49 protein-coding genes and 4 tRNA genes (1 of these 53 running past the window's edge) are annotated in these 56,957 nt (G+C 67.2%); 29 read left to right on the forward strand and 24 right to left on the reverse strand.

The features are described 5' to 3' along the window. Positions 1-90: 90 nt before the first annotated feature. A tRNA-Val gene (locus tag EV139_RS14765) sits at positions 91-163 on the reverse strand. A 107-nt stretch (positions 164-270) separates the two neighbouring features. Further along, the gene (locus EV139_RS14770) at positions 271-1,290 is read right to left on the reverse strand and encodes a hypothetical protein (protein WP_130455482.1); all 1,020 of its coding nucleotides are present in this window, start codon (positions 1,288-1,290) and stop codon (positions 271-273) included. 172 nt (positions 1,291-1,462) lie between these two features. On the opposite strand from EV139_RS14770, the gene EV139_RS14775 reads away from it, so the two are divergent. The 8 genes from EV139_RS14775 (at position 1,463) to EV139_RS14810 (ending at position 5,578) form a co-directional block, all read left to right on the forward strand. Then, a tRNA-Gly gene (locus EV139_RS14775) sits at positions 1,463-1,534 on the forward strand. A gap of 59 nt (positions 1,535-1,593) precedes the next feature. Next, positions 1,594-1,664 (forward strand) — tRNA-Cys (locus EV139_RS14780). A 27-nt stretch (positions 1,665-1,691) separates the two neighbouring features. Then, positions 1,692-1,763 (forward strand) — tRNA-Val (locus EV139_RS14785). A gap of 263 nt (positions 1,764-2,026) precedes the next feature. After that, a complete protein-coding gene (locus tag EV139_RS14790) occupies positions 2,027-2,263 on the forward strand; it encodes a helix-turn-helix domain-containing protein (RefSeq protein WP_130455484.1) in 237 nt (78 codons plus the stop codon). A gap of 91 nt (positions 2,264-2,354) precedes the next feature. Next, positions 2,355-3,368 (forward strand): hypothetical protein, encoded by a 1,014-nt coding sequence (locus EV139_RS14795; protein WP_130455486.1) that lies wholly within the window; start codon positions 2,355-2,357, stop codon positions 3,366-3,368. Between the two features lie 77 nt (positions 3,369-3,445). Further along, positions 3,446-3,760, forward strand: a complete 315-nt coding sequence (locus EV139_RS14800) for a hypothetical protein (protein WP_130455488.1) — start codon at positions 3,446-3,448, stop codon at positions 3,758-3,760. A gap of 220 nt (positions 3,761-3,980) precedes the next feature. Continuing rightward, on the forward strand, positions 3,981-4,403 hold the full coding sequence (locus EV139_RS14805; protein ID WP_130455490.1) for a plasmid mobilization protein: 423 nt from the start codon (positions 3,981-3,983) through the stop codon (positions 4,401-4,403). Further along, positions 4,400-5,578 (forward strand): relaxase/mobilization nuclease domain-containing protein, encoded by a 1,179-nt coding sequence (locus EV139_RS14810; RefSeq protein WP_130455492.1) that lies wholly within the window; start codon positions 4,400-4,402, stop codon positions 5,576-5,578. Before EV139_RS14805 ends, EV139_RS14810 begins: the two co-directional genes overlap by 4 nt. A gap of 105 nt (positions 5,579-5,683) precedes the next feature. Here EV139_RS14810 and EV139_RS14815 read toward each other — a convergent pair whose 3' ends face one another. Together EV139_RS14815 and EV139_RS14820 are read right to left on the reverse strand one after the other, a co-directional pair. After that, positions 5,684-6,499, reverse strand: a complete 816-nt coding sequence (locus EV139_RS14815; RefSeq protein WP_130455494.1) for a hypothetical protein — start codon at positions 6,497-6,499, stop codon at positions 5,684-5,686. Between the two features lie 5 nt (positions 6,500-6,504). Next, positions 6,505-7,212: a hypothetical protein gene (locus tag EV139_RS14820; protein WP_130455496.1), complete on the reverse strand. Its 708-nt coding sequence runs from the start codon at positions 7,210-7,212 to the stop codon at positions 6,505-6,507. Between the two features lie 209 nt (positions 7,213-7,421). Between EV139_RS14820 and EV139_RS14825 the strand changes: the two genes are divergently transcribed. The 4 genes from EV139_RS14825 (at position 7,422) to EV139_RS14840 (ending at position 9,366) form a co-directional block, all read left to right on the forward strand. After that, entirely contained in the window at positions 7,422-7,706 is a 285-nt protein-coding gene (locus EV139_RS14825; RefSeq protein WP_130455498.1) for a helix-turn-helix domain-containing protein, read from the forward strand. Positions 7,707-7,869: 163 nt separating this feature from the next. Next, positions 7,870-8,553, forward strand: coding sequence for a hypothetical protein (locus tag EV139_RS14830; RefSeq protein WP_130455500.1), 684 nt, complete (start codon positions 7,870-7,872; stop codon positions 8,551-8,553). 94 nt (positions 8,554-8,647) lie between these two features. Then, the gene (locus tag EV139_RS14835; protein WP_130455502.1) at positions 8,648-9,037 is read left to right on the forward strand and encodes a hypothetical protein; all 390 of its coding nucleotides are present in this window, start codon (positions 8,648-8,650) and stop codon (positions 9,035-9,037) included. Continuing rightward, a complete protein-coding gene (locus tag EV139_RS14840) occupies positions 9,034-9,366 on the forward strand; it encodes a hypothetical protein (protein ID WP_130455504.1) in 333 nt (110 codons plus the stop codon). Before EV139_RS14835 ends, EV139_RS14840 begins: the two co-directional genes overlap by 4 nt. Before the next feature lie 606 nt (positions 9,367-9,972). On the opposite strand, the gene EV139_RS14845 is transcribed toward EV139_RS14840, so the two are convergent. The 3 genes from EV139_RS14845 to EV139_RS14855 all read right to left on the reverse strand — a co-directional run bounded on the left by EV139_RS14845 (position 9,973) and on the right by EV139_RS14855 (position 14,483). Then, on the reverse strand, positions 9,973-11,193 hold the full coding sequence (locus tag EV139_RS14845; protein ID WP_198677596.1) for a tyrosine-type recombinase/integrase: 1,221 nt from the start codon (positions 11,191-11,193) through the stop codon (positions 9,973-9,975). Positions 11,194-11,628: 435 nt separating this feature from the next. Then, positions 11,629-12,948 (reverse strand): MarR family winged helix-turn-helix transcriptional regulator, encoded by a 1,320-nt coding sequence (locus EV139_RS14850; protein WP_130455506.1) that lies wholly within the window; start codon positions 12,946-12,948, stop codon positions 11,629-11,631. A 1,298-nt stretch (positions 12,949-14,246) separates the two neighbouring features. Continuing rightward, the gene (locus tag EV139_RS14855; RefSeq protein WP_130455508.1) at positions 14,247-14,483 is read right to left on the reverse strand and encodes an Rv0909 family putative TA system antitoxin; all 237 of its coding nucleotides are present in this window, start codon (positions 14,481-14,483) and stop codon (positions 14,247-14,249) included. A 292-nt stretch (positions 14,484-14,775) separates the two neighbouring features. Between EV139_RS14855 and EV139_RS14860 the strand changes: the two genes are divergently transcribed. Further along, positions 14,776-15,141 (forward strand): VOC family protein, encoded by a 366-nt coding sequence (locus EV139_RS14860; protein WP_130455510.1) that lies wholly within the window; start codon positions 14,776-14,778, stop codon positions 15,139-15,141. A gap of 55 nt (positions 15,142-15,196) precedes the next feature. Here EV139_RS14860 and EV139_RS14865 read toward each other — a convergent pair whose 3' ends face one another. The 3 genes from EV139_RS14865 to EV139_RS14875 are packed head-to-tail and all read right to left on the reverse strand — an operon-like array spanning position 15,197 to position 18,104. Then, complete coding sequence (locus EV139_RS14865) at positions 15,197-15,820, reverse strand: type II toxin-antitoxin system PemK/MazF family toxin (RefSeq protein WP_130455512.1); 624 nt, start codon at positions 15,818-15,820, stop codon at positions 15,197-15,199. Further along, a complete protein-coding gene (gene zapE, locus EV139_RS14870; RefSeq protein WP_130455514.1) occupies positions 15,817-16,881 on the reverse strand; it encodes a cell division protein ZapE in 1,065 nt (354 codons plus the stop codon). Before zapE ends, EV139_RS14865 begins: the two co-directional genes overlap by 4 nt. Before the next feature lie 11 nt (positions 16,882-16,892). After that, the gene (locus EV139_RS14875; protein ID WP_130455516.1) at positions 16,893-18,104 is read right to left on the reverse strand and encodes an alpha/beta hydrolase family protein; all 1,212 of its coding nucleotides are present in this window, start codon (positions 18,102-18,104) and stop codon (positions 16,893-16,895) included. Between the two features lie 86 nt (positions 18,105-18,190). Between EV139_RS14875 and EV139_RS14880 the strand changes: the two genes are divergently transcribed. The 4 genes from EV139_RS14880 to EV139_RS14895 all read left to right on the forward strand — a co-directional run bounded on the left by EV139_RS14880 (position 18,191) and on the right by EV139_RS14895 (position 23,456). Then, complete coding sequence (locus EV139_RS14880; protein WP_130455518.1) at positions 18,191-18,808, forward strand: DUF3000 family protein; 618 nt, start codon at positions 18,191-18,193, stop codon at positions 18,806-18,808. 5 nt (positions 18,809-18,813) lie between these two features. Further along, complete coding sequence (locus EV139_RS14885; protein WP_130455520.1) at positions 18,814-20,001, forward strand: HRDC domain-containing protein; 1,188 nt, start codon at positions 18,814-18,816, stop codon at positions 19,999-20,001. A 110-nt stretch (positions 20,002-20,111) separates the two neighbouring features. Then, a complete protein-coding gene (locus tag EV139_RS14890) occupies positions 20,112-21,314 on the forward strand; it encodes a thiolase family protein (protein ID WP_130455522.1) in 1,203 nt (400 codons plus the stop codon). Positions 21,315-21,320: 6 nt separating this feature from the next. Further along, on the forward strand, positions 21,321-23,456 hold the full coding sequence (locus EV139_RS14895) for a 3-hydroxyacyl-CoA dehydrogenase NAD-binding domain-containing protein (protein WP_130455524.1): 2,136 nt from the start codon (positions 21,321-21,323) through the stop codon (positions 23,454-23,456). A 69-nt stretch (positions 23,457-23,525) separates the two neighbouring features. Here EV139_RS14895 and EV139_RS14900 read toward each other — a convergent pair whose 3' ends face one another. Together EV139_RS14900 and dxs are read right to left on the reverse strand one after the other, a co-directional pair. Next, positions 23,526-24,191 carry a pentapeptide repeat-containing protein gene (locus tag EV139_RS14900; RefSeq protein WP_130455526.1) on the reverse strand — a complete coding sequence of 222 codons (666 nt, stop codon included), beginning with the start codon at positions 24,189-24,191 and terminating at the stop codon, positions 23,526-23,528. Positions 24,192-24,193: 2 nt separating this feature from the next. Next, positions 24,194-26,116, reverse strand: a complete 1,923-nt coding sequence (gene dxs / locus EV139_RS14905) for a 1-deoxy-D-xylulose-5-phosphate synthase (protein ID WP_130455528.1) — start codon at positions 26,114-26,116, stop codon at positions 24,194-24,196. Between the two features lie 241 nt (positions 26,117-26,357). On the opposite strand from dxs, the gene EV139_RS14910 reads away from it, so the two are divergent. Together EV139_RS14910 and EV139_RS14915 are read left to right on the forward strand one after the other, a co-directional pair. Then, complete coding sequence (locus EV139_RS14910; protein ID WP_130455530.1) at positions 26,358-27,026, forward strand: GntR family transcriptional regulator; 669 nt, start codon at positions 26,358-26,360, stop codon at positions 27,024-27,026. After that, the gene (locus tag EV139_RS14915; RefSeq protein WP_241989075.1) at positions 27,023-28,183 is read left to right on the forward strand and encodes an MFS transporter; all 1,161 of its coding nucleotides are present in this window, start codon (positions 27,023-27,025) and stop codon (positions 28,181-28,183) included. The genes EV139_RS14910 and EV139_RS14915 overlap by 4 nt, the downstream gene beginning before the upstream one ends. 345 nt (positions 28,184-28,528) lie before the next feature. On the opposite strand, the gene acnA is transcribed toward EV139_RS14915, so the two are convergent. The 4 genes from acnA to dut all read right to left on the reverse strand — a co-directional run bounded on the left by acnA (position 28,529) and on the right by dut (position 33,349). Next, a complete protein-coding gene (gene acnA / locus EV139_RS14920; protein WP_130455532.1) occupies positions 28,529-31,198 on the reverse strand; it encodes an aconitate hydratase AcnA in 2,670 nt (889 codons plus the stop codon). Positions 31,199-31,260: 62 nt separating this feature from the next. After that, the gene (locus EV139_RS14925; RefSeq protein WP_130455534.1) at positions 31,261-32,004 is read right to left on the reverse strand and encodes a DUF3159 domain-containing protein; all 744 of its coding nucleotides are present in this window, start codon (positions 32,002-32,004) and stop codon (positions 31,261-31,263) included. Positions 32,005-32,141: 137 nt separating this feature from the next. Then, positions 32,142-32,828: a DUF3710 domain-containing protein gene (locus EV139_RS14930; RefSeq protein WP_130455536.1), complete on the reverse strand. Its 687-nt coding sequence runs from the start codon at positions 32,826-32,828 to the stop codon at positions 32,142-32,144. 83 nt (positions 32,829-32,911) lie between these two features. Then, positions 32,912-33,349 carry a dUTP diphosphatase gene (gene dut / locus EV139_RS14935; RefSeq protein WP_130455539.1) on the reverse strand — a complete coding sequence of 146 codons (438 nt, stop codon included), beginning with the start codon at positions 33,347-33,349 and terminating at the stop codon, positions 32,912-32,914. A gap of 101 nt (positions 33,350-33,450) precedes the next feature. On the opposite strand from dut, the gene EV139_RS14940 reads away from it, so the two are divergent. Then, the gene (locus EV139_RS14940; protein WP_130455541.1) at positions 33,451-33,939 is read left to right on the forward strand and encodes a DUF3093 domain-containing protein; all 489 of its coding nucleotides are present in this window, start codon (positions 33,451-33,453) and stop codon (positions 33,937-33,939) included. Positions 33,940-34,072: 133 nt separating this feature from the next. Here EV139_RS14940 and EV139_RS14945 read toward each other — a convergent pair whose 3' ends face one another. After that, positions 34,073-34,363 (reverse strand): DUF4193 domain-containing protein, encoded by a 291-nt coding sequence (locus tag EV139_RS14945; protein ID WP_125099741.1) that lies wholly within the window; start codon positions 34,361-34,363, stop codon positions 34,073-34,075. Between the two features lie 208 nt (positions 34,364-34,571). Between EV139_RS14945 and sepH the strand changes: the two genes are divergently transcribed. Beyond that, complete coding sequence (sepH, locus tag EV139_RS14950) at positions 34,572-35,852, forward strand: septation protein SepH (protein ID WP_130455543.1); 1,281 nt, start codon at positions 34,572-34,574, stop codon at positions 35,850-35,852. Positions 35,853-35,985: 133 nt separating this feature from the next. Here sepH and EV139_RS14955 read toward each other — a convergent pair whose 3' ends face one another. After that, positions 35,986-37,254: an alkaline phosphatase family protein gene (locus EV139_RS14955; RefSeq protein ID WP_130455545.1), complete on the reverse strand. Its 1,269-nt coding sequence runs from the start codon at positions 37,252-37,254 to the stop codon at positions 35,986-35,988. 10 nt (positions 37,255-37,264) lie between these two features. Between EV139_RS14955 and EV139_RS14960 the strand changes: the two genes are divergently transcribed. Beyond that, positions 37,265-39,715, forward strand: a complete 2,451-nt coding sequence (locus EV139_RS14960) for a DNA gyrase/topoisomerase IV subunit A (RefSeq protein ID WP_130455547.1) — start codon at positions 37,265-37,267, stop codon at positions 39,713-39,715. Positions 39,716-39,746: 31 nt separating this feature from the next. Here EV139_RS14960 and EV139_RS14965 read toward each other — a convergent pair whose 3' ends face one another. Next, entirely contained in the window at positions 39,747-40,148 is a 402-nt protein-coding gene (locus EV139_RS14965) for a winged helix-turn-helix transcriptional regulator (protein ID WP_237465457.1), read from the reverse strand. 112 nt (positions 40,149-40,260) lie between these two features. On the opposite strand from EV139_RS14965, the gene EV139_RS14970 reads away from it, so the two are divergent. Then, complete coding sequence (locus tag EV139_RS14970; RefSeq protein ID WP_130455549.1) at positions 40,261-40,623, forward strand: DoxX family protein; 363 nt, start codon at positions 40,261-40,263, stop codon at positions 40,621-40,623. Positions 40,624-42,044: 1,421 nt separating this feature from the next. Here the strand turns inward: EV139_RS14970 and EV139_RS14975 are convergent. Continuing rightward, positions 42,045-44,165, reverse strand: a complete 2,121-nt coding sequence (locus EV139_RS14975) for a DNA gyrase/topoisomerase IV subunit B (RefSeq protein WP_130455551.1) — start codon at positions 44,163-44,165, stop codon at positions 42,045-42,047. A 197-nt stretch (positions 44,166-44,362) separates the two neighbouring features. On the opposite strand from EV139_RS14975, the gene EV139_RS14980 reads away from it, so the two are divergent. Continuing rightward, the gene (locus tag EV139_RS14980; RefSeq protein ID WP_130455553.1) at positions 44,363-44,584 is read left to right on the forward strand and encodes a DUF7455 domain-containing protein; all 222 of its coding nucleotides are present in this window, start codon (positions 44,363-44,365) and stop codon (positions 44,582-44,584) included. A gap of 264 nt (positions 44,585-44,848) precedes the next feature. Here EV139_RS14980 and EV139_RS14985 read toward each other — a convergent pair whose 3' ends face one another. Further along, a complete protein-coding gene (locus tag EV139_RS14985) occupies positions 44,849-46,147 on the reverse strand; it encodes an RNA polymerase sigma factor (RefSeq protein WP_130455555.1) in 1,299 nt (432 codons plus the stop codon). A gap of 251 nt (positions 46,148-46,398) precedes the next feature. Beyond that, the gene (locus EV139_RS14990; protein WP_198677597.1) at positions 46,399-47,343 is read right to left on the reverse strand and encodes a proteasome assembly chaperone family protein; all 945 of its coding nucleotides are present in this window, start codon (positions 47,341-47,343) and stop codon (positions 46,399-46,401) included. A gap of 222 nt (positions 47,344-47,565) precedes the next feature. Here EV139_RS14990 and lpdA point away from each other — a divergent pair, with 222 nt between their 5' ends. After that, a complete protein-coding gene (lpdA, locus tag EV139_RS14995) occupies positions 47,566-48,939 on the forward strand; it encodes a dihydrolipoyl dehydrogenase (RefSeq protein WP_130455557.1) in 1,374 nt (457 codons plus the stop codon). A gap of 42 nt (positions 48,940-48,981) precedes the next feature. Then, a complete protein-coding gene (gene sucB, locus EV139_RS15000) occupies positions 48,982-50,730 on the forward strand; it encodes a 2-oxoglutarate dehydrogenase, E2 component, dihydrolipoamide succinyltransferase (protein ID WP_130455559.1) in 1,749 nt (582 codons plus the stop codon). Positions 50,731-50,790: 60 nt separating this feature from the next. Here sucB and EV139_RS15005 read toward each other — a convergent pair whose 3' ends face one another. Beyond that, positions 50,791-51,063, reverse strand: a complete 273-nt coding sequence (locus tag EV139_RS15005; RefSeq protein ID WP_130455561.1) for a hypothetical protein — start codon at positions 51,061-51,063, stop codon at positions 50,791-50,793. Between the two features lie 355 nt (positions 51,064-51,418). Here EV139_RS15005 and EV139_RS15010 point away from each other — a divergent pair, with 355 nt between their 5' ends. From EV139_RS15010 to glnA, 3 genes are all read left to right on the forward strand, one after another. Next, entirely contained in the window at positions 51,419-52,108 is a 690-nt protein-coding gene (locus EV139_RS15010; protein WP_130455563.1) for a DUF4191 domain-containing protein, read from the forward strand. 4 nt (positions 52,109-52,112) lie between these two features. After that, on the forward strand, positions 52,113-52,553 hold the full coding sequence (locus tag EV139_RS15015) for an RDD family protein (RefSeq protein ID WP_130455565.1): 441 nt from the start codon (positions 52,113-52,115) through the stop codon (positions 52,551-52,553). Positions 52,554-52,652: 99 nt separating this feature from the next. Further along, entirely contained in the window at positions 52,653-54,077 is a 1,425-nt protein-coding gene (gene glnA / locus EV139_RS15020; RefSeq protein WP_130455567.1) for a type I glutamate--ammonia ligase, read from the forward strand. 287 nt (positions 54,078-54,364) lie between these two features. Here the strand turns inward: glnA and EV139_RS15025 are convergent, their stop codons facing one another. Next, a protein-coding gene (locus tag EV139_RS15025; RefSeq protein WP_130455569.1) for a bifunctional [glutamine synthetase] adenylyltransferase/[glutamine synthetase]-adenylyl-L-tyrosine phosphorylase crosses the window boundary here: on the reverse strand, positions 54,365-56,957 show its 3' portion. The gene runs 446 nt beyond the window's last position; only the last 2,593 of its 3,039 coding nucleotides appear in the window; its start codon lies beyond the right edge, outside the window — the gene reads right to left on this strand; its stop codon occupies positions 54,365-54,367.

Genomic DNA, 56,957 nt, shown 5'->3' on the forward strand with positions numbered 1-56,957 from the left:
AAGCACACGACAGCGGCGACGAAGGCAAGGAAGCGAAACGGGAACACTCAACATCTTTCGATGTCGCGTGTTCCCGTAAGACACTTTGGGTGGGCGATACCAGACTCGAACTGATGACCTCTTCCGTGTGAAGGAAGCGCGCTACCAACTGCGCCAATCGCCCGTTGCTCGTGCCGTTTCCGGCGCCGTGCCAACCTGATCGATAGTACACGGATTCGGGGCTCCGCGTGACACAGGGCGGCGTTCCCGCGTATTCTCGCGCCCCGCGGCTCACTCGGTCGGGCGTGTCGTGACCGGCGCGAGATCGCTGTTCAACTGCTGATCGAGCTCGGAGCTGACCTCGCTCAGCGCGGTCAGCTGATCCCGCAGGGCGTTGTACCGGTCAATGTCGGCCTGCAACTGCTCAAGCGTCACCTCAAGCTCGCCGCGCCGCCACTCAAGGTCGGCCCGCACGCGCTCAAACTCGTCCGGGGAATCAGAGAACTCAAAGCGCTCATTCCGTGCGCTGAACTCCGCGGCGTCCGCGTTGAACTGATCCACCGCAGCGCCATAGTCGATCTTGCGCTGCTCCACGTCCGCGCGCAGCGTCGTCATCTCGGCGCGGATGTCCTCGGCCTGCTGCTGCAGGTCAACGAAGACCGCGTGGTAGGACGCAAACCCATCAACGATCGCGCCGCGATCCTTGAACCACTGTTCGTAGTGCCGCTCAAGCCACCCCGGCAGCTCCCGCACCTCGGTGCCCAGCACCGAGTGCAGCTCGTTTGCGAACGCGGTGTCAGACAGGTGCTCGTACACCGACATCCGCTCTTTCAGCTCGGGGTTCTCCTCGGCAAGCTCGTCATACTCCTGACGCAGCTTTGCGCTGAGAGCAGCCCGGTCCCCCTCGCCCAACCTGGCAAACGTCGCGTGCAACAGCTCGTGCGCCGCCGTCACCTCCACGATCCCCGTCACCCGATCATCGGACACGTCGAACAGGTGGATGCGATCGTGCGTGAAGCACCCGAGCACGTGCCCCTGCTCGGAATGGTCAACCTCGGCGCACTGCTCGTTGAAGTGCTGGCTGCCGTCAATCGTCGGATGCGTCGCGAGGAATACACGCTCCCCCGATTCAGAAAGCCGCAGCGAAGTGAGCACCTCAGACACCCGCGCGCTCGGCTCAAACGCGACCGCAGAGAAGTGATCCTTGATCTGCTGGCGGTTCATCACCGTGACCACAACCGCGCCGATCAGAACGATGAGAAACGCGATCCACAGGCCGCGCTTGAGCGGGGAGCGGGCGTTCTTCACCATGGGACCACAGTAACTGGCGACGCAAGGTTCCGGGGTGCCGAATCAGTGTTCACGACGAAAAATGGCGGAAAAACGCGGGACGCGGGGGCGGCGCGCCCGGGGTGCCCGCCCTAATTTGCGCGGTGCGCCAAAACCCCCCTATAGTAATCCAAGTACACGGCAACGTGAACATGCGGATGTAGCGCAGTGGTAGCGCATCACCTTGCCAAGGTGAGGGTCGCGAGTTCGAATCTCGTCATCCGCTCTGGAAATCGGCTTCAGCCGAACTCCTGTTAGTGAATTGAATAGGTGGCAACACCATACGGTGGCGTGGCCGAGAGGCGAGGCAGCGGCCTGCAAAGCCGTATACACGGGTTCGAATCCCGTCGCCACCTCTCTACAACAGAATAGCCTTGTATTAGGCGCGATTGGCGCAGCGGTAGCGCGCTTCCCTGACACGGAAGAGGTCACTGGTTCGATCCCAGTATCGCGCACTCCTGAAGACCCTTGAGAAATCAAGGGTCTTCTTCATTTTACACGTGGTCAACAGGCCGTTGGTCAATATCTGGTCAACATCGTTTCACCTTCTGATCAGCACATTCGGGCAGATTCCTGGTAGGCTGTGACTCGTAGCCGCAATGCACGCGGTGAGGACGGGAAACCGTAAGTTGGCAGGATCCGCTCATCTGAGCAGCGGAAGACCCCGGAGGGCCAGCACCGGGGAGCAGGTGCAGCAGACCTACTCCGCGAGGCCCCGATGACCAATAAGACCAGCACCCCCGCCCGCAAGACCGCCACCGGCGACGAGCTGCTGCGCGCCTACACGATCCCCGATGCTGCCGAGCGCCTGAGCATGGACGAGCGGACGTTCCGCCGCATGATCGAGCGCGGCGAGATCGAGGTGTTCTACCCGCGCGGCAAGAAGGGCCACAACAGCCCGGTGCGTATCTCCGAGCAGTCCCTGCGCGACGTCTTCGCGCGTACCGCCGTCTGACCCCGCAAGAGCCGTCTCAACAGAGAGACGACCCTCGCGGTATCCGGGCGTTGGTAGCGCATCGGGCGAGGGTCGTCGGAAAGAGTTCCGCATGCCCAAGAACACCAGTCCGAAGCGGGTCGCCCGCTATCGCGGACGCCGCCACCGCGCCTACAAGTTCGAGGTGCGCTCGGCCTTCGTGTCGCACCAGAGACTGCACGACGCCCTCTGCGTCTCCAGCACGCTCGAAGAGCATCTGTTCGTAGACCATCGCCGCGACGACGCCGAGAGGCATGTGCAGGGCTACCTGCGCACGACGCGAGGCTCGAAGCTCACCGAGCGCGAGGCGGTGGCTCGCATCGCCGCCGCAGGGATCCCTCCTGAGCTGATCCGCGTGGCGCCTCTGGTGGGGCGCAACGCAGTGGAGGCGTTCGCCCACTACCTGACGCACGTCAACGAGATGCTGAAGGCCCGGTATGACCGCGAGGAGTTCTTCGCGAGCGATCCCGAGGGCATCTGGGCGCGGGTCGATGCCTGGCTCGCCCGCAAGGCGCGTGCCGACGAGGCCAGCGACACCGAGGCACTGATCGAGCGCCTGCGCCAGCAGCTCATGGACGGCGAGATCGCGCTCTACGATGTCCAGCTCGACTACCCGAATCTGTGGCGCGCGTACCCCGGCAAGTTCAAGGGCATCGAGAACCTGCGCGAGAACGCCCGCAAGGAGCGCGAGTTCGCTGAGGAGCTGCGCGAACATCTGCGGCAGGAGCAGGCGCGCAGGGCACCCGCTGGCGAGTCCACCGTGCTCGCCGCGCCTGTCGATGTCGGAGCCCGCGAAGAGCGCGACCGTGAGCGTCGTGAGGCCGAGGATCGCGCTTTGGCCGAAGCTGCTGAGCGATTCGCTGCTGAGCGTGAGCGTGAGCACGTGCTCGACGTCGAGCAGGCCGAACGAGACAGCAAGTTCGACCGAGCCCGCGAGCTGCGGGGGCTCATGGATTCCCGCGAGGTCGAGCTGCGAAAGCAGGCCGACCTCGACGGGCTCGACGCCGAAGCCCTCGAAGACCTGCTGTTCGAGGACGAGACCTTGAACCAGTACGAGACCGAGCTGAGGGCACTCGTTCCCATGTAGACCCGAGCCGCCCGCGAGTGGCGGCTGCGAGCACCCGACCGGGTGCACGCCGACAACAACGACGAGGAGAGAACACCATGTCAATGCAGGACGAGATCGAGCAGGCCAAGGCCGCGCACGCGAAGCGCATGAAGCGCTTGCGCGAGCGCGAGGCCGCCGAGCAGAGGAAGGTCGACGCGAAGGTGCTTGCCGCGCTGCACGAGCGTCACGCGGAGATCGCCGCGCAGCTCGACGCAGCCGCGCGCGCCGAGCTGGACGCCGAGAAGCACGGGCGCGCTCAGCGGGCTCGTGCTGCCGCCGCTGAGCGGCAGGCGCATGCGGAGCCGGTGGCTGCGACCAGCAGCCACCGCGACGCCGATGCCCGCCGCTATGTGCACGGTCAGCAGGGCTGATCGTGCACGCGGAGGGGATTGCCCGGTCGGCAGAGTGCTCGAGTGCGAAGCGCACGAGCATGACGCCGGCCCGGGGTGAGGGGGTCCAGGGGGCGGGCGCAGCCCGGACCCCCTGGCAAGCGGCGCACTGGACGACGAGCGAAGCGATGTCGGACAGGGTGCCTGCTTGCGTTCGCAGGTACCTCCGAAGCGAAATGCTCACTACTGGAAGGAGAGAACATTGAGCGATGCAACAGCACAGGCAGCGCCTGCGAACAGGCCGCGCAAGCGAGACGTGCGGTTCAGCGAAGCTGAGCACGCACTGGTCGAGCGGTCGGCGACGAGCTACGGATTGACGCCCTCGGCGTTCATCCGGGGCGCTGCCGTCGATGCAGCGAGGGAGCAGCAGGGTCTGCCTCCCGAGCAGCGCGGCCAGGCTGCGGGGGCCACGCCGCCGCAGCTCACGGCGGATGCCGTCGCAGCGCTCAACGCGCTGCGCACCGAGGTGAAGCGGGCAGGGGTCAACCTGAACCAGCAGACCCGCCTCGTGCACCACGGGGTCATCGACCTGGGCCGTGTCGGCCCCACGGTCGAGGAGGTGGCCGCGCTGTGCGAGCAGGTGGTCTTCCTGCTCGGCGGCAGCTCGAAGGGGGTGGCGTCATGATCGCGCCGAAGGTCTCGCCCGTCTACGACCTCGGGGCGCGAGCTGACTACCTCAGTCACGGCACCGGCGACAAGAAGCGCAAGCATCTGCGCCAGGGCACCGACAGGATCGCGCCCGGCTTCTACTGCGATGCTGCGAGCATCGAGGAGTTCATCGCACTGGGCAACCGGCTCGCCGAGCAGCACGGCCGACGTGTCAAGGCGCAGAGCTACATAGTCTCCGCCGGGGCCGACGAGCTGGACAAGGCTAATCCGCTCGATCAGCAGTGCATGGGCGACTACGGGTTCATGCTCGCGAAGAGGATGCACCCGAACAGCCCGTGCATGGTCGTGGTGCACGACGACGGCGGCGTGCTGCACGCCCACGTGACCGTACTCAACCACGACGAGCTGACCGGGCTCGCGTTGCGCGACTACCGGGTGCACTGGCAGGTCAAGCGCGCAAACGACGAGCTTGCCCGCGAGATCGGCATGCGAGTGGTCGAGCCGCAGCAGCGCAAGCCTCTGGATGCCTGGGCGACCCGCCGCGCTGAGCTGTCGGAGTTCGACCAGCAGCTCGGTGATGCGGTCGCCGAGGCGCGTGCCGCCGCGCTGGCTCATTCGCAGCCGAGCATGGCCGTGTTCGTCGCCGAGGCGAACGCTCGCGGTATCGAGGTCGTCGAGCACGATCACGTCGCCAAGAGCGGCAATCGCACCGGCCACGCCGAGGGCGAGACGGCAACGGGCATCACCTATCGGATGCGCGACGAGACCACGCCCAAGCGCAGGATGCGCCGCCGCAAGGCATCAGCGCTCAGCGCGGAGTTCACGCATAACGCCCTGGTATCCGAGTTCGAGCCGCAGCCTGCGCCCGTGGCACCGGCTCCCGCGCCGCAGCAGGCGGCACCGTCGTTCAGCAGCGGACTCGCAGCGCTCCGCCGCCAGCGTGAAGAGGCGGAGCAGGAGGCGCAGCCGGTAGAGCGCGATGCGACCCCTGTGCGCCCGCCGGAGGGCGCGGAGGTGCCCGAGGTGAGCGCGGCACCCAAGGCTGTCATTGGGCCGCTGGTGAAGCCCCGGCGCAGGCCCGTGCCGTTCGTGGTCGAGACTGACCGCGAACGGCTGGTCAGGGAGATGCGAGAGGAACGGCAGCAACCTCGCCCGCACACCCCGGCCCAGCAGTACGGCTTCGGAGAGTGACCATTCTTCTGAGGGCAACGCGAGCAAAGCGAGGGGCGGCAGCCAGAAATGCTTGAGGGCTCACCAAGAAGCGTGTGCGTTTGCAGTTCGGGGCCGCCTCGACGGTCACTTCTTGAGCCTCACGGTCACGGGCGCGTTCATCACCGCCCGGGTCTTGTTGCCCTGATCGACCATCGTGCCGATCATCGCGCCCTGCATGCTCGCGTTGATGACGCCGTTGACCTGGGCCACGCGGGTCGCCCGCTGCTGTTCAGCGATCTGGGCGGCGTACATATCCAGGATCGCCTGGTGGCGTTGGTCTTCGATGAGCGCGTTCACGGCCTCCTGCAGAGTGGAGGCACGGCCATCATGAACGATCTGCCAGCAGACACCGACATCCATGGAGTTGCGGTACTTCTCAGGGAACCATCCGGTGTAGTTCTCGCGGTACTCCTTGCGGGCTGTGGCGAGCAGCGCGTCGATGGGCCTGACCTCGGGCGCGGCAAGCTCAGCGATTCGCTGCGCGGCAACCTGATTGGCGGTTTCGATCTGTGTGTTCTTCGCGGGCACCCGCCCGTTGCGGACTGCGACGAGCACACCGGCCAGAATCAAGGCCAGCGGCAACGGGGTGAGGAAGAGCGCGGCCACCCCGACCGGCGGCTGAGCACTGCTGTCACTCTGGTAGGTGTTGCTCCATGCCGACATCGCGCTGAAGAAGATCATCGCGACAATGACCGTCAGCGCGATGGCGCCGAGCAGTACCCACAGCCAGTACATTCCGGCGCGCCACTTCGACGTGTACGGGGTGTAGAGATGCGCGTGGCGCTGATAGGCTGCTTCCTTCTGCTGTTGCAGGCTTTCGAAGCGCTGCAACAGGTGGAACAGGCCAGCGATCCGCTGTTCGAGCTGAGTTCGTGCGCTGGCATCTTGCGGTGAGCTCACGTGCGCTACCCCTTCATCTCTTCGAGCAAGAGTTCGGCTCGCTCGGGGTTGTACTGCAACTCAGAGAAGAACTCATCGGCGGAGAGTCCGTTGTAGTTGCGTTCGAGGTATCCGGCGAACTCATCGGCGGTGATCCCGCTGTTCGCGAAGATGCTGTCTGCCCCGGAGAAGTCGCCCGACTGCCCGGCCTTCAGGAGCGCGGCGAGCGCCTTGTCGAATGCGGGTTTGATTTTCGCATCGGCCTCGGCCTGCTCGGCCTGGGCAGTTTCACGCTTTTCCTGTGCATCAGCCTTCTCAGCGCAAGTGTCCTCGCGCTCGGCCAACAGGGCATCGCCAGCGTCGGTGCCCGCCTTCGAGTAGGTGCCACCGCTCATGGTGATGACTGACCCATCTTCAGACTCGGTGAACGGGTCTGTGTTGCTGTACCGGCCTTCCTGCGTCCACGCGACGCTGGTACGGGTCTTGTCGAGCGTGCCGATGCTGGTATCGGAGTCGTCCATGTCGATCTCGCCGACGGTGTCGCAACCGAAGTCGCCCCAGGTCACGGTGTCGCCGTCAACAGTGATGATCGCCGGGTCGCTGCCCTTGCCGGTTTGACCGTAGTAGGTGCCTGAGGCTGTGCCGCTGCTCCCGGCGCAGCCGGGGAGCAGTAAGAGAACGGCCGATCCCAGGGCCAAAGCGGTTGTTACTTGCATCTTGGTGTTCGCCTGCATCGCGGCGCCTCTTTTCTGTTGTTGCGATCTGTCGCCGTCAGGTCGGGCCGTTCGGGGCTGGAGTCATCCGGCGCTGGCGAAGCGCGCGGGCGGGGATTCCCGTCTCTGCTCGACGGGCATCCTTTTTGCTCGTCTACGAGTTGATTCTAGTCAAATAAGAACGCTTCCGTACCTGGTACGTCTGCGTTCCGGTCGGGAGCGTTGTAAGCGTGACTGACTCTCTCAGAAAAAAGCTCGGGGCCGGGCTCCTAGCGCAGCGTCGACACTGGGGCCTCACGCAGGAGCAACTCGCCGAGAGGATCGGCGTCACTCCGCGATATCTCGCGGCGTTGGAACGCGGTGAGCGGAACGTAACGCTCGATACCTTCGGCGAATACGCGGGCTACTTCGGCTTAGACACGCAAGCGCTGCTGACGGGTGAGTTGCGGGATGAACTGCCACCGCAGAGGGCGAGGCCAGCCGACGCGAACCCAAAGGGGCGACGGAAAAAGTAGCTTGTCTCGCCCGAGTGCTACGGGAGGGCAGAAGGCTGGTCGGTGAACGGTAGTCGGTCCTCGGCGCTTCCCTCTATGATTGGTTACATACCCTAGAGGAAACTGCGGCGACATCTGGCTCCGCCAATGAGCGTCGCTAGGCACATCATTTTAGGAGTGGCGTATGACTGAAAGTCCTCGTGTCGATCCCGTTGTACAGGCGATTCAGCACATTCTTGAGGTTAGTGATGAGGATTTCGAGAAACTCATAAGGTGCCTGAGTGAAGCTCCGGTCTCTCAACGAGAATCCGAAGCTGAGGATCGTGTGCGAGAAGCCGTTCCCGCCCTTACCGATGAGAAGTTGACGGCTATCGTCGGGTTTTCAACAGCGTTTGCGGGCGCGCTCACACAGATGGTGGATCAGGAGCACTTCTTAGATTCGGTAGCTAATCGCGCCAAGGACGACCTACCATCTGACAAGAGTGAGAACCTGAAGTCTCGTCTCAAAGCGCTCTTCCAAGCGCCCTCGATCGCTTTCATCGGCGGAGGCAAGGCTGCGCTTCGCGATAACTTGAAGATGGTCGTCCGGTCGCAGATCAACACCGACATGAGGCCTATTCCGGTCTTTGGCAACGACGAAGCCAAGTATTTCTCAGTTCTTCATCGGTTGAAGTTTGATTATTCGGACGAAATTGGGGCGGAACCGGACAAGAATGTCGAACTCGTTCTCGACTTTGAGGACCTCAAAGAGCTGCGCGATCGCATCCAGAAAGCACTCGATGCGCAGTCTTCAATTCAGAGGGCCGCGGCAAGTCTCGGAGGTGCCGTGTATTTCCCTTACACGATCGAAGGTGATGGTGATGAGTAACGCTACTGACGAAGCTGCATTCCAAGAGATAGTTAAGTCCCTGAGTCCTGGACATAGGGGTCAGGGTACTGACCGGCCTTCAAATCTTGTGAACGTGCCGAACTGGGATCGTGCCATGGGGCAGCTGCGCAGTACCCGCGTGTTCGAGAAACCAGACGCGCATTGGCTTTTCTATGCGCAGGAACTGGAAGAAAGCGCACCTCGTACTCATCTCCGTCTTGTTGAAGACTCAACGAAACACTCGAATCACGTTGCCGAAATCACACCAGAGGCGGCGAAGCAACGCTCGGGTTTTTCGGTTTTCTACCGTTCCTTGTGGCTGCTATTGGGAGTGGTGGGGCTCGCCTGGGGGGTCGTTGTGGGAATGACTCTCGCTGGGGCCGGCATCGTTGGGCCAGCGACATTGGCGGCTGGAACTGTGATTGTCGTCGGCCTCATGGTGACGCTGGTGGTGGCCGGACGCAGAACTCAGATTGACGGATGAGCAAAACGCCTAGCGAGGGCCTGTTTCCAACAGTTGGTCGAATACTCAAGCAAATTGTCAAAGACGAGAAGAATACGCCTGAGGGCAAGACCAATACTTCAGCAATGGTGCTGGCATTTTTCGCTACCATCGCAGCTCCAATTGTCAGCGGCTCTTCGATCGAGATTGAGGGCAACGGCGACGGCTGGAGATTTCAACTGGCCATGGGAGACATGCTCGGCGCCTTAATTTGGCTTGTCTGCGGTGGATTGTTTTGCGTCGTGATCGTAGCTGGAACAAACTACTTTCGCAGAGGCGAAGGTGACGGCTCAGGTCTCTCGCGAGACTGAATCCACTGGCGATGGTTCCATGCGCTGCCGCAGACGTCAGAAAAGTGGCTGCGAAAATGTACCACTTTCACGGAACTTCAGGCGAGGGTCAGAAACTCGAGATTCGATCATAAGGGTGTACGCAGGCCGACCTTGACCGAAAGCCCGAGCAATCGACCGGGCGGGCGGTTCTCCTGGTTTACCAGCGTTCTGCGCACGCGCACGCACGCGAGTTAGTCGCGAGACCGCCGCAGCCAAGTACCAAGTGCGTACACCCTTTCGCTTCTTGCGTTTCAAAAGGGTGTACGCGCTCTCGGCAGCTCCGCGACGCCGTTCTACCGCATGATTCCGCTACTTCTGCCCGCTGACCCTCCGCCGAACCTGCGTACACCCTTTTGCATCGCCCCGAAGCAAAAGGGTGTACGCGCACCGGGGCAGCCCTGCGGCCCGTTCTGCCGCGTGATTCTGCGGATCTCAGCCGCCGAACCGCCCCGATTCCTGCGTACACCCTTTTGCGGAGCCCTTAACGCCCCGCCCGGCGCAGCACCGGCGACATGACGGTGCCCTGCGCCCGCGAAGCGGGGCAGGGCACATGTCACAGACCCGCGCCAGGGCCGCGCCGACCGCTCAGCTCGCGCGCTGCTGGGCCATGCGGCGGGCCAGCTCGTCGTCGCGGTTCCCGCTCGCCTGGTAGCGCATCGCGGCCTTCACTGAGGAATGCCCGAGGCGATCCATCGTCTCCTTCAGGGTCGCGCCGGTCTGCGCGTACCGGGTGCCCGCGAAGTGCCGAAGCCCGTGGAACGGCAGGTCGGGCCGCTCGGCGGCGACGACGGCCTTGTGCCAATGCCGCCAGAACGCGCTCTGCGGCAGCCAGCTGGTGCCGTCGTGGTTGGTGGTCAGCAGGGCGTTGCCGATCCTCCCGCGGGCCTGCTCTGCGATGATGCGGGCGGCCTCGCCGAAGACGGCCACGGTGCGCACGCTCGCGAGGGTCTTGACCGCGAACGCGTCGCGCTCCCGGCCGACGAGTTTGATGACCTGGCGCGAGACGCTGATGCGCACGCAATCGACCTCACCGGCCTTGTCGCTCTCGATGCTCAAGTCCTTCGCCCGCAGCTCGGTCGCCTCGCCGAAGCGGAGCCCGCCGCTGGCGGCGATGACGACAAGCGCCTTGTACCGCTTGTCGATGCTCGACAGGATCACGGCCAACTCCGCATCGGTCGGCGGCTCCACCTTCTTGCCGGTGGCGGCGGTCGAGCCGCCCCTGATCTGGCAGGGGTTCTTCTCGATGATGCCGTCATCGACGGCGGTCTTCAGCACCGACTTCATGAGGTCGTAGGCGCGGGAGGTCTGCGAGACGCGCCCGGTCTCGATCTGGGCGGCCCGCCAGTCGCGCACCATCTCGGGCGTGATCTCGCCGAGCTTGCGCACGACCATCTCGGCGAGCGGCCCGCCCGTGCCCGCCTTGTCCTTCTCGGTGGCCACGCCCGCCGGGCGCAGGTATCCCTCATAGTTCTCCACGGTGCGGGGCCGCAGCGGCTCGCCGCGGGAGTTCGTGCGCGTCTCGATCCACTTCGCCGCGTAGTCGCCCAGCGTCGTGTCACGGCGGGCCGCCTCCGCCGCCGCCCGCTCGGCCTGCGCCTCGCGCACTGCCGGGGGCTGCCAGGTCTCCTTGGCGATCTCGCCCTGACGCTCCGCCAACCAGTGACGGGCCTCGGTGATCGCAGCGAAGGTCGCAGGTGCCCAGTGCAGCTCGCCGTCGGGGCCGACGTACCCGGCGGTGTACCTGCCGTTGCTGCGCTTCCTGACGCGCCCGAACTTCTCGCGCAGCTTGCGCTTCTTCTCAGCCATCATGTTCTCCCGGTCAATATCTGGTCAATATCTTCTGCCCGAATGTGACCGTTTCGGTCCGATTCTGACCTAATGGTCTTGGGCTACATCCCTTGTTAATAAAGGGATCGGGAGTGATTTTGAGGTGCCTCTAGTCTATCGCAATAGCTATTCGATCCCAGTATCGCGCACAGCAAAGACCCGGCTTCGGCCGGGTCTTTTTTTGTGCGCTCCCCCCGGGATCTCACGCAGTGACCCCGGAAGAATTGCGAACGCTCCGCGTCCGCCCCGAAATTCTTCCGCTGGTTCGATCCCAGTATCGCGCACAAAGAAAACCCCGGTCATGCCGGGGGTTTTTGTTTTTCAGTAGTGGTTGTGGGACTTATGTGGGACTCTGGCCCACGGCCCACGGCCCACGGCCCACGGCCCACGGCCCACCGCCCAAATCTCAGGTCGTCACTTCTCATTTGAGGTCGTTGTCGGTGTGTTCAGTTGAGCACCGTCCTCAAATTTCGAGCGCGCGTAACGAACGAGCCACCCCTTGGAGCTCAAAGACACCGTGCGTCGTCGGCGGTCATCTTCGTCAATCTCTGCATCAATCAAATGAGCGCGCTCAATGTGCACTAGACAAGTTCGCATGGCCTGGAGCGAATTGAAACCGAAATCGGCAAAATCACCCGGGGCGCACGAGCCACCGGCGGCAGATAGGTCGTCGAACATTTTCCATTGACGAGGCTGTAGTCGAATTGACTCGTTTATTAACGCCGCTTCCTCCGCAAGCCAGGCCTCTAGGAGGGGCAGGAAGTCCTGACGGGGCCGGTCCAGTTCCCCTTGCATCGCTAGCCAGACAGTGAAATTCTGAGCATACTTCAGAGTGTCTCTGAGGTTGGCGTTCGTTACTGCGTAGAGGTGCGCAAACTCCGCAGCTTGCACTGGGACTCCGTTCGGATTCCCCGCCGAGTAATGAGCCAACCGAGCATTCACTAGGTCATCGATTTTGTCGTCAGGGATGGGCCCAAGCTCAATTGGAGACGCAATCTTCCCGGTGAGCCTTTGTGACGAGATAGAGGCGCGCACGATCCCTCGGGATCCACAAAGTACCCAGCGAATCCCTGTGAGACCCAAGACTCCGTCTCGTAGCCGCTCAAGTGCCGCTTGGGCCACTGAGCTCTTTCCCAGAAGTTCCATGTTGTCAAAGATTCCCACGAGAGCGCCCCTTGCGGATGTGGGGAAGAGCTCTGCAAGAGCCGTCTCTACGAGGAGCCTGAAACCTGACTCTTCAAATCCGGCTGAGGCATTGGCCTCGTTCGTCACGTTGAGCTGCAATCCACCGATACCTCCCCCGCCGGATCTCAGTATGGGGGTGTTCAGCCAGGAAGGTAGGGAATCAAGCGCTGGCGAATAGCGTCCACACTGTTGCAGGAAATCTCTGTGCAGGAGTAGCGATTGTGCAATTTCCTGGTAAACCGACCTTTCCAAAGCCGCGAAATCGCCATGAATCTCCAAAGGCTTCCGCATGGGCAGGAAAAGTTGATCTGACTCTCTGGCCTTGAATCTCTCCATCGCGAAGTAACAAGTAACAAATACGAGACTTGTCTTCCCGACGCCGTTTAGGCCCTCGACAGTCGGGTGAAGCGTTGTGTTTTCGAGCTGAAGAGTCAGTGCCGTAACCTCACGGTCTCGTCCTACCAGGAGGCTCGCGCCTTCAGCGGATGCCTGGAGGGCATCTGATCCGTACGGATTGTCGGTGAGGTTCAAGTCAGTCCAGATGCTCATGGCTTCATGCTAGCTAAGACCTATCTAGGTAGCGCTAGTTCGGACCATGCAGAATTAAGTTGGAAGTGCTCCGCGGGCTTTTTGGCCCGTTCCAGTAACTTCATATGCAACTCGACTTTGATCTCGTGTTCGGTTCTTAGTCCGTCCTCATGATTTGCGGACCTTGTTATCCCCGCGCGGTCAAGGATGGCCTCGACGGCACGGAGCTTCTCAGAAGTGTTGCCGGGCTTTAGCGCTTCCTCAACGCATCTACTAAGGGATCCACAAGAGCGACGAATCTGTGCTGAGCTGCTGCTTTAGCCTGCGGAGCAGCTCCCCCATGCGCCCGGCAAACTGGCTGCATCTCCATTGCTGGGCCTCGGCAAGGTTCCCCGTCGGTCCAGTGCGCGGTGCAGAGGCGTCGCCCCTGTTGATCGCTTCGTTGTCCCCCGGCTTTGATCACGGGTTTCATGGGTGGACGGGTTGCATGGGTCGTGTCCTTCATCGGGGTCCTCCGAGTTCGATCTCTGTGCGGAGCTGTGCGAGATCATGATGAGCCCAGGGCGTTGGGTTCGGGACAGGGTTCCCGGCAAGCGTTCCCCATGCTGCGACGCCAAGAAGGTAGTTCTCTACGCCGCGCTTCCCCCACAGCCCGGCACTCTTGAGTACGAGGCGGTCGAGGAGTGTAGGTCCCCACGATCCGAGCGACAGCTGTTCCTCGGCGCAAGTTCGGCACACGGCAGCTCGTACCGGCTCGACGCTGTGGCCTCCCAGAGGACCTGGCTGGAGGGTGACCGCTTTCCATGCATCCGCAGCCTGCGAGGGCAAGGCGACTATCTCTTCGATGCCGCAGTGATAGCAGGCCATCCCGAAAGGTGGTGGCGTGGGTTGAGCACGTTCTGTGCGTGCGCGGAGATAGTCCCCCAGCGTTGCGCGAGCGTTAGCGTTGGTCATCTTCAAGGACCTCGGAAGAATTGCGAACGCTTCGCGTCCGCCCGGAAATTCTTCCGCTAGTTCGATCCCAGTATCGCGCACTCACTCAGAACCCCTTGGCTGACGCCGAGGGGTTCTTGCGTTCCCGGCGACACACGGATCTCAGTCAGTCCGGCAGCGGGCGCAGCGCGTGAGGCGAGAACCGAAGCCGCCCCACTGGCCCTGGCTGGGCGCGTGAGTGAGTTCCCAGAGCGCCTCTGCGGAGGCCAGAAGCGTCGCGGGGCACACGGGCCTGTCCCAGCGGCGGCGCCGCGCAAGACCGGCTCACACGACCGCGGGCCGGGCTCCAGAGGAACCCGGCCCGCGCCACAGCAGCGTACGAGGCGTTACTCGTTGCCGATCTTCCCGTCGAGGTTGTCGCGCACCTCGGAGATCTTGTCCGCGTGGCTGCCGCCCGTGACCTTGTTTGCGAGGTCTGCGGCGCCGTCGAGGATCTTGTCGCTGATCGACTCGGCCTGCTCGCTCTTCAGCGCTTCCGAGACCTTGTCGGCGTTATCCTTTGCGAACTCCCCCACCTTGCCAGCAACCTCGGTCGCCTTCTTGCCCAGTTCTTCGATACCCATAATCAGTCCTTCGTGTCCTGAAGCGCCGCCGAACGGTTCGGCCTGCTGAGCCAATTATGCCGCGTTCACTGGGTTACGGAAAGGGTGCGCCCTGGATTCGCGTGACTGATGCACGGCGGGTTCAGATGCGCGGGGGCCTCACACCCCGGGGCGCGGCCGTAGCGGGCGCCGGGGCGCGGCTGTAGCGGGCGCCAGGGCACGGCGCTGCGCGCCGATTCTCGCCCCGGGGGTGACGAATCGGCGTCGAGCCGCAAGAATTGAGGCAGTATTCGCAGCGAGGAGAGGGACGCACATGAGTGAGAACGCACCGCTGGGGTCGCTCTACGGAGTGGTGTTCGAGTGCCCGGTTCCCGCGGAGCTCGCGGCCTTCTACCGCGCGGTGCTCGGCGGAGTGCTCGATCCAGACGACGACGAGTGGGTAGACCTGATCCTCCCGGGCGGCGGATTACGCCTGGGGTTTCAGCGCGTCCCCGCGTATGTGCCGCCGGAATGGCCGGGCGACTCGGGCGCGCAGCAAGCCCACCTCGACATCGCAGTGGGCGATCTTGACGCCGCTGAGCAGAGCCTGATCGCGCTCGGGGCGCGCCTCATGGACACCCAAGCGACCTTCCGGGTCTACGTCGACCCGGTGGGGCACCCATTCTGCACCGTGCACTAGCCCGAGCAGCCTGGCGTGCACCCCGGGGCGAGCGGCTCCGCCCCGCGCAGCCCGGTTAGTGAGAGCCCGTGACGCCGTGCGCGCGCAGCACAGCCGCAACAGCTGGATCGAACCGCTCACGGGGCAGTACGTTTCCCTCCCGACGCATCCCGTCGTGGGAGACGAGCAGGATCCGCTCGGGTGAGAGGAAGCTCTCGCGCCCCTTGCTGTCCCACGGCCCGCTCCCCACGGATACGAAGCCGCGGTGTTCCTTCGTGCTGAGGTAGCAGCCGGCGGTGGTCTCGGCGTCGATGCGCGCGATGATCAGGACCGGGCGGTCCTTTCCGCGACCGTCGTTCTCCACGTACGGCACCCAGGTCCACACGATCTCGCCGGGGTCCGGATCCCCGTCCGCTTCGGGCGCGTAGCTGGGGCGAAGCGCCTGAATCTCAGCGTGACTGAGCTCGCGCGTCGCACCGGGGCCGTACTGCCCCGGGCTTGCCTCGCCGTACTCGGCGCTGGTGCGGCCGTTTCCGGTCCGCTGTGACGGGGCGGGCCGCGTTGCTGTCGACTGCGTAGCCGGCGGCTTCGGCTTCGCGGACACGCCGCCGGCGCTGCCCGAGCTCTTCCGCGACGCTTTAAGGAACGCGTCAATGAACGAGCGGATGAACGCCGACCAGCGACCCGACGAGTCGCTCACGCGATGTCGCTCGCGGTCAGCGCGTTGAGGCGAGAGATGCAGCGCAGGTACTTCTTCCGGTACCCGCCGTCGATCATGCCGCCGCCAAAGATGGAGGTGAGCGGCACGCCGGTGGCACGGAGCGGGATCTGGGCGTCGTACACGCGGTCGATGAACGCGACGAAGCGGAGCGCGGCCGACTGGTCGGTGAGCTCGTGCACGTCCCGGAGACCGATGCACTGCACGCCGGTGAGCAGCCCCGAGTACGCCGAGGGGTGCACGGTTGCGAGATGTTCCGTGAGCTCGGTGAAATCGTCGTCGGTCATGCGCTCGCCGGAGGCCGCCACGTCCGCGAGCGCGAACCGGTACGCGTCCTCGCTGAGCACGCGCGCGTCGCCCTCGATGTCGCGCTGACGGTAGTCCACCCCGTCGATCCGGATCGTGCGGAAGCGATCCGACATTGCCTGGATCTCGCGCATGAAGTCTGAGGCCGCGAAGCGTCCCTCGCCGAGCGCGTTGGGCGGGGTGTTCGAGGTTGCGACGATACGCGATCCCGTGGAGGTGAGATCCCCGATCAGGCGCGTCATGAGCATCGTGTCGCCCGGATCATCGAGCTCGAACTCGTCGATGCAGATCAGCTTGGCGCCCTGCAGCACGCCGACGGCGCCCGCGTAGCCCAGCGCGCCCACTAGCGCGGTGTACTCGATGAACGTGCCGAAGTACTTGCGGCCCGAGGTCGCGTGCCAGGTGGCCGCCAGCAGGTGGGTCTTGCCCACGCCGAACCCGCCGTCGAGGTACACGCCGGGCTTCGCCGGCTCGGAGGGGGTCGTCTGCTTCTTCCGGCCGAAGCCGAAGAGGCCGCCACCGCCACCGCGCCCCAGCGTTGCCGGTGGGCCGGCGAAGGCTTGGAGGAGGTCGCGAGCTTCCGCCTGCGACGGGTAGTCCGCGTCGGGACGATACGACTCGAACGTGGCGTGGTCGAACTGCGGCGGCGGCACGAGCGTGGCTACAAGTTCGGTTCCGGAGATACTGGGGCGGCGGTCGACGAGGCGCGCGGCGCTGTGCTGCTTGTCAGTGGACATCGCGGATCAGTCTAGTCCCCCGAGGGGTCTGGCAGCTCCCCACGCCACCCCGGCCGCGGCAGCGCCCGCGCAAACTGTTCGGTCGCGGCCTCCCAGCCGTCCGGGTCGACGTTCCAGAGCTTCACGTGCTCGCCGACGTCGAGCAGGCGCAGCTGTACGAGGTCTGGGCGCGCGGCCGCCAGCGCCTCAGCGCCGGCGGAGGGGACGAAGCTATCGCCCCGACTCGCGTGAATCAGCACCGGCACCTGGAGCGCTGCCGCAACCGTGGCGGGGCTGAGGCTCGGAAAGTCGATCCCGCCGGGCTCTCCCCCGCGCACCAGTCCGCGCTGCAGCATGGCGATCCCGAGATCCGCGAGGGCGCGCGGCGCCGCAAACGTCGCCGCCTGGTGCCGCAGCAGGGCGGGCCAATCGACCGCGGGAGAGTCGAGGATCAGACCGTCCACGGCGGCAGCGTAGCGCCCGCTCGTAGCGGAGCGCAGCACCGCGGTGCCGCCCATCGACCAGCCGAACAGCGTCACCCGCTCCGCGCCCCGGCGCAGCGCCTCGGCGATCGCGGCGTCGACATCGCGGCTCTCGGCCACACCGATGCCGTAGCGCCCGTTGTCACCGGCGGGCGCGCCGGGATCATTGCGGTACGAGATCACGAGGCTCGTCACGCCAGCGTGCGCGAGCGGCGCGACCCCGCGCAGTGTCTCCTCCGGCAGCGCCCCGCGCCCGTGCACGTGCACCGCCCAGCGACCGCGCTCGCGACGCCGCACGCGATCCGGATGGATCAGCCACGCCTCGGCGGGCCCGAGCTCGGTCTCGTAGGTGATCCGCTCGGTCCGCAGGCCCACCGCCTCCGGCGACGCGTACCACCAGCCAGTCAGGCGGCCGCGCGTCCCGGGCTGGAGCGTGCCCCGGTCAAGCTGCACCAGGTCGCGCGCGACGGCGCCCGCGACGACCGCGTGCACCGGGCCGACCCGGGCATGCCCGGCCTCGCCGTCGAAGATGAACGAGTACTGCCCGGGGAGGTCAGCGTGCCGGCCCCGGAGCCAGAGCACGGTCCCCCCGTCGCCGCGCTCCACGCGCTCGAGCACCACCGGCTCTGCGCTCGCCCGCTCGGGCGTCACCACCCGGCGGGCAAGCGCAGTGCCCCCGGCGATCACGCCGACGGCCCCGAGTGCTGCCGCGCCAACCCCCACTGCTATCGCTCGACGAATCCGGTTCTCCCAGAACTGCATCGGATGCTCCCTTCCCGTCGGGATCCTGAGGATCACGGCGTGGCTTCGCGAGATGATTCACAGGAAACTCTAGTCTCACGGGTGTGATGGCAATGATCGGCGGGACCTCGATCGAGTTCAGCGTCGCCGCCGAACAGATCATGAATGCACGGCTACGGAGCGAACTCGTGTCGCAGGAGATCGCTGCGCCCGAGCGCATCGCGCCGCAAGCGGTGGCGCGCGCCGCTGGCGTGGCGCGCGGCCCGAAGCGGGAGCACGCCGCTGAGATCGCGCTCGACTCGGCCTACGGCGCGGGGCGCCTGGTCCTGATGCACGATCCCGACTCCGTCGAGGAGTGGGGCGGCCCGTTCCGGCTCGTCTGCTTTGCGCACGCCCCGCTCGAGCTCGACATTGGCGTGGATCAGTTCATTTCGGACGTGGCGTGGTCGTGGCTCGTGGACGCCCTCGATACTCGCGGTGCCCAGTACACGTACCTCTCCGGCACCGCAACGAAAACTCTCTCAACCGGGTTCGGTACGCTTGAGTCGAGGGGCGACGCCGCTCAAATTGAGCTGCGCGCCTCGTGGACGCCGCTCGGAGACGATTTCACCGCTCACGCGGAGGCCTGGTCTGAGCTGCTCTGCCTGCTCGCCGGACTCCCGCACGAGGAAGGAATCGACTCGCTCGCGGCGCGACGAGCGCGCCCGACATCTGAGGGAGCCTAGAAGTCTTGGTTGAACAGTCGGAACTTGAGACCGAGTGGTCGCTGATCGCCGACGACGCGGGGCTCGCCCGCGCCGCAGCCCTGCTCGCTGACGCGTCCGGGCCGATCGGTGTCGACGCGGAGCGCGCGTCCGGCTTCACCTACGGATCCGAGGCGTACCTCGTGCAGGTCTATCGGCGCGGCGTGGGCCCGTTCCTGTTCGACCCGACCGGAATCACTGACTTTTCGCCACTCGCCGCCGCGCTCGACGGCGAGGAATGGATCCTGCACGCTGCGAGCCAGGATATTCCCTGCCTCGACGAGCTGGGGCTCCACCCGGATCGACTCTTCGACACCGAGCTTGCTGCGCGGCTGCTCGGCTACGAGCGCGTGGGCCTCGGGGCGATCGTCGAGCAGCTGCTCGACATCCACCTCGATAAGGCGCACTCGGCGGCGGATTGGTCGCAGCGGCCGCTCCCGGAGTCGTGGCTTGAGTACGCGGCACTAGACGTCGCCCTGCTCCCCGACCTTCGCGACGCGGTCGCCGAGGACCTGGACGCCCAGGGCAAGTGGGAGTTTGCGCAGCAGGAGTTCGAAGCGGTGCGCACGCGCCCGGCGAAGGCGAAGAACCCGGAGCCCTGGCGCAAGCTCTCGGGCGGGCATTCACTGAAGTCGCCCCGCACCCTCGCGCTTGCCCGCGAGCTCTGGGAGTCCCGAGACGCGCTTGCGCGCGAGCGCGACGTCGCGCCAGGCCGCCTGATCCCCGATTCGTCCGTCGTTGCGGCGGCCGCGGCAAACCCGCGGTCGAAGAATGACCTTGCACGCCTCCCCAACTTCCGCGGTCGCGCGAGTCGCACCGAAATCGACCGCTGGTGGAAAGCGATCCTCGCGGGCAAGACCACCACGGACCTCCCCGGCGCCCGGCCGCGCGACCCCGACGCGATCCCGCACCACCGTGGGTGGGCGCAGCGCCACCCCGAGGCTGCCGAGCGGCTCGCGGCAGCCCGCGCGGCGATCGAGGCCGAGGCGGAGCGCCAGGGGATCCCGGTCGAGAACCTGCTGACCCCCGACCACCTGCGCCGTCTCGTGTGGCGCCCGCCGGCCGACACCTCGGCGGAGGGCATTGCACTCCGTCTCACCGAGCTCGGCGCCCGCGACTGGCAGGTTGGAATTGTGGCACCAATTATTGCTGCCGTTTTTGTAGACCTACGATAAGTTGCGCCCCGGAATTCCGGGAAGTTGCGATGAAGTCGCACGGGTTCTCGCCTCATTGAGACTCCGTCTCTAATATGGTTGAAGACAGATCACATACCTATGGAGGCGAAGTGGCCGCAATGAGAGATGTCGTGTTCGTGGACGGGGTACGCACCCCGTTTGGACGCGCTGGCGACAAGGGCATGTACGCGGGGACCCGCGCCGACGACCTGGCGGTCAAGGCGCTGCAGGGGCTGCTCGCCCGTAACGAGGCACTCCCCCTCGACCGCATCGACGACGTTGGCGTCGCGGCGACCACGCAGCAGGGGGATCAGGGGCTGACACTCGGTCGCACGGTGTCGATGCTCGCGGGGATCCCCGTCACCGTCCCGGGGTTCGCACTCGACCGCATGTGCGCTGGCGCGCTCACGGTCGCGTCGTTCATGGGCGCCGCGATCGGCGCCGGGCAGTACGACATCGCCGTTGCCGGCGGTGTGGAGCACATGGGCCGGCACCCGATCGGGCTCGACGCCGACCCGAATCCGCGCTTCGTCGCGGAGAAGCTGGTGAGCCCGGACGCGCTGAACATGGGGAACACGGCGGAGCGCCTGCACGACCGCTTCCCCGAGCTCACCAAGGAGCGCGCAGACCGCTTCGGCATGCTCAGCCAGCACAAGGTGCAGGCCGCGTACGATCGCGGGGACATCCAGCCCGACCTCATTCCCGTGGCCACCCGCTCCGCCGCGGGCTGGGGGCTCGCCACGGAAGACGAGGGCCGCCGCCCGGCAACCACCATGGAGGGTCTCGCGACGCTGAAGACGCCGTTCCGCCCCCACGGGCGCGTCACGGCCGGCAACGCCTCCCCGCTCACCGACGGTGCAACGATGTCGCTGATGGCCGGCGCCGACACCGCGCGCGAACTCGGACTGCAGGCAAAGATGCGCCTCGTGGGCTTCGCCTTCGCTGGCGTCGAACCCGAGGTCATGGGCCTGGGCCCCGTACCCTCCACGGAGAAGGCGCTGAAGCGCGCCGGGCTCACGATCGACGACATCGGCCTCTTCGAACTCAACGAGGCCTTCTCGGTGCAAGTGCTCTCGTTCCTCGACCACTTCGGCATCGCCGACGAGGATCCCCGCGTCAACCCGTGGGGCGGCGCGATCGCGCTGGGACACCCCCTCGCGGCCTCGGGCGTGCGCTTGATGATCCAGCTGGCCCGCCAGTTCGCCGAGCGTCCCGACGTGCGCTACGGCGTCACCGCGATGTGCGTGGGCCTCGGCCAGGGCGGCACCGCGATCTGGGAGAATCCTCACTTCGACGGCAAGAAGGGCAAGTAACCAGCCATGACCGACTACCGCAGCATTGACTTCGGCCCGCTCATCGCGGCATCCGCAGATGAGGTCGTCACCGAGTCCTTCGTCCGCGACGTAACGCTCCCCTCGGGTGCCACGCTCGCGCTGATCACGCTCGACAACGGGCGCGACCACACCAGGCCAAACACGCTCGGGCCCCGCACGCTCCAGGCACTCGGGGCGGTACTCGACCAGCTCACCGAGCGCGCCGCGGCCGGCGAGATCGCCGCCGTGGGCATCACCGGCAAGCAGTTCATCTTCGCCGCGGGCGCCGACCTGTCGAAGGTCTCGACGCTCGCGACCGCAGAGAACGCCCGCCTCATGGCGCAGTACGGCCACTTCGTGCTCGGCAAGCTCGGCACGATCGGGGTTCCGTCCTTCGCGTTCGTCAACGGGCTCGCGCTGGGCGGAGCGATGGAGATTGCGCTCCACTGCACCTACCGCACGCTCGACTCCTCGGCGGCGGCGCTTGCCTTCCCCGAGGTCTTCCTCGGCATCATCCCGGGCTGGGGCGGCGCCACGATCGTGCCGAACCTGATCGGGATCGAGAAGGCCCTCGAGATCATCGTCTCGAACCCGCTCAAGAACAACCGCATGCTCAAGCCGAAGCAGGCATACGAGATGGGCCTGTTCGACGCCATGTTCGGCGCCGCGAGCTTCCTCGAGCAGTCGATCTCGTGGGCGGACGGCGTACTCACCGGCGGCACCAAGGTTGAGCGGCCAAACGTGCCCGGGAAGCTCGAGCGCCTCACCAAGTGGCCGGCAGCGATCAAGATTGCCCGGGACACCCTGAAGGCCCGCGTTGGCACCGCGGCGAAGTCCCCGTACGTGGCGCTCGATTTGCTCAGCGCCGCAAAGGACAACGACCTGCCGCGCGGCTTCGAACGCGAGGACGACGCGCTCGCCGAGCTCATCTCGGGTGACCAGTTCGTCGCCTCGATCTACGCATTCGATCTCGTGCAGAAGCGGGCGAAGCGCCCGGCGGGCGCACCCGACAAGGCGCTCGCGAAGCCGGTGAAGAAGGTCGGCGTGATCGGTGCGGGACTCATGGCCAGCCAGTTCGCACTGCTGTTCGCGCGCAAGCTCCGTGTCCCCGTCGTGATCACCGACCTCGACCAGGCGCGGGTGGACAAGGGCGTGGCGTACATCCGTGGCGAGGTCGACGCCATGCGCGACAAGGGCCGTCTCTCCCCCGACGACGCCAACCAGGTGAAGGCGCTCGTCAGCGGCACCACCGACAAGACGCAGTTCGCCGACTGCGACTGGGTCATCGAGGCCGTGTTTGAGGAGCTGGGCGTCAAGCAGCAGGTCTTCGCCGAGATCGAGCCGATCGTGGCGGAGACGGCAGTGCTCGCAACCAACACCTCGTCGCTCTCCGTGGAGGAGATCGGCGCGAACCTCGCGCACCCGGAGCGGCTCGTCGGCTTCCACTTCTTCAACCCGGTCGCGGTGATGCCGCTGATCGAGGTCGTCAACACACCCGCCACCGACGACGCCACCCTCGCCACCGCGATGGGGATCGCGCGCAAGCTCGGCAAGAGCGCCGTCATCACGGCGGATCGTCCCGGCTTCGTGGTGAACCGTCTCCTCGCAAAAGTGATGGGCGAGGCGGCGCGCGCGCTCGACGAGGGCACGCCGTTGCCCGTGGTGGAGCGCTCGCTCGCGCCCATCGGCCTGCCGATGGGACCGTTCGAGCTCATCGACCTCGTCGGCTGGAAGGTCGCAGCCCACGTGCAAGACACAATGGTGGGAGCGTTCCCCGAGCGGTTCTACGCCTCACCAAACCTGCACGCGCTCGCCGAGATCGACGGCCCGCTCGTGAAGACGAAGCAGGGCAAAGTCGAGGACCTGTCGAAGGCCGCCAAGAAGGCGCTCACGCTCGGCTCGAACGCCGTCACCGAGGCCGAGATCCTCCGCCGCGTCGAGGACGAGCTCGCCGGTGAGATCAAGATCATGCTCGACGAGGGCGTGGTCGCGGCCGCAGAGGACATCGACCTTTGCCTCATCCTGGGGGCGGGCTGGCCGTTCCAGGCGGGCGGCGCGACGCCGTACCTGGACCGGGTGGGCGCGAGCGAGCGCGTGTTTGGCGCTGCGTTCCACGACCCCCGCATCGCCGCCGCGCGCTAGCGCGAACGAAACAGGCCCCCGGCCGTACCGAATCGGTACGGCCGGGGGCCTGCGGCGTGTGGGGCAGCGCTAGTCGTCGACCGAGATGCCGAGCCGGGCGGCGAACACGCGCGTCAGCTCGGCGGCCTGCGTTGAGCTGATGGTTGCGCCCCGCAAGCTCTGCGCGTCGCTGATCGTGCCGAGGATCGTGAGCCCGCGCAGATCAACGTGAGAGAGCCGCGCGGCGTCGATCTGCAGGGACTCGACCCGGCAGTTCTCGAACGAGACGCTCTCGAGCGTGGCGCCCGCGAGGTCGAGCTCGCTGAACACGCAGTCCCTGAATACGACCCGGCTGAGCTGCGCCGCTCGCAGGTTCACCCAGCCGAACTTGCAGCCCGCGATGAGCGTGGCCCGCACCTCGGCGTCGTGCAGTTCGAGCGCGCCGACGCGCGACTCGAGCAGCTCGGAGTCCCGGAGCAGGGCGCGGCCCCCGCGAAGCGTGGGCACGTTGAGGCCGGAGATCCGGGTCTCAAGAAAGCGTGCGCCGCGCAGTGACACCGCGTCCCCCGTGACGCCAGCGAGCTCGCACTCCGAGAAGCTCGCGCCGTCGAGGGAGTCGCTCTCGAGCGTCACACCCGAAAACCTCATGCCGTCGTAGCGACCGCGAGGCTCGGGAGCGCGGTCTCCCGCGTCATCGAGCTCGGGCAGCCGCAGCTCCTCGAGCACCGGAAAGCGCTGGGGCTTTCGAGCCGCCACCGTTACGCCTGCTGCTCTGGCCGGGCGATCGGGATCTTCACGCCCCGCACCTGGGCGGAGACGTCCGCGGCAATCTGGACGGCCGTGAGCCCGGCGTCTTCAAGGAGCTCGTCGCGGGAGGCGTGGCCGGGGAACTCGTCGGGCGTACCCAGCTCGCTCACCGCCGTGTCCACCGCTGCATCGCGGAGGGCCTGGCGAATTCGGGTCCCCACGCCGCCGACGCGGATCCCATCCTCGATGCTGATGAGCAGGCGGTGCGAGCGGGCGAGCTCGACGACCGAGTCTGCCACGGGCACCACCCAGCGCGGATCCACCACGCTCGACGTGATGCCCTGCTCGGCGAGCAGCGTCGAAGCCTCGAGCGCGATCGCGGCCATCGGGCCCACCGCAACGAACAGTACGTCGCGCTCGCTCGCCTCCGGCGGAACCTCGCGGAGCACGTCCACGCCGTCGGCCGTGCGGCGCAGCGCGGGGATGGCCGCAGCGACCGACCCCTTTGGGTAGCGGATCACGGTGGGGCCGTCATTGATTGCCACGGCCTCGCCCAGCAGTTCGCGCAGCGTGTTCTCATCGCGCGGCGCGGCGATCCGGATGCCCGGCACCACCTGCAGGGTGGCGAGATCCCAGACCCCGTTGTGGCTCGCGCCGTCCGGGCCCGTGAGTCCCGCGCGATCGAGCACGAATGTGACCCCGGCGCGGTGCAGCGCGACATCCATGAGCAGCTGATCGAAAGCGCGGTTCATGAACGTGGCATACACGGCGACGACGGGGTGCAGACCGCCATAGGCGAGACCCGCGGCGCTCGTCACCGCGTGCTGCTCGGCGATGCCGACGTCGTAGACCCGGCCCGGGTGCCGCTCAGCGAGGGCGTCAAGCCCGGTCGGGGCGAGCATCGCGGCCGTAATCGCCACGATCCGCTCATCGGCGTCGGCGAGCTCGACGATCCGTTCCCTGAACACGCTCGTCCAGCTGCGGCCGTGGGAGACCGAGAGGGGCTCGCCGTTGCCCGGGTTGATCTGCCCCACAGAGTGGAACTGATCGGCCTCGTCGTTTTCCGCCGGGGCATAGCCGCGGCCCTTCTCCGTGATCACGTGGACCAGTGTGGGCCGACCGTAGCCCTTGGCCTGGCGCAGCACCTCCTCGACCGCGGGAAGATCGTGTCCGTCGACGGGGCCGAGGTACTTGATGTCCAGGTTTGAGTACAGGTGATCGTTGTTGGAGGCGCGGCTCAGGAAGCCGTGGAGCGCGCCGCGGGCGCCGCGGTAGATCGTGCGTCCCGGCTTGCCGAGGCGGGAGAATAGCTTCTCACTGCCCTCCTGCAGATCTCGGTAGGTATCCTTCGACCGCACCGAGTTCAAGAAACGCGCCATGCCGCCAATTGTTGGCGCGTAGGATCGGCCGTTGTCGTTGACGATAATCACAAGGTTGCGATCGTTGTCGTCGGTGATGTTGTTGAGCGCTTCCCAGGTCATCCCGCCGGTGAGGGCGCCGTCACCGACCAGCGCGACCACGTGCCGGTCCTCCTGCCCGGTGCGGGCGAACGCGCGCGAGATGCCGTCGGCCCAGCTGAGCGAACTCGACGCGTGCGAGCTCTCTACGATGTCGTGCTCGGACTCCGAGCGCTGCGGGTACCCGGCGAGTCCGCCCCGGCGACGCAGCAGGGAGAAGTCGCGGCGCCCGGTCAGCATCTTGTGCACGTAACTCTGGTGCCCGGTGTCGAACACGATCGGATCACGCGGCGAGTCGAACACGCGGTGGATGGCGATCGTCAGCTCAACGACGCCGAGGTTTGGCCCGAGGTGTCCCCCGGTCTTCGCGACCTCGGCGATCAAGAACTCGCGAATCTCAGCCGCGAGGAGCTGGCACTCTTCCGGGGTGAGGGCGTCAAGGTCACGCGGACCTTCGATTCCGTCCAGGATCGCCACCCGATTACCTCCCCTTCGGCTCCGACCGAGAGTGCGGAGCATCCGACCAGTCTACTCGCGGAGTGCCACCCCCACGATTCAGCGCACCGCGGCGGGACACCGGACCGTCCCGTCGCCTGCGCACTCCGGCCGCGCAGAACTGCGTGATGAGGCAGGCAAACGGTTCACGCACTGCAGCGCGCGCACACGCGAGCCGCAACACTCAGAATGCACTCATTGATGTATGCATTAGGCTGAGGGGGTGGACACGGTGGATTTTTGGGAAGACCAGTCGGACTCAGCTCCGATCGCCTCACGCATCGCCGGGACGTTGGGGCGGCGCATCGCTCAGGGCGACATCCCCGCCGGGACGATACTGACCGAGGTCGATGTCGCCGCAGCGGAGGGAGTCTCACGCACCCCGGTTCGCGAGGCGATGGTGCGGCTGCAGTCCTGGGGCTTCGTCCGGCTGATGCCGAAGAAGGGGGCACTCGTCACGATCCCCACGGCGTCGGAGCAGCGCGATCTCCTCGAGGTTCGTGCGATGGTCGAGTGCGCTGCGGTGAAAGACGTAATCGCGGATCCTGATCAGCTCGAGCTGCTCTGCACCCAGCTCGAGGGCGCGCTGGCGGCGCAGGAGGCCGCACTGAATGACGAGAACGAGTTCGCCACCGCCGATTTCACCTTTCATGCGGCGATTGCCGGGAGTGCGCGGAACGCCGTGATGCGCGAGCTGGTCGTAAATTTGGCCCCGCGGCTGCTTCGGCTCACCTCCCTCGCGGTCCGGTCGCGACGGGGCCGCCTCGACGAGTTTCACGCAGAGCACCGAGAGCTCTATCGGGCGATCCGCCGTCGGGACCTTGCAGGATTCACCTCGGCAGTCCAGACGCACCTCAGCGACGGACACCGCGACTACTCTGTCGGACAGTGACCGGGGGCGGGTGGCGGGGTGTTGCCCCCGCAGTCTTCCTCATGGCGTGGGGTGGCAATCACTTCACTCCCCTGCTGCACGTGTACGAGACGGTCGGGGGGTACGCCCCCTGGCAAGCGAACCTGCTGCTCGGCATGTACGTCTTTGGCCTCATTCCCGGCCTGCTCATCGCGGCGGCCCTCTCGGACCGGTACGGGCGGCGCCCGGTGCTAGCCATCGGGGTCGGCTCGGCGGCCGCGGCCAGCCTGGTTCTCGCGGCCGCGACGGAGAACTTCATCGTGCTCTGCGCTGGCAGGGTCCTGGCTGGAATCGCAGTCGGGGTTGCAATGTCGGTGGGTTCAAGCTGGATCAAGGAGCTCTCGCCGGCCAAGGGCGCGCGTCGCTCAGCGCTGACCCTGACCCTCGGTTTCGCCGTTGGCGCCGGTGTCACGGGCATGCTCGCGCAGTGGGCGCCGGCTCCCACGCACCTGCCGTTTCTCGTCCACGCGGTGCTCTGCATCCCGGCGCTGACCCTCGCCCTGCGCGCGCCCGAGACGGTGACCCGGACGACGAGGTCGGTGGCGCCGTGGTGGCATGATCTGCGGGTTCCCGCAGCTGGGCACCGGATCTTTCGCTGGGTGGTCATCCCGGCGGCGCCCTGGGTGTTTGCCGCCGCGGGCGTCGCCTATGCAATCCTGCCGAGCGCCGTCGAGTCACAGCTCGGAGATCTGAACACCCTGTTCGCCACGGCCCTCACCGTGGCCACGCTCGGGATCGGCGCGGTCATGCAAGCCGCAGTACCCGCAATTGACCGCGCGACCCACGGACGATCCCTACAGGTGGGGCTCGCCGGCATGACGATCGGGATGCTGCTCGCGTCCCTCGCCGCCTGGCTCCGCAGCCCGGTACTCGTGATCCTCGTCGCCGCCGTGCTCGGCGCCTCATACGGAGTGTGCGTTGTTGCTGGCCTCGTCATCGCTCAGAGCCTTGCCACACCGAGCGATCTGGCAGGAGTGACCGGCCGGTACTACGCCCTCACCTACATCGGATTCCTGCTTCCGACAGTCCTCGCCGCGGTGCACCCGGTGCTCGAGTACCCCGCGAGCCTGGGGGTCGTTGCGGGCCTCTGCCTGCTGTCGCTGGCGATCGTCAGCATTGGGAAACTCCGGAGCACGTGACGCTGATCACGGCCGCACGAAGAAGCAGATCAGCGGATACCACATCAGGGAGTCCGCCTCGACGCACTGAGCGGAGACTTCGGCGCAGACGAAACCGCCGGTCACCCTCACCGGAATAGGCGCGACAAGGATGAGCGCCACGAGGACGAACAACACTCCCACCCCACGACCGCACTCCCAGTCTCCAGGGGTGTGGGGCCGCGGTCAACACTTCACACCACGCCTGTGGGAGAGCGCCGCGCCCAGGCGCGCAGTCGCGAAGGCCTCACACACGGTTCGGCGCACCGTGGTGGAATGAGAAACGGCCCGGGTGCGTGCGCACCCGGGCCGTCTCACATCGCGTGGTTAGACCAGCGAGCGCAGCACGTACTGCAGGATCCCACCGTTGCGGTAGTAGTCGGCCTCACCCGGGGTGTCGATGCGCACGATCGCATCGAAGGAGACGACGCTGCCGTCTGCCTTCGTCGCGGTCACAGCGACCGTCTTCGGGGTGACACCCTCGTTGAGCGCCACGACGCCGGCGATGTCGAAGGTCTCCGTGCCGTCCAGGCCGAGCGAGTCAGCGCTCTCCCCGGCCGGGAACTGCAGCGGCAGCACGCCCATGCCGATGAGATTTGAGCGGTGAATGCGCTCGAAGCTCTCGGTGATCACGGCCTTGACGCCGAGCAGGCTGGTTCCCTTTGCCGCCCAGTCGCGCGACGAGCCCGAGCCGTACTCCTTGCCGCCGAGCACCACGAGCGGGATGCCCGCTGCCTGGTAGTTCTGCGACGCATCGTAGATGTAGGACTTCGGTGCGCCCTCCTGCGTGAAGTCGCGGGTGAAGCCGCCCTCCACGTTGTCGAGGAGCTGGTTGCGGAGGCGAATGTTCGCGAACGTGCCGCGGATCATGACCTCGTGGTTGCCGCGACGCGAGCCGTAGGTGTTGAAGTCCTTCGGTGCGATCCCGTTCTCGACCAGGTACTGGCCAGCGGGCGTCTCCGCCTTGAAGCTGCCGGCCGGGCTGATGTGGTCGGTGGTGACCGAGTCGCCGAGCTTGGCGAGCACGCGTGCGCCCGAGATGTCGGTCACAGGGACCGTCTCGCGGGTCATCCCGTCGAAGTAGGGCGCCTTGCGCACGTAGGTCGACTTCTCGTCCCACGCGAAGGTGTTGCCGTCGGGAGTGGGCAGCGAGGTCCAGTGCTCGTCGCCATCGAAGACGGTGGCGTACTTCGACGTGAACATGTCGGAATCGATTGACGCGTCAGCGATCTGCTGCACCTCGGTCGGATCCGGCCAGATGTCGCGCAGGAACACGTCGTTGCCCGACTGGTCCTGTCCGAGCGCCTGCGTCTCGAAATCGAAGTCCATCGTGCCGGCAAGCGAGTACGCGATCACGAGCGGCGGGCTCGCGAGGTAGTTCATCTTGATGTCCGGGTTGATCCGGCCCTCGAAGTTGCGGTTACCCGAGAGCACGGCGGTCACGGCGAGGTCGTTGTCGTTCACGGCCTGCGAGATCTCATCGTTCAGCGGACCGGAGTTGCCGATGCACGTCACGCAGCCATAGCCAACGGTGTAGAAGCCGAGCGCCTCGAGGTCGCGGTTGAGACCGGACTTCTCGTAGTAGTCGGTCACGACCTTCGAGCCCGGTGCAAGCGTGGTCTTGACCCAGGGCTGCGCCTTGAGTCCCTTTGCCACGGCGTTGCGCGCGAGCACGCCCGCGGCAAGCATCACGGAGGGGTTCGACGTGTTGGTGCACGAGGTGATCGAGGCGAGGGTGACCGCACCGTGATCCAGCTCGAACTCGTTGCCGGCCTCGTCCTTGACCTTTGCGGGGTTTGCGGCCTGCGCGTAGTTCTTCAGGTCGGTCTCGAACTGGGTCTTTGCGGCGGTGAGCTCAATGCGATCCTGCGGCCGCTTCGGGCCCGCGATCGACGACACGACCGTGCCGAGATCGAGCTCAAGGTACTCGCTGAACTCGGGCTCGCGCGACGCGTCGTGCCACATGCCCTGCTCCTGCGTGTACGCCTTGATGAGCGCGATCTGCTCTTCGCTGCGGCCCGTGAGGCGCAGGTAGTCGAGCGTGACGTCGTCCACCGGGAACATCGCGGCGGTCGAGCCGAACTCGGGGCTCATGTTGCCGATCGTGGCGCGGTTGGCGAGCGGCACGGAGCCGACGCCCTCGCCGTAGAACTCCACGAACTTGCCGACCACGCCGTGCTTGCGCAGCATCTGCGTGATGGTGAGCACCACGTCGGTGGCGGTGACGCCGGCGGGGATCTTGCCGGAGAGCTTGAAGCCAACGACGCGCGGGATCAGCATGGAGATCGGCTGGCCAAGCATGGCAGCCTCCGCCTCGATGCCGCCGACGCCCCAGCCGAGCACGCCGAGGCCGTTCTCCATCGTGGTGTGCGAGTCGGTGCCCACGCAGGTGTCGGGGTACGCCTGCAGGGCGCCCTCGACAGTGCGGGTGAACGTGACGCGCGCCAGGTACTCAATGTTGACCTGGTGCACGATGCCGGTCCCGGGCGGAACGACCTTGAACTCATCGAACGCACCCTGGCCCCAGCGGAGGAACTGGTAGCGCTCGCCATTGCGCTGGTACTCGATCTCAACATTGCGCGCCGCCGCACCCGGGGTGCCGTAGACGTCGGAGATCACCGAGTGGTCAATGACCATCTCGGCGGGAGCCAGCGGGTTGATCTTGTCGGGGGTGCCGCCGAGGTCGACGACCGCCTCGCGCATCGTTGCGAGGTCGACCACACAGGGCACGCCCGTGAAGTCCTGCATGATCACGCGCGCCGGGGTGAACTGGATCTCGGTGTCGGGCTGCGCCGACGGATCCCAGCCACCGAGGGCCTCGATGTGCGCCTTGGTGACGTTCGCGCCGTCTTCGGTGCGGAGCAGGTTCTCCAGCAGCACCTTGAGGCTGTACGGCAAGCGTTCGTGGCCGGGGACGCGGTCGATCCGGTAGATCTCGTAGTCCTGCTCGCCGACGGCGAGGGTGCTCTTCGCGTCGAAGCTGTTGACGGCTCCCATGAGGCTCCTCCAATTTATCTCGATGTCAAGATAACTCTACACCGAAATTGAGGCTTCTCGACTCACTCCGGCGGGGCGATGTGCCCTGTGCTCCCAACGATATCGGGCTTCGATTCATCTGATGATTTGGCGACACGCCGCACCCCGAACCAGGTGACAATGATTACCGCGGCGAACAGCGGCGTCCCCATCACGATTCGAGCCGTACCGAGTGCAGCGACCTGCTCCGAGAGGTACATCGGGAGCTGCACGGCGAGTCGCGCAATGAACATCGCGAGCCACAGCAGCGTGAGCAGCGTGCCCGCGCGCTTCAGGCGGAGATCGCGGCGCCACCCCTTCAGATCACCGCGCACGAAACCGATTACGAGGCCAATCGCGGGCCAGCCGACCAGCAGCGATATGAGCAGGCCGAGCGACCACACCGCGTTGATCACAAAGCCCCAGAGGAAGTAGTCAACGCCCCGCCCGGTGACGAGCGTGATCAGCACCGCGATGCCGACGCCCAGCATGCCCGAGAGCGCTGAGACGGGGGTCTCGCGCCGCACCAGACGAATCACGAAGAGGAGCACCGCGAGCACGCCCGGCACGATCGCGGCGAGGCGCGCGTCCTGGGTGGGGACGAAGATCCCGAGGAAGATGAGGCTCGGCAGGAGCGTCTCCGCGACACCACGCCAGCCGCCGATCGCGGCGAGCACGCTCTGCGCGTTGAGCTCCTCGCCGGCGGCGCCCGCCTGCACGGCGCGGGCCATCCCCCCGAGCCGCTTGACCGCGCCCTCGGGGATCCCGGCCTCCGCGCCATCGGGCACTACGGCGTCCCCGGACTGGGTGTGGGCGGGCCCGGTCGCGGGGACCGCACCCTCGGGTGTCGCCGTTGGAGTCTCTCCCGGAGTGCCGCTCCCGGCGCCGGCCGGGGTGCTCGGCTCCACCGGCTCACCCGCGCCGCTCACGCCGGCTGCGCCCCGCCCTGAGCGTCCTTGCGCTCCGCCTGCACACCGGCGGGCACGCGCAGCGGCAGCAGCTCGCTCGGCGGCATCGGCTGATCGCCGCGCACCACGACGAGCTCGCGGAACACGTCAAATACCCGCTCGCGCACGGCCGCGTCAGTCACGGCCTTGCCCATCACCACGCCGCGCAGCATCCAGCGCGGCCCGTCAACGGCGACGAATCGCACCGTGCGCGAGCCGCCCTGCTCCGCCGGAGCGGTCGTGACCACGAGCAGCTCCGGGCCGAGCGGCCCGTCCTCCTCCGTCACGGATGCACCCTGCGACGTCATCTGCTGGGCGAGCTCACCGCGCACCCCGTGCCAGAGTCCCGTGGTCTTCGGCGCCGCAAATGCCTGCACCTGCAGCAGCGACTCCGCGTACTCGAGCGAGACGGCGACCACGCGGTTTGCGCGCTCGTCCACCTCGAGGCGGAGCTGGAGCCCCTCGCGCGGCGCGACCTTGATGCCGCCGAGATCAACGTACGGCCGCATCGCGGGAACCTCTGCGGCGTCGAACGGACCGGAGACCTCGCGGTCGGCCGGCCCGGACTTCGAGTCGTCTACCTCGGGCTCCTCGGCCTCGCGCAGTTCAACCTCATCGGCGGTGCGCAGCGGCTCTGCCGCCTGTTCGCCCTGTTCGTCGCTCATACTCGTCCTACTCCTTGCTCACGCCCCGCGGTGCGGGGCCTCACTCATCCAGCCGCGCGGCCGTGCTGGCCGCGCGCCAAAAACTAGCTGCGGACCCCGGTCGATCCGAAGCCACCCGTGCCCCGCACGCTCTCCGGCAGCTCGGCGACCGGCACAAACACCGCGCGAGACACCGGCATGATGATCAGCTGGGCGATCCGGTCGCCCGCCTCAACCACGAACTCCGCCTCGCGATCAGTGTTCAACAGCGTCACCTTGATCTCGCCCCGGTACCCCGCATCGATGGTGCCCGGAGAGTTCACCACGGTGATGCCGTGCTTCGCGGCCAGGCCGCTACGCGGCACCACGAAGCCGGCGTACCCCTCGGGAAGCGCAATCGCCACACCGGTGCCAACGAGGGCGCGCTCGCCCGGAGCGAGCGTGACCGCCTCGGCGGCCATGAGGTCGGCTCCCGCGTCGTCGGCGTGGGCGTAGCGGGGTGCGCGCTCTGCGCGGATCTGGATCTCTACAACGTCTGTCACTCGGCCAGAGTATCGGATCAACCCGTGGTTCCTCCGCAACACTTTCGGCCGGGTCGCGGCACACACCCGAGGCGCAGGGAGACATCGGCGATAATGGATGCATGACGAGCGACGTTCCCGCCTCCTCGGCGGCCCCCGCATCCCCCGCAACTCCGGCCTACCGAGAGCGGTTGGTGCCGGGCCCGGGCCTGTTTCTTGCACTGCTCCTGCTCGTGCCCGCCGTGGCTCTGATCACCACCCCGATCAATGCGGCCCTCGCAATCCCCGTGGGCGTACTCGTATTCCTGATCGCCGCGATCACGCTGCTGCTCCTCGCCCCCACGGTTCGCGTGGTGGGCGACCGGCTTGTGGCCGGCCACGCGGAGATTCCCGTCGCGCAGCTCGGTGACATGCAGCTGCTCGGCAGCGAGGCGCTGCGTGCCGCCATCGGCCCCGGGCTCGACGCGCGCAGCTTTCTGCTCGTGCGCGGCTGGATTCACCGCGGCGTGAAGATCGACAACATCGATCCGGCAGATCCGGCACCGTACTGGATCATCACGACCCGCCACCCGCAGAAGCTCGCCGACGCGATTCGCGCGGCGCGCTCCTAGCTGAACGCGCAACAGGCCCGTGTGCCTCGATCAGTGATCGGGGCCCACGGGCCTGTTTCGTTGCGGGGTGCGCCCCGTCACCGCCGGAGCGGAGCGGAGCCGGTGCGAGGCGATGCCTCGCGCGTGGCGGTCGTTAGGCCGCACACTCCGCGCAAATCGGACCGAGGTCCGTCTGGTGATCCATCTGCGAGCGGTGGCGCACCAGGAAGCAGCTCACGCAGGTGAACTCGTCGTCCTGCTGCGGAAGCACGACCACATCGAGTTCAACATCTGACAGATCCGATCCGCCAAGATCGAAACTGGGGTTGTCGGCGTCCTCCGAGTCGAGGCCGGAGGCACCCTTTGCGGGGCCGCGCTCTTTCAGCGCCTCAATGGAGTCGGCTTCTTCTTCGGACTTCCTGGGGGCGTCGTAATCAGTTGCCATAATCTCCTGCATTCCTGTGCCGCGCTTCGGCACCTCAACCATCGAGCGGCCATAGTCTGCCGTACGACTCGCCTCTGATGCAACTCTGCAGCTCCGAGTTCTCTGTACGCGAACCGTCAGTGCGCGAAGTTTCCTACGCGCCGCGTCAATACTGCCCCCGGCGGGCGAGATGTGTCACCCTAGTTCGCGAGCCAGGAAGGATGCGCCAATGGATGAATTGCGCTTTGTGCGACGTGAGGATCAGACCCTCGTCGTCGCGAACGATGCCGGCCAAGAATTCACTCTCGTCGTCGACGACGCGGTGCTCAGCGAGCTTCGCAGCCTGAGCCGACGCGAGCGAGACACCGGAAAGGTGCGACCCCGCGAGATTCAGTCGCTGATCCGCGCGGGCAAGACCCGCGCCGAGATCATGGCGCAGACGGGCCTTGAAGAGTCGGACATCGAACGCTACGAGGAACCGGTGCTGGCCGAGCGCCGCTACGTGCTGGAGCGCGCGCACGCGGTCCCCGTGCGGGCCGAGGCTCACGCCGACGCGGACCAGCGCTTCGGCGCCGTAATCCAGGAGCGCCTCATCTCGCTCGGCGCAGACGCGAGCGAGTGGGCGTCGTGGCGCGACGAGGAGACCGGCTGGATGATCAGCCTGGAATTCATCTCGCACGATGTCGCCCACCGCGCCGTGTGGGCCTTTGAGCACCGCAAGGGCGCGCTCTCCCCCATCACCCCGGACGCCGTGAACCTCTCCAAGCAGGGCGAGGTCGGCGACCGCCTGATTCCTAAGCTTCGCGCCGTTGACAGCGGTGACGGGTCGGCGCGATTCGATTCCGGCGCGTTCGACACCGTCGAACTCGCCCAGCCCCACGAGCCCGCGGACGCGACGCGCGCCGAGTCGGCTCAGGCGGAGCCGGAGGAGGAGATCACTCCGGAACGCGCGGAGGCTGACTACGAGCGCAAGCGCGAGATCGACCAGCGCGCGATCAAGACAAACGAGACGCAGCCCGTCGACCTCAGCCAGACCGCCGACCTGCTCGACGCGCTGCGCCGTCGTCGCGGCGAACGAGACGAGGCGAACCGCGCCGCGGCGCTCGCCGAGGTGGTTGATGCCGCACACGCGCCAGCCCCCGGAGCCGAGGAGCCGAGCGACACCACCGCCCAGCTCGAGCTCCCGGACCCAACCCCGCAGCCCTCGGAGGCTCGCGCCCGCAGCATCTGGGGCGCAAACGGTGTCAGCGGATCCCCCGCACCGGCCGGATCGCGCGGAGACGGCGGCAAGCTGGCCCCGGCCGCGCCGCAGACCGCGACCCCGGCGCCCACTGCGCCCCCACGGCTGCCCGCGGCCCCGGCGGTTCCCACGGCTCCCTCGTCGCCCACGGCCGGGGACGCCGGTGAAGCCCCGGAGGCTCCGGAGAAGCTCCCGAAGAAGGGGCGCGCGTCGATCCCCAGCTGGGACGACATCCTCTTCGGCACCCGCAGCGACGAAGACCCGAACTAGCTGCGAGGGTCGGCCGCTCCGGTGGCCGGCCGCTCCCGGGCACCGCGCTGCGGGCGGCCTTCGCGCGAGCCCGAAGCGCTGACCGCGGGGCACCCCACTCCCTGGCACCGCGCTGCGGGCCCGGGCGTGCTGCTCAGTCGTTGACGCTGGCGACTTCGTTGGCGACGGCGCCCACGCGGCTGCGCGCAGCGACTGCCGTGACCAACGCCCCGAATCCGGTTCCCGCGAGCGCGCCGCCGAGCGCGAGCGGCACCCCCCGCTCCTCATCGCTGAACGATCCGTGCTGCCCCACCATCGCGTGCACGCCCGGGTCGTCGGTGCTGAGCGTGTAGGCCACGCGCTTTCGAGCGGCGATGAGCACGTCGCCCAGGCGCTCCGCGACGCCCGGCGCGACCGGTCCGAACACGCCGCTCGCGATCGCCTCGTCGCGGGTACTCACCCACGCGCGGTCCCCCTCAGCGGCGGCCCAGCGCCGCTGCACCTCGGCGGGGTCAATGCCGGGCTCAAGGTAGAGCGAGCGGAACCGCGGTTCGCCACCGACCATCCCGACACCGGCGAGCAGTTCGGGGTCCGAGTCGAGCAGCACCTGCTGCTGCGGCGCGACGTCTACGATGCCGTGGTCTGCCGTGACCACGACTCCGGTGTCGCCGGGCAGTGTCCGCAGGAAGTCTGCGAGTGCTGCGTCGAGCTGCTCAAGCCGCCGCACCCACTCGGCGCTCTCCACGCCGAACTCGTGCGCGGCCCGGTCAAGCTCATCGACGTAGAGATACATGACCGTCGGCTCGCCGCGCCGCAGCGCCTGGGAGCCAAGCGCAAAGCGATCCTCGATCCGTTGCCCGGGGAGGTAGTCCGCGCCCGTCAGAATCGCTTCGGTGAGGCCGCCGGAGGCGTGCGCCGGCCGTCCGATCACCACTGGGCGAGCTCCGAGAGCGGCGGCGTTCGCGAACAGCGGATCCGCGAGCTGCCACGAGCGCCGATCCGGAATCCCATCCCACTCGCTGAGGGTCGTCACGAGGCCGAGCTCCGGGTGCCGGATCCGGTATCCGATGAGACCGTGGGCGCCGGGGAGGCGCCCGGTGGTGATCGTGGTGAGCGCCGCCCCGGTCGTCGACGGAGCGACAGTCTCGATCCTGCGCTGCGGCAGCCCCGAGAGCGTCGGCGCGTGGCCGCGGCGTGCGCGCAGATTGGCGTGACCGAGCCCGTCGACCACGATGAGCACGAGCGAGCGCAGCTTGGGCACCAGCCCAAGATCGAGGTCTTTGAAGCCGTCAGATCCGGCCCCGGGGTAGATCTCGGAGAGCGTGTCGCGCGGGTCGCGGCCAAGCCCTGAGGCGACGGCGGCAATTCCGCTTGGCAGAATCGCGGCAAGCCTCGCGCCGTTGTCGGCAGCTGTCGGTAGCATGATCTCCATTATGACCGAATCGCCCGGAGCCCCCCACGAGATCGCCGGCGAACGCATCGAGGACATCGACATCTCGGAGGAGATGGAGGGTTCGTTCCTCGAGTACGCCTACTCAGTGATCTACTCGCGCGCCCTGCCTGATGCCCGTGACGGCCTCAAGCCTGTGCAGCGCCGCATCCTGTTCATGATGGACGACATGGGGCTGCGCCCCGAGAAGGGCCACGTCAAGTCGGCCCGCGTCGTGGGCGAGGTGATGGGCAAGCTCCACCCGCACGGCGATTCATCCATCTACGATGCGCTCGTGCGGCTCGCGCAGAGCTTCAACATGCGCCTCCCGCTCATCGACGGCCACGGCAACTTTGGCTCACTCGACGACGGCCCGGCCGCCTCGCGGTACACCGAGGCGAGGCTCGCGGGCGCGGCGCTCGCGATGACCGACTCGCTCGACGAGGACGTCGTAGATTTTGTCCCCAACTACGACAACCAGATCATGCAACCCGACGTGCTTCCGTCGGCGATCCCCAACCTCCTCGTCAACGGCGCCAGCGGCATCGCGGTCGGCATGGCCACTAACCTGGCCCCGCACAACCTGATCGAGGTCGTCGACGGTGCAAAACACCTGCTCTTCAACCCCGACGCCACCGTTGACGAGCTGATGGAGTACATCCCCGGCCCGGATCTCCCGGGCGGCGGCACCATCGTGGGCCTCGACGGGGTCAAGGACGCCTACCGCACGGGTCGCGGCGCGTTCCGCACGCGCGCGAAGGTCGCCGTCGAGCAGCTCGGGCCACGGCGCACCGGGCTCGTCGTCACGGAGCTGCCCTACCTCGTGGGCCCCGAGCGCGTCATCGAGAAGATCAAGCAGGGCGTCGAAGCGAAGAAGCTCTCCGGAATCTCGGACCTGGCGGATCTCACCGACCGCAAGAACGGGCTCCGCCTGGTCATCACGCTGAAGACCGGATTCGCTCCGGAGGCGGTGCTTGAGCAGCTGTACCGCTACACGCCGCTCGAAGACTCGTTCAGCATCAACTCGGTCGCCCTGGTCAAGGGGCAGCCGCAGACGCTCGGGCTTCGCGAGATGCTGCGCGTATTCCTCGATCACCGCATTTCCGTGATCACCCGGCGCACCGAGCACCGCCTCGCGAAGCGGCGCGACCGCCTGCACCTCGTGGCCGGCCTGCTGATCGCGATCCTCGACATCGACGAGGTCATCCAGCTCATCCGCACGAGCGACGATTCCGAGACCGCCCGCACTCGACTGATGCAGGTGTTCGACCTCACTGAGGTGCAGGCGGAGTACATTCTCGAGCTACGGCTGCGCCGCCTCACCAAGTTCTCGCGCGTGGAGCTCGAGGCCGAGCGCGACGAGCTCAACGCCGAGATTGAGCGCCTCCTCGAGATTCTTGGGAGCGACGACCGCCTGCGCGGCGTTGTCGCTGAGGAACTCGACGCCGCTGCCACCGCGTGGGGCACGCCGCGCCGCACGCTCCTCACCGGCGCGGTGATCCGGCCCACGCGCACCGCGGCCGCGTCGGCGTCGCTCGAGGTCGCAGACACGCCCTGCTCAGTGCTGCTCTCGGTCACCGGACGCGCGCTGCGTGTCGATCGCGATCCCGAATCACCTGAATCAACCCGCGGGGCGCCGCGCGCCACCAAGCACGGCGCGGTGCGCTCGAGCGCGGAGGGTACGGTGCGCGGCGAGTTCGGCGCGCTGCTCTCTGATGGCACCCTGCACCGCTTCACCCCGGTCGACCTGCCGCTCGTGCCCGCCGCGAGCATCGCGTTCTCCGCAGGCGCCAAGCTGCTCGACTACCTCGGCGTCACCGACAAGAAGCTCAGCGTGGTGGGGATCACGGCACTCGACCAGGACACCCCGCTCGGGCTGTGTACCCTGCAGGGCACGGTGAAGCGCGTAGTGCTCACCGATCTGCCGGCAAAGCCGTCCTTCGAGGTCATCGGGCTCAAGGGCGACGATCAGCTCGTGGGCGCGTTCCCGGCGCCCGACGGCTCCGAGTTCGCGATCGTTACCAGCGATGCGCAGCTGCTCCGCTTCGACGCCGCCGCGGTGCGGCCGCAGGGGCGTCCGGCGAGCGGAATGGCCGGCATGCGTCTGGGGGCCGACGCGCGCGTGGTCTTCGCCGGCGCCGTCCCGGCCGGCGCCGAGGCGCGGGTGGTCACGATCGCCGACAGCTCGATCACCCTGCCGGGCACCGACGTGGCCACGGCGAAGATCACCGACTGGGCCGAGATCCCGCCAAAGGGCCGCGCCACCGGTGGTGTGCGCATCCAGCGCTTCCTCAAGTGGGAAGACCAGATTGCGTGCGCCTGGGTGGGCACGGGCGAGCCGCGCGCGCTCGCGGCCGACGGGTCCGCGCGCAAGCTCCCCACCGAGCTTGGCAAGCGCGACGGCTCGGGTCAGCCAATCGACGGCGCCGCGGCGTTCGTCGGCGAGGCACCCTGACCCGGGTGCCGCCGGCCGCCCAGGCTTCGTCCTAACCGCCCGCGACCTCCCGGTCATCGTAGGCGGCGCGGTTTGCCACGACCGCGATCTGGTTCGCGGCCGCCCACTGCATGAGGCCCCGCACCGGCTCGTTGAGCGTGAGCCCGAGCTGGGTCATTGAGTACTCCACCCGGGGTGGGATCTCGGCGAAGGCCTCACGGGTGATCAGGCCGTCTCGCTCGAGGTTGCGGAGGGTCAGCGTCAGCATGCGCCGGGAAATCCCCGGCGTGGCGCGCAGCAGCTCCGTAAAGCGCGCGGGCCCGTCTTGGAGCGTGCGAATGAGCAGCAGGCTCCACTTGTCGCCGATGCGCTCGATCACCGAACGCATCACGTCCGGCCCATCAGCCTCGCAGAGCGCGTCCTCGCCGCACGTCGTGCTCACTCCGTCACCCATGGTGCTCCCTCGGTTACTCGCGTGTCACTCAGGCACGTTGCTGTACCGGGCTCCCGCACGGTAGAAAGTAACTCATCGTAACCACAGTAACTTGAAGGAACTCTTACAACTCATGAGCATTGCCGTCTGGATCGTTTCCGGCCTCCTCGCCCTCGCCTACCTCGCCGCGGGCGGGATGAAGCTCGTCCGCTCGAAAGCCGAGCTCCGCCCCACGATGGCGTGGGTGGAGGGCTTCTCCCCCGCCGCCATCAAGGTGATCGCCGCGCTTGAGGTGCTCGGCGGGATTGGCCTGATCCTGCCGCCGCTCACAGGGGTCGCGCCGTGGCTCGCGGTGGTCGCCGCGTTCGGCCTGGTCGCCGTGCAGATCGGGGCGATCGCGGTGCACATTCGCTACCGCGACCCGGCCGCGAAGCTGGTCCCCAACTTCGTCCTGCTGCTGCTCGCGCTCTTCGTCGCGGTCGGGCTGCTCCTCTAGCGGCGCGGTGCCCGCGGGCTGGGGGCTCGGGGCAGGGGTGCTGGGCCCTGAGCGCTGGGCCCTGGGCGCTGGGCTCTTGGCGCTGGGTTCTTGGCCCCGCCGCAAATCCGACCCCTTACTTCAGATCCGACCCGGCCTATCGGCCCAATGCGCCGGTGGACCGGGTCGGAACTGCGTGGACGGGGCGGTTCCGTGCGAGCGGGCGGCGCTGTGCGAGCGGGCGAGCCGCGGCCGCGGGCCGGGCCAGCCGGACGGCCGGGAGTACCCCGCCGCAGTTCAGTCGGTCTCGCAACCTCCCCGGTCGCGTGACCGTCTGCAGGACTGGTCGCAAATCCGACCCATTGCTTCAGATCCGACCCGGTTCAACAGGGCAACGGGCTGGTGGACCGGGTCGGTTCTGAGCAAGCGGGGCGGGTCTGCGCGATCGGGCGGTTCCGCGCGAGCGTGCGATCCCCCGGCTTCGAGGCGGGCCAGCTGGACCGCCGCGTACACCCCGCCGCCGTCCAGCCGCCCAACCGCTTCCTCGTCCGGAGGCACGGCCGCATGACAGGCCGCGGGACCGCTCGCAAATCCGACCCATTACTTCAGATCCGACCCGGTCTATCGGCCCCACGCGCCGGTGGACCGGGTCGGATCTGCGTGGACGGGGCGGATCTGTGCGAGCGGGCGGTTCCGTGCGAGCACTTCGGGTCTGCGCGATCGGGCGGTTCCGCGCGAGCGGGCGAGCCCCCGGCTTCGAGGCGGACCAGCTGGACCGCCGCGTACACCCCGCCGCCGTCCAGCCGCCCAACCGCTTCCTCGTCCGGAGGCACGGCCGCATGACAGGCCGCGGGACCGCTCGCAAATCCGACCCATTACTTCAGATCCGACCCGGTTCATCAGGGCCGCGGGCTGGTGAAGCGGGTCGGATCTGCGTGAGCGGGTCGGATCTGCGTGAGCGGGTCGGATCTGCGTGAGCGGGTCGGATCTGCGTGAGCGGGTCGGATCTGCGCGAGGGGGTCGGATCTGCGCCAGCGGGGCGAATTTAGGCGGCCGGGTCGGACCTGGTCGGGCGAACTGCGGGTGGGCACGCTCGGCCGCGCAAGGGGCGGCCAGCGAGTGACTGAGATGGCTCCGAGGCTGAGATCATGCGCCACGCCGCGCACACGGCGCCCGCAGAGCAGCGGGATCGTCACGGGGCCAGCCCATCAGCACCCCAAACAGGCGCGTGCGCCCGCGCCACGGGGCGCCGAGGCGACGGCGGAGCACAGGCACCCGCTCCGGGCGGGCCAACAGCCCACTGCAGGGCCAGGCAAGCCGCGGCGAGTCAGGTCATCCCACGGCAGGTCCGGACACGGCAGCACAGGCTAGGCAAGGCCAGGCCTGGACAAGGCAGGGACAAAACCAACCCAGCCCAACCAGAACCAGAATCAGCCAGGCGGCTACGCGTCGATGCGGTCCCGGTCGAGGTCGTCGGCGTTCTCGATGATGAACTCCTTGCGGGGCGCCACCTCGTTGCCCATGAGCAGCTCGAACACCTGGGACGCCGCGTGGGCGTCTTCCACGCGGACGCGCCGCAGCGTGCGGTGCTCCCGGTCCATGGTGGTCTCCGCGAGCTGATCGGCGTCCATCTCGCCGAGCCCCTTGTACCGCTGGATGGGCTCCTGGTACTTCTTGCCGCGCTTGCGCAGGTCTGCAAGCAGCGTGTTGAGCTCGCGCTCGCTGTACGTGTAGATCACGTCGTTGGGCTTGCGCCCGGCGTTCTGCACGATCACGCGGTGCAGCGGCGGCACAGCCGCGTACACGCGCCCGGCCTCCACCATGGGCCGCATGTATCGGAAGAAGAGCGTGAGCAGCAGGGTGCGGATGTGCGCGCCGTCGACGTCGGCGTCGCTCATGAGGATCACCTTGCCGTAGCGCGCCGAGTCGATGTCGAAGTCGCGCCCCGACCCCGCGCCGATCACCTTGATGATCGCGCCGCACTCGGCGTTGCTGAGCATCTCGGCGACGGACGCCTTCTGCACGTTGAGGATCTTGCCTCGAATCGGGAGCAGCGCCTGAAACTCGCTGTCGCGAGCCGGCCGCGCCGTGCCGAGCGCGCTGTCGCCCTCGACGATGAAGATTTCGGTGTCGGCCACGTTCTTGGAGCGGCAGTCGATCAGTTTCGCGGGAAGCGAGGAGCTCTCGAGCGAGCTCTTGCGCCGGGCCGTGTCGCGCTGAGCGCGGAGGGCGATCCGCGCTTTCATCTCGGAGACCATCTTCTCGAGCAGGGCACCGGTCTGCGCCTTGTCCTGCTTCTTCGTGGACTCGTAGCGCTCGGTGAGGCCCTTGACGATGGCGCGGGACACGATCTGGCGCACGGCGGCCGTGCCGAGCACCTCCTTCGTCTGCCCCTCGAACTGCGGCTCGGGGACGCGCACCGTGACCACCGCGGTGAGCCCGGTGAGGATGTCGTCCTTCTCGGGCTTGTCGCTGCCAGCCTTGAGCTTGCGCGCGTTCGTCTCGATCTGTTTGCGGAAGAACTTGGTGAGGCCCTGCTCGAAGCCGCTCATGTGCGTGCCGCCCTTGGGCGTCGAGATGATGTTCACGAAGCTCTGCACGGAGGTGTCGTAGCCGGTCCCCCAGCGGAGCGCGATATCGACCTCGCACGTGCGCTCAACCTCGCGCGACACCAGGTGCCCGGTTTCCTCGTCCATCACGGGCACGGTCTCAGTGAAGGTGCCGGAGTCGGTGACGCGCCACGTCTCGGTGAGCGGCGCGTCGACCGCGAGGTAGTCGACGAACTCGGAGAGGCCGCCCTCGTACTCGAAGCGGTGCACCTGCGGCGCGCCGGACTCGTCGAGCGACTCGGGCCGCTCATCGGTGATCTCGATCGCGAGGCCGGGGACGAGGAACGCGGTCTGTCGGGCGCGCGCCACGAGCGACTCGGGCTCGAACTTGGCGGAGGCGAGGAAGATCTGCGGATCGGCCCAGTACCGCACCCGCGTGCCCGTGACGCCCTTCTTGACCTTGCCGAGGACGCGCAGCTCAGATGAGTTCTCGAACGGCGTGAACGCGCTGTCTGGGCCGTCACCCGCGAAGATGCCGGGTTCGCCGTGCTTGAACGACATGCCCCAGGTCTTGCCATCGCGATCCACCTCGACGTCGAGCCGGGAGGAGAGCGCGTTGACCACGGAAGCACCGACGCCGTGCAGGCCGCCGGAGGAGGCGTATCCCCCGCCACCGAACTTGCCGCCCGCGTGCAGCTTGGTGAACACGAGCTCGACGCCGGAGAGCCCGCTCTTGGGCTCAATATCGACGGGGACGCCGCGGCCGGTGTCCGTGACGGTGACGCTGCCGTCGGCGTGGAGCGTGATGCCGATCTGGTCCCCGTGCCCGGCGAGCGCCTCGTCGACCGAGTTGTCGATGATCTCCCAGAGGCAGTGCATGAGACCGCGCGAGTCGGTGGTGCCGATGTACATGCCTGGGCGCTTGCGGACGGCCTCGAGCCCCTCCAGCACCGTGAGATGGCGTGCGGAGTAGTTCGACTCCGTCGACTGCCCTGCTGATCGCTGCGTCGCCACTACGTGGATCTCCTCTGTTTTGATGACTCCCCTACCCTAGGCCAGACCTCCGACACCGGCGTGCAGCCGTCCCGGCGAGTGCGGAAGCGGTGACACGGCTACGCGGTCAGCGAACCCGAGGGTTCCCCGTGGCAATTCACACGCTGAACGTGTTTTGATAGACCTGTAACTGATTCACGAACGGACGGGAGGTCGCCATGACGACAATCGAGCAGGATCGTGCTGACACGATCGATGCCGCGGATCGCCCGCTCAGCGCACTCGACCGCTGCGATAGCTGCGGTGCGCAGGCGTATGTGCGCGCAGGTCTCGGCGGCAGCGAGTTGCTGTTCTGCGCACACCACGCACACAAGCATGAGGGAAAGCTGCGCCCGATGGCGGAGTTCTGGCACGACGAGAGCCACAAGCTCACCCCGTAATTCGGGATGCCCAACACCCTCTGGCGGTTTTTCGCCGGAGGGTGTTGTCGTTTCTCGGGCCGGTATCCCGGTGCGGCGACCGCGCACAACCGCGCAGCCGCGGGCAATCGCGGAGCCACGTAACCGCACAGCCGCGCAGGCGCCCCGGCGGCGCGTCAGCACCCCAGCTCCCCAACGCCCCGGCGCCCCAGACACAGCTGTGTCCCCTGGTGAGCGTTCACCAGGGGACACAGTCGCACGGGCACGGCCAGTGCCGCCCGCGGCCTACTCGAGGTAGTCGCGCAGCTGCTGGCTCCGCGAGGGGTGGCGCAGCTTCGCCATCGTCTTCGACTCGATCTGGCGGATCCGCTCACGCGTCACCCCGAAGGTGTCACCGATCTGGTCGAGCGTCTTCGGCATCCCGTCACCGAGGCCGAAGCGCATGCGAATCACGCCAGCCTCGCGCTCGGAGAGCGAGTCGAGCAGCTGTTCGAGCTGCTGCTGCAGCATGGTGAAGCCCACAGCGTCGGCGGGGACAACCGCCTCGGTGTCCTCGATGAGGTCGCCAAACTCGCTGTCGCCGTCCTCGCCCAGTGGGGTGTGGAGGGAGATGGGCTCGCGGCCGTACTTCTGCACCTCGATGACCTTCTCAGGGGTCATGTCGAGCTCGCGGCTCAGCTCCTCGGGCGTGGGCTCACGGCCGAGGTCCTGCAGCATCTGGCGCTGCACTCGGGCGAGCTTGTTAATGACCTCGACCATGTGGACCGGGATACGGATCGTACGCGCCTGATCTGCCATCGCGCGCGTGATCGCCTGACGGATCCACCAGGTTGCGTACGTGGAGAACTTGAAGCCCTTGGTGTAGTCGAACTTCTCGACAGCGCGGATCAGACCGAGGTTGCCCTCCTGGATCAGATCGAGGAACTGCATCCCGCGACCCGTGTAGCGCTTTGCGAGCGAGACCACGAGACGAAGGTTGGCGCCGAGCAGGTGACTCTTCGCGCGCTGGCCGTCGCGGGCAACCCACTTGAGCTCGCGCTCAAGCTTCTTCGGGAGGCCCTTCTCGGTCGCGAGCTTCTCCTCGGCAAAGAGGCCAGCCTCGATGCGCATGGCGAGCTCGACCTCTTCGGCGGCGTTCAACAGCGCCACCTTACCGATCTGCTTCAGGTAATCCTTCACCGGGTCCGCGGTTGCACCGGGGATCGCGGTGGTGACGGTGGGGACGTCCTCTTCCTCGCTCGCCTTCAGCACGATCGCGCCGGTGGGCAGTGGCTCGGTGACGGCGGGCGCCGGCTTCTCATCTTCGACGGGCTCAATCGCCTCGTCGTCGACTTCATCAACCTCTTCGACGTCGGCCGCAGCCTTCTTCGTGGTTGCGCGCTTAGTCGCGGGCTTCTTAGCGGCCGGCTTGGTCGCGGGAGCCTTCTTGACGGCCGTCTTCTTGGCAGCCGGCTTCTTTGCCGGAGCGGTGGTATCGGCCTCTGAAACGGTGGACACCTCGGGCTCCTCCGCGGAAGCGACGACAGCCTTCTTCGTCGTCTTCGCGGTGGTCGCACGAGTCTTGGGGGTGGATGCAGTTGCCACGCAGCCGCCTCTCTCTATCGATTGCCGCGCTGTGTCGCTGGCGTATCGCCAACGAGTGCTCACAGCATGAAAACCCATGTCAAGCCCGAATGATTCCCGACGCGCGGAAATACCCTCGGATTGAATGGGTTGGTCTCCCCTATTATTGCACGATCCCAGCGGGAATCTGACATGCGCCGACGCCGCGGCGCGGCGTTCCGCCCACGGCGTATCGACGCTGCTGCCACCGCTGACACGGCCCGCCCTGGACGCTACGGGCGGGGGAACTCGTCGGTCTCGGGGTCCCCGGAACCGGGGCCCTGCTGCTGCGCTAGAAATCGCTCAAGCTCGCTAGCGATCTGATCCGCCGTCGGAATTGACCCGTCCTCACTCACGAGCGGCGAGCGCGTGGTCTGGTCCTCCATATATGCGTCGTAGCGCTGCTCCAGGGTGCGCACCATGTCGAGCGACTCTTCGTTCTCCGCGAGCTGCGAATCGAGCTGCGCCGTGAAGCGGCGCCCGGCCTCGCGCACCTCGTCGGTGGACAGGATCAGTCCCGTGGCGGCCATGATGCCTTCGAGCGCGCCCTGCAGTGCCGCCGGGTACTCAGTGTTCGCGAGATAGTGCGGGATCAGCAGCGCAAATCCGGCAACCTCCTCGCCGACGCTGTGGAGGCGATACTCCAGCACGTGAGCGGCCGATGCGGACAGCTTGGTGGTGGGTCGCCAAATCGAACGCGCTTCGATTAGGTCGTCCCGAGAGCCACTGACGGTCACAGAGAGTGGGCGTGTGTGCGGCACTGGCATGGGGATCGCGTGCGCCCAGACCGTGATCGACACCTCGAACTCGTGCACAAGCAGCAGCATCGTGTCGATGAACTGCTCCCACCTGAAGTCTGGCTCGTAGCCGCTCAGCAGCAGGAACGGCGCCCCGAACTCGTCGTGCGCCAGGCTCAGGCTGAGCTCCTCGGGCGAGTAATCGACGAAGTGGTCTTCCGCGAACGTGATGAGCGGGCGCCGGGCGCGGTAGTCAAGCAGCATGTCGGCGTTGAAGCGGAGCACTTCCTCTGGCTCGTACTTACGCCACAGGTACTCCTCGAGCTGCGACACTGCGTTTCCCGCGTCACTCAGCCCCTGCATGGCCACAATGAGCGGCAGCCCGCGCGGAACGCTCGCACGGCGCTCGGCGTACTCTGCGGAGAAGATTGATTCGGTCACACCCCCATCCTACGAAGCGCACGTGAAAGTTGGGCGGTTTTGGTGACGCCGTCAGCGAAACCCCTATTCCCCGAAAGGAGTTCCGGGAGCGCCACCTGCACCGGGCTCGGTGTCGGGTTGCTGCCCCGCCCGCGGGCATCACGCAGGTGTAGGCTTGACACCGTACGTCCGCTCACGCGCGGACGCCCACCCCTATTGCGCAAACACCGAGGGAGATCCCACTTGGCCGATCAGCAGTTTGACATTGTCGTCCTGGGCGGCGGAAGCGCCGGTTACGCGGTAGCGATCCGCGCTATGCAGCTTGGACTCACCGCCGCAGTCATTGAGAAAGACAAGCTCGGCGGTACGTGTTTGCATCGGGGGTGCGTTCCCACCAAGGCCCTCCTGCACGCCGCTGAAATCGCAGACGTTGCGCGCTCCGGCGAGGCATACGGCATCAACTCGAGCGTCGCCGGCATCGACATCGCCAAGGTCAACAGCTACCGCGAGAATCTCGTCGCCGGGAAGCATAAGGGCCTCCAGGGCCTCTTGAAGGCGAACAAGATCCCCGTGATCGCGGGCGAGGGCCGCCTCGTTGCGCCGAACACGGTGCAGGTGGGCGCGGATCGCATCATCGGCAAGCACGTCGTGCTCGCTACCGGCTCCTACTCGCGCTCGCTGCCCGGCCTGGAGATCTCCGGCCGCGTGATCACGAGCGAGCAGGCGCTCGAACTGCAGGAGGTCCCGGCGCGCGTCGCGATCCTCGGCGGCGGCGTCATCGGCGTCGAGTTCGCGAGCGTCTGGCGCTCGTTCGGTGCCGAGGTCACGATCATCGAGGGCCTGCCCCACCTCGTCCCGAACGAGGAAGAGTCGATCTCCAAGCAGCTTGAGCGCGCGTTCCGCAAGCGCGGCATCGACTACAAGCTGGGCGTTCGTTTCCAGTCGGTCACCCAAGACGCCTCGAGCGTCACGGTGAACCTCGAAGACGGCACCGTGGTCAACGCGGACTACCTGCTCGTCGCAGTGGGCCGTGGCCCGTCGACGCAGGGGCTCGGCTATGAAGAGGTCGGGATTGAAATGGATCGCGGCTTCGTGCTCACCAATGAGCGCCTCGCGACGAACGTCCCCGGCGTGTACGCGGTGGGCGACATCGTCCCCGGCCTGCAGCTCGCGCACCGCGGCTACCAGCAGGGCATCTTCGTCGCGGAGGAGATCGCTGGGCTCAACCCGGTGGTCGTCGCCGACGTCAACATCCCGAAGGTCACGTACTGCGACCCCGAGATCGCGTCCGTCGGCCTCACCGAGGCGAAGGCGAAGGAGCAGTACGGCGACGCGAACGTGACCAGCTACGAGTACAACCTCGCTGGCAACGCAAAGAGCTCGATCCTCGGCACCGCTGGATCGGTCAAGGCGGTTCGCGTGGTCGACGGCCCCGTGGTCGGCGTGCACATGATTGGTGCGCGCGTCGGCGAGCTCGTCGGTGAGGCGCAGCTCATCGTGAACTGGGAAGCGTACCCCGAGGACGTTGCACCGTTTATCCATGGCCACCCGACGCAGAACGAGACCATCGGTGAGACGATGCTCAAGCTCGCCGGCAAGCCGCTGCACGCCATCTAAGCGCGCCCAACAGACATACGTAACGAAACGGAGAAATGCACGATGAGTGAATCGGTGGTCCTCCCAGCACTGGGCGAGAGCGTAACCGAGGGGACGGTGACCCGCTGGCTCAAGAACGTTGGTGACACCGTCGAGATCGACGAGCCGCTGCTCGAGGTGTCGACCGACAAGGTCGACACTGAGATCCCCTCGCCCGTAGCAGGCGTACTCCAGGAGATCCTGGTCCAGGAAGACGAGACGGCAGAGGTGGGCGCCGTGCTCGCAGTGGTTGGCGACGGCGCTGCGGCCCCCGCGGCTGCTGCCCCGGCGGCTCCCGCACAGGCCGAGGCGCCGGCGGCTCCGGCAGCCGAGGCACCCGCTGCGCCCGCGGCACCGGCTGAGGTCCCCGTAGCCGCCGCGCCCGCAGCCGAGGCTCCCGCCGCCGGTGGCGACGGCCAGGACGTGGTGTTGCCCTCCCTGGGTGAGAGCATCACCGAGGGCACGGTGACGCGCTGGCTGAAGAACGTCGGCGACACCGTCGAGGTGGACGAGCCGCTGCTTGAGGTGTCGACGGACAAGGTCGACACCGAGGTACCCTCGCCGATCGCGGGTGTGCTGCAGGCAATCCTCGCGCAGGAAGACGAGACCGTCGAGGTGGGCGCAGCACTCGCCCGCATCGGCTCGGGTGCGGCGCCCGCGGCGGCAGCTCCGGCGCCCGCAGCAGCGGCTCCCGCAGCAGCGGCTCCCGAGGCTCCGGCTCCGGCAGCAGCACCCGCACCCGCAGCAGCACCGGCTCCGGCAGCAGCACCGGCTCCCGCGGCACCGGCCCCCGCACCCGCGGCTCCGGCGCCCGCAGCAGCACCGGCGCCCGCGGCCGCAGCAGCTCCCGCCACCGATTCCGCCGCCGGCTACGTCACGCCGATCGTGCGCAAGCTCGCGAACGAGCGCGGTGTTGACCTCGCGCGCGTGACCGGCACGGGCGTGGGCGGCCGAATCCGCAAGGAAGACGTGCTCGCCGCAGCCGCAGCCGCAGCCGCTCCCGCGGCAGCCGCACCGGCAGCTTCGGCCGCCGCGGCACCGGTCGTTGAGGTGTCGGAGCTTCGTGGCACCACGCAGAAGATGAGCCGCCTCCGCAAGGTCATCGCCGAGCGCGCCGTCGCATCCCTGCAGGGCACCGCTCAGCTGACCACCGTGGTCGAGGTCGACGTGACCCGCGTTGCCCAGCTGCGCCAGGCGCACAAGGACGAGTTCCTTGCGAAGACCGGTTCGAAGCTCTCGTTCCTGCCGTTCTTCGCGCTCGCCGCGGCTGAGGCACTGCGCACCTACCCGATCATCAATGCGACGGTTGAGGGCGACTCCATCGTCTACCCCGACACCGAGAACATCAGCATTGCGGTCGACACCGAGCGCGGGCTGCTCACCCCCGTGCTGCGCGCGGCGGGCGAGAAGAGCCTGGCCGAGATCTCCGGCGAAATCGCCGACCTCGCCCAGCGCACCCGCGACAACAAGCTCACGCCCGACGAGCTGAGCGGGGGCACGTTCACGCTCACCAACACGGGTTCGCGCGGCGCACTGTTCGACACCCCGCTCGTGTTCCTGCCGCAGGTCGCGATTCTGGGCACTGGCGCGGTCGTGAAGAAGCCCGCAGTGATCTCGGGGCCCGAGGGCGACTCGATTGCAATTCGCTCCACGGTGTACCTGGCCCTGTCGTACGATCACCGCATCGTCGACGGTGCGGACGCCGCTCGCTTCCTCACGCAGGTGCGCCTGCGTCTTGAAGCTGGCGATTTCGCGGGCAACTTCGGGTACTAGCCCGCGTTCCCGGCTGCAGGCCGCGGCTGCTCCTCGGAGCGGTCGCGGCCTTCGCGCGTTTCAGCGAGTGTGGGTGACCTCGTGCGAGGCGCCGTCGTGCGGGGTGATTCTCACCCGAATCGCGGCGCTCACGGCCTCGGCGGCGCTCGACGCACTCCACGCGTCGCCCCAGTCAACGATCTCGCTCACCGCGGCGGTGAGTGCCTCGTCGAGGAGCGCTGCAGCCCCCGCGTGATCGGCGGCCTTGAGAAAGCGGCGAAGCCCGCGCAGCGGCACGCCGAGCGTCCGGCAGCCCGCGTCGTGCCCACCCCGAGAGTGCCGGCGCTCCCCCATCAGCATCCCAACACAGCTGCCGCGTGCGCGGAGCTCGATGGCGGCGTGACACCGCCGTTCAAGCTCGGCCGCCAGTCGCCCAGCGGCCCCCGGCCGCAGCGGGCCGCGCGCTCCCCGGGGTCCCGGGGAACCTCGTGTCTGCGCGTTCCGACGCGCTTCGAACCCGATACCTGCCGTCATGCGGAGCTCCGTTCATTTCGTCGGTGCAGACACGAACACTGCCTCCAGTCTGACCGCGAACCGCCCACACCCACGCGGCTCGTCCACAGGCGGAATCCCCGCTGTAAGCGAACAGCGCCCCCGCCCGCGAGCGCTTCGGTCCGTGAGACACCGGAGAACCGGTATCCTGGTTCACATGGCAGCAGAAAAGGCGAAGCGCGACGGCCGCATCAAGCAGATGATCGAGGTCTATCGGACCACGAAGGTCACGGACCGCAATCTGCCGTGGATTCTGCTGCTCGTGTTTATCGCGCCGATCCTCGTATCGGTCGCCCTCGCCTGGCTCCTGCCCGGGAGCTGGCTCTCCTGGGTCGTCTGGCCGCTCTCCGGCATCCTTGTCGGCCTGCTGCTCGCGATGATCGTGCTCGGTCGGCGCGCCGAGAAGACGGCATACCAGCAGATCGAGGGCCGCCCGGGCGCAGTGGGCGCCGTGGTGCAGGGCGCGCTGCGTCGCTCGTGGCGCGGGTCCGAGGTTCCGATCGCCATGAACCGCAACCAGGACGCCGTCTATCGCGTCGTGGGCCGCGGCGGCGTGGTGCTCATCTCCGAGGGTTCACGCAGTCGCACGGAGCGCATGGCGGCCGACGAGGAGCGCAAGGTGAAGCGCGCGCTCCGCAACGTCGAGGTGGTGCACCTCTACGTGGGCCCCGACGGCGACGGCGTGCCGCTGGCGAAGCTCTCGAAGACGCTCGTCAAGCTCAAGCCGAAGCTCAACCGCAACGAGGTTGCCGCGGTCTACAACCGCCTGTCGTCGCTGCAGGCCGCGCCGGTGGGCATCCCCAAGGGGATGGACCCCAACCGCGTCCGTTCGCAGCGTCCCCGCTAGGGCCATGCAGAACTCCTCGCCGCAGCGTTTCGGTGATCTTGAGCCCAGCAAGTGGCCCGGTGAACGGCTCGGCCTGCCCGAGTCTGGACCGCGCTCGGTTGCCCGCGTGGGCAGCCGCATCATGGCGATCATCATCGACTGGGGCCTCGCAGCGCTCCCGGCGTTCTTCTTGATCGGCGGCCCCAACGCCACGGTGTGGAACCTGCTGTTCTTTGCGCTGATCCAGATCGTGTTTATCCCCACGATCGGCGGCTCACTCGGGCATCGCGTGCTCGGGCTGCGCGTCGTGTCGATTGCGGGCGGCTGGGTGGGCGTCTGGCGCCCAATCGTGCGCACCGTGCTGCTGTGCCTCGTGATCCCCGTCCTCGTGTGGGATTCGGACCAGCGGGGCTTCCACGACAAGATCGCGGGCACCGTATTGATTCGCTCACCAGAGCGTTCGTAACATCCGCGTAACACTGGACTCACGGTTTTGAAACCCGGCGGGCATAGTCTTGTCATAAGCGAACGATGCCGATGAGGCGCACGAGCAACGAGGAGCAGTATGTTCAAGACCCCGCAGGAAGTCATCGACTTCATTAAGGAGACGGACGTCAAGTTCGTCGACATCCGGTTCACTGATCTCCCCGGAGTGCAGCAGCACTTCAACATCCCCGCTGCGACGGTGGACGAGGATTTCTTTGAGGTCGGGCAGATGTTCGATGGTTCCTCGATCCGCGGCTTCGCCGGGATCGCCGAGTCAGACATGCAGCTCATCCCCGATGTCACCACCGCGTACGTCGACCAGTTCCGCCTGGAGCGCACGCTGATCGTCGTCTGCGACATCTTCAACCCGCGCACCGGCGAGATCTACTCGAAGGATCCGCGTCAGGTGGCCAAGAAGGCCGAGCAGTACCTGATTTCGACCGGGATCGCCGACACCGCGTTCTTCGCTCCCGAGGCCGAGTTCTACATCCTCGACTCGGTGCGCTACGAGACGACGCCGCAGCGCACCTTCTACGAGATCGACTCGGAGGAGGCGCACTGGAACTCGGGCCGCAAGGTCGAGGGCGGCAACCTGGGCAACACCACCCCCGCAAAGGGCGGCTACTTCCCCGTCTCCCCCGTCGACAAGCAGGCTGATCTGCGCGACGACATCTCGCTTCGCCTCATCGAGGCGGGCCTGCAGCTTGAGCGCTCCCACCACGAGGTTGGCGCTCCTGGCCAGGCCGAGATCAACTACCGCTTCGACACGCTGGTGAACGCCGCGGACGACGTGCTCAAGTTCAAGTACGTGGTCAAGAACACGGCCGAGCTGTGGGGCAAGACCGCCACGTTCATGCCGAAGCCGGTCTTTGGCGACAACGGCTCGGGCATGCACACGCACATGTCGCTCTGGAAGGGCGGCGATCCGCTGTTCTACGACGAGAACGGCTACGCCGGGCTGTCAGACCTTGCGCGCTGGTACATCGGCGGTATCCTGCACCACGCCCCCGCGCTGCTCGCGTTCACGAACCCGACGATCAACAGCTACCGTCGTCTCGTCAAGGGCTACGAGGCCCCCGTGAACCTCGCCTACTCGGCCGGCAACCGCTCAGCAGCGGTCCGCATTCCGCTCACGGGCTCGAACCCGAAGGCAAAGCGCATTGAGTTCCGTGCACCGGACGCCTCGGGCAACCCCTACCTCGCCTTTGCCGCGCAGCTCATGGCGGGCCTGGACGGGATCCGCAACCGCATCGAGCCGATGGACCCCATCGACAAGGACCTGTACGAGCTGCCCCCCGAGGAAGCGAAGAACATCCCGCAGGTGCCCGGCTCGCTCGAGGAGGCCCTCGCCGCACTCGAGGCGGATCACGACTTCCTGCTCGAGGGCGGGGTCTTCACGGAGGAGCTGATCCAGACCTGGATCTCGCTGAAGCACGAGGCCGAGATCACGCCGATGGCGCTCCGGCCGCACCCGTTCGAGTTCGAGCTCTACTACGGCGTGTAACCACCGCACACGCGAAAGCCCCCGGCCGCATCCGAGAGGATGCGGCCGGGGGCTTTCGTGATCTGGGGCGAGAGATTCTCACCCGGTAGCAACGTCGCTGTTGCGGCGCTGGGTGGCGCTAGGATTCGAGTTCATCCTCGAACTCAGCCCCGTCTTCTGCGAGCAGGGCCTCCAGGAGTGTTTGTAAGTACTGCATAACGATCAGATTACGCTTGGATAACGAATTTCGCTAGCCTTTTCTGTGAACGAGTGCTGAACGTTGCGGAACACTACGGAAGCGCCCGGCGCTACGGGAGCTCGGGGAACTCCTGCTCATCGACGTATCCGAAGAACTCTCGCTCAACGACACCGCGTGCCCGCCGCGAGACGGCGAACCAGCGCTCCTCAAGCTCGGACGTGCGGCGGCGCGGCATCCCGAGCACATTCGCGATCCCCTCGAGCTCGTTGCGGTCGGTGGGGAGCGCGTCCGAGGAGCGGCCGTTCCAGAGCTTCAGTGCCGAGCGCACACTGCTCGCGAAGCGCCACGACTCCGCGAGGTGCTCAGCGTCGTCGGGCGCGATCAGCTCACGGTCCACGGCGGCCGCAAGCGCGGTGAGGGTGGCAACGGTGCGCAGCTCGGGGTGCGCGGCGCCGTGCCGCAGCTGCAGCAGCTGCACCAGCCACTCCACGTCGCTCACTCCCCCCGGCCCAAGCTTGAGGTGGCGGGTGGGGTCGGCGCCGCGCGGCAGCCGCTCGGCCTCGACGCGCGCCTTCATGCGGCGCACCTCGCGGGTCTGCGTCTCTGTGAAGTTCGCGGGGTACCGGATCTCGTCGGCGAGCTCGATGAACGCGGCGCCCAGCGCCGGATCCCCCGCCACGGGGCGCGCGCGCAGCAGCGCCTGCGCCTCCCACGTGACCGACCAGCGCTCGTAGTAGGCGCGCGACGCGTCGAGACTGCGCGCGAGCGGCCCGTTCTTGCCCTCCGGCCGCAGATCGAAGTCGAGGTCCACGGCGAAGCGCGGGTCGGAGACGAGGCGTCGCAGCTCGGACACCCGCTTGATCGCCTCGCGCGCCGCCGCGTCGGGTGCGACGTCGGTGAGCGGGCGGTACACGGCGATGAGGTCGATATCCGAGGCAAAGCCCATCTCACCCCCGCCGTAACGTCCCATGCCGATCAGGGCCAGCGCGACGTTCGGGGTGACGCCCGCGGCCGCCTCCGCGCGTCCAAGCGCGAGCAGCAGGCCGTCAAGAAGCGCCGTGTGCGCGGAGTCGAGACCGACGGCCACCTCGGGGTCGTCAATCACGCCGGTGATGCGCCCCATCGCGAGCCTGAGGACTTCCCGCCGGTGCACCGTGCGCAGCGCGGCGGCCGCTTCGTCGAGCGTGGCCCGGCGCGACGCGAGCGCGCGCATCTCCTCAAGCAGCGTCGTGAGGCCGATGGGGCGCAGCAGCGCATCGCGCTCCAGCCACGCCACGGCGTCCGGAATCGTCTCGAGCAGCTCTGCGGCGAAGCGTGAGGACGACAGCACACGCGTGAGGCGCTCTGCGGCCTCGGTGCCGTCGCGCAGCAGCCGCAGGTACCAGGGCGCCTCGCTGTTCGCCTCGCTCACGCGCCTGAACGCGATGAGCCCGTAGTCGGGGTCGGTCCCGTCGGCGAGCCACTGCAAGAGCACGGGCAGCAGGTTGCGGTGGATGCGGGCGCGACGCTTGGTGCCGCGCGTAAGCGCCGTGAGGTGCCGCATCGCGCCGTCCGGGTCCCGGAAGCCGATGCTCGCGAGCCGGGCGCGCGCCTCGTCGCTGCCGAGCACCAGCTCTTCTTCCGGGAGGGCAGCGACCGCGCTGAGCAGCGGCGCGTAGAAGATCTTCAGGTGCAGCTCGCGCACCTCGCGCTTGGTGCGCCCCCAGGCCGCAAGGAGCTCGTCGCCCGTGGCGGCGAGCCCGCTCGCACGCGCAAGCACGCGCAGCCCCTCCGGATCGAGCGGCATGATCGCGGTGCGACGCAGTTCGCGCAGCTGCAACCGGTGCTCGAGCACGCGCAAGAACTGGTAGTCGGCGATGAGTCGCTCGCCGTCGCTCCGGGCGACGTACCCGCCGTCGACGAGCGCGCGCAGGGCGGGTAGGGTGCCGCGCAGGTGCAATCGCTCGGTGTACTGGCCGTGAACGAGCTGCAGCAGCTGCACGCTGAACTCGATGTCGCGCAGGCCGCCCGGCCCGAGCTTGAGCTGCACCTCAAGGTCGTCGTCGGCGATGTGCTCGGTGACGCGCTCGCGCATCCGCTGCACGGATCCGACGAAGTCTTCGCGGGACGAAGAGGACCAGACGAGATCGCGGGTGCCGGCCACAAACTCGGCGCCGAGCGCCAGGTCGCCGGCGAGCGGACGGGCTTTCAGGAGCGCCTGAAACTCCCAGCCCTTGGCCCAGCGATCGTAGTACGCGAGCATCGAGCCGAGCGTGCGCACGAGTGCGCCGTGCCGTCCCTCGGGGCGAAGGTTGGCATCGAGCTGCCACAGCGGCGGCTCGATGCCGGGATCGTGAATCCCCCGCATGGTCTCGGTGGCGAGCCGCGTGGCGATCCGGATCATGCCGTCCGTGTCGAGCTCGGAATCCTCCTCGCACTCGGCAATGAAGACGACGTCAACGTCGGAGACCACGTTGAGTTCTTCGGCGCCGCACTTGCCCATCGCGACCACGGCGAGGCGCGTCGCCGCGAGACGCTCGGCCCGCACCGGCGGGCCGCTCAGTCCCGCGGCGAGGGTTGCCCGCGCCACCGTGAGGGATGCCTCAACGGCTGCCGCCGCGAGCACGGAGAGCGAGGCGGCCACGGCCTCGAAGCTCTCGAGCGCGCGACCCTCCGCCGCCCGTTCGAGGTCAAACAGCATCACGCGCGCGAGCTGGCGCCGA

Source organism: Leucobacter luti (assembly GCF_004217175.1).
In the GTDB taxonomy this organism is placed as follows: domain Bacteria; phylum Actinomycetota; class Actinomycetes; order Actinomycetales; family Microbacteriaceae; genus Leucobacter; species Leucobacter luti.

What these genes read in the sequence shown, in the direction of transcription:
- EV139_RS14770 (WP_130455482.1), bottom strand. Translation starts at nt 1,290, where the DNA reads ATGGTGAAGAACGCCCGCTCCCCGCTCAAGCGCGGCCTGTGGATCGCG.
- EV139_RS14790 (WP_130455484.1), top strand. Translation starts at nt 2,027, where the DNA reads ATGACCAATAAGACCAGCACCCCCGCCCGCAAGACCGCCACCGGCGAC.
- EV139_RS14795 (WP_130455486.1), top strand. Translation starts at nt 2,355, where the DNA reads ATGCCCAAGAACACCAGTCCGAAGCGGGTCGCCCGCTATCGCGGACGC.
- EV139_RS14800 (WP_130455488.1), top strand. Translation starts at nt 3,446, where the DNA reads ATGTCAATGCAGGACGAGATCGAGCAGGCCAAGGCCGCGCACGCGAAG.
- EV139_RS14810 (WP_130455492.1), top strand. Translation starts at nt 4,400, where the DNA reads ATGATCGCGCCGAAGGTCTCGCCCGTCTACGACCTCGGGGCGCGAGCT.
- EV139_RS14820 (WP_130455496.1), bottom strand. Translation starts at nt 7,212, where the DNA reads ATGCAGGCGAACACCAAGATGCAAGTAACAACCGCTTTGGCCCTGGGA.
- EV139_RS14830 (WP_130455500.1), top strand. Translation starts at nt 7,870, where the DNA reads ATGACTGAAAGTCCTCGTGTCGATCCCGTTGTACAGGCGATTCAGCAC.
- EV139_RS14840 (WP_130455504.1), top strand. Translation starts at nt 9,034, where the DNA reads ATGAGCAAAACGCCTAGCGAGGGCCTGTTTCCAACAGTTGGTCGAATA.
- EV139_RS14845 (WP_198677596.1), bottom strand. Translation starts at nt 11,193, where the DNA reads ATGGCTGAGAAGAAGCGCAAGCTGCGCGAGAAGTTCGGGCGCGTCAGG.
- EV139_RS14850 (WP_130455506.1), bottom strand. Translation starts at nt 12,948, where the DNA reads ATGAGCATCTGGACTGACTTGAACCTCACCGACAATCCGTACGGATCA.
- EV139_RS14855 (WP_130455508.1), bottom strand. Translation starts at nt 14,483, where the DNA reads ATGGGTATCGAAGAACTGGGCAAGAAGGCGACCGAGGTTGCTGGCAAG.
- EV139_RS14860 (WP_130455510.1), top strand. Translation starts at nt 14,776, where the DNA reads ATGAGTGAGAACGCACCGCTGGGGTCGCTCTACGGAGTGGTGTTCGAG.
- zapE (WP_130455514.1), bottom strand. Translation starts at nt 16,881, where the DNA reads ATGTCCACTGACAAGCAGCACAGCGCCGCGCGCCTCGTCGACCGCCGC.
- EV139_RS14875 (WP_130455516.1), bottom strand. Translation starts at nt 18,104, where the DNA reads ATGCAGTTCTGGGAGAACCGGATTCGTCGAGCGATAGCAGTGGGGGTT.
- EV139_RS14880 (WP_130455518.1), top strand. Translation starts at nt 18,191, where the DNA reads ATGGCAATGATCGGCGGGACCTCGATCGAGTTCAGCGTCGCCGCCGAA.
- EV139_RS14895 (WP_130455524.1), top strand. Translation starts at nt 21,321, where the DNA reads ATGACCGACTACCGCAGCATTGACTTCGGCCCGCTCATCGCGGCATCC.
- acnA (WP_130455532.1), bottom strand. Translation starts at nt 31,198, where the DNA reads ATGGGAGCCGTCAACAGCTTCGACGCGAAGAGCACCCTCGCCGTCGGC.
- EV139_RS14930 (WP_130455536.1), bottom strand. Translation starts at nt 32,828, where the DNA reads ATGAGCGACGAACAGGGCGAACAGGCGGCAGAGCCGCTGCGCACCGCC.
- EV139_RS14940 (WP_130455541.1), top strand. Translation starts at nt 33,451, where the DNA reads ATGACGAGCGACGTTCCCGCCTCCTCGGCGGCCCCCGCATCCCCCGCA.
- EV139_RS14945 (WP_125099741.1), bottom strand. Translation starts at nt 34,363, where the DNA reads ATGGCAACTGATTACGACGCCCCCAGGAAGTCCGAAGAAGAAGCCGAC.
- sepH (WP_130455543.1), top strand. Translation starts at nt 34,572, where the DNA reads ATGGATGAATTGCGCTTTGTGCGACGTGAGGATCAGACCCTCGTCGTC.
- EV139_RS14955 (WP_130455545.1), bottom strand. Translation starts at nt 37,254, where the DNA reads ATGCTACCGACAGCTGCCGACAACGGCGCGAGGCTTGCCGCGATTCTG.
- EV139_RS14960 (WP_130455547.1), top strand. Translation starts at nt 37,265, where the DNA reads ATGACCGAATCGCCCGGAGCCCCCCACGAGATCGCCGGCGAACGCATC.
- EV139_RS14965 (WP_237465457.1), bottom strand. Translation starts at nt 40,148, where the DNA reads ATGGGTGACGGAGTGAGCACGACGTGCGGCGAGGACGCGCTCTGCGAG.
- EV139_RS14970 (WP_130455549.1), top strand. Translation starts at nt 40,261, where the DNA reads ATGAGCATTGCCGTCTGGATCGTTTCCGGCCTCCTCGCCCTCGCCTAC.
- EV139_RS14980 (WP_130455553.1), top strand. Translation starts at nt 44,363, where the DNA reads ATGACGACAATCGAGCAGGATCGTGCTGACACGATCGATGCCGCGGAT.
- sucB (WP_130455559.1), top strand. Translation starts at nt 48,982, where the DNA reads ATGAGTGAATCGGTGGTCCTCCCAGCACTGGGCGAGAGCGTAACCGAG.
- EV139_RS15005 (WP_130455561.1), bottom strand. Translation starts at nt 51,063, where the DNA reads ATGGGGGAGCGCCGGCACTCTCGGGGTGGGCACGACGCGGGCTGCCGG.
- EV139_RS15010 (WP_130455563.1), top strand. Translation starts at nt 51,419, where the DNA reads ATGGCAGCAGAAAAGGCGAAGCGCGACGGCCGCATCAAGCAGATGATC.
- EV139_RS15015 (WP_130455565.1), top strand. Translation starts at nt 52,113, where the DNA reads ATGCAGAACTCCTCGCCGCAGCGTTTCGGTGATCTTGAGCCCAGCAAG.
- glnA (WP_130455567.1), top strand. Translation starts at nt 52,653, where the DNA reads ATGTTCAAGACCCCGCAGGAAGTCATCGACTTCATTAAGGAGACGGAC.